49 protein-coding genes, 1 tRNA gene and 1 pseudogene (2 of these 51 cut by a window edge) are annotated in these 57671 nt (G+C 44.8%); 18 read left to right on the top strand and 33 right to left on the bottom strand.

Features of this window, described 5'->3' with window-relative positions; all coding sequences use genetic code 11:
• The 5 genes from ACBR23_RS01895 to ACBR23_RS01875 all read right to left on the bottom strand — a co-directional run.
• On the bottom strand, positions 1-2185 hold the 5' portion of the coding sequence (locus ACBR23_RS01895) for a M48 family metalloprotease (RefSeq protein WP_371120882.1). The gene continues 248 nt to the left of window position 1, outside the view; 2185 of the gene's 2433 nt are visible here — the first part of the coding sequence; it begins with the start codon at positions 2183-2185; its stop codon lies off the left edge, out of view.
• A 344-nt stretch (positions 2186-2529) separates the two neighbouring features.
• Complete coding sequence (locus ACBR23_RS01890; protein WP_341737416.1) at positions 2530-3153, bottom strand: DedA family protein; 624 nt, start codon at positions 3151-3153, stop codon at positions 2530-2532.
• Between the two features lie 123 nt (positions 3154-3276).
• Positions 3277-3957, bottom strand: coding sequence for a hypothetical protein (locus tag ACBR23_RS01885; protein ID WP_371114911.1), 681 nt, complete (start codon positions 3955-3957; stop codon positions 3277-3279).
• Positions 3950-4504, bottom strand: a complete 555-nt coding sequence (locus tag ACBR23_RS01880; protein WP_341737450.1) for an Npun_F5560 family protein — start codon at positions 4502-4504, stop codon at positions 3950-3952. Before ACBR23_RS01880 ends, ACBR23_RS01885 begins: the two co-directional genes overlap by 8 nt.
• A gap of 213 nt (positions 4505-4717) precedes the next feature.
• Positions 4718-5311 (bottom strand): class II aldolase/adducin family protein, encoded by a 594-nt coding sequence (locus ACBR23_RS01875; RefSeq protein ID WP_371118451.1) that lies wholly within the window; start codon positions 5309-5311, stop codon positions 4718-4720.
• A 746-nt stretch (positions 5312-6057) separates the two neighbouring features.
• Between ACBR23_RS01875 and ACBR23_RS01870 the strand changes: the two genes are divergently transcribed.
• Positions 6058-7326 carry an RNA-guided endonuclease InsQ/TnpB family protein gene (locus ACBR23_RS01870; protein ID WP_371118450.1) on the top strand — a complete coding sequence of 423 codons (1269 nt, stop codon included), beginning with the start codon at positions 6058-6060 and terminating at the stop codon, positions 7324-7326.
• A gap of 127 nt (positions 7327-7453) precedes the next feature.
• On the opposite strand, the gene ACBR23_RS01865 is transcribed toward ACBR23_RS01870, so the two are convergent.
• The 4 genes from ACBR23_RS01865 to psbN all read right to left on the bottom strand — a co-directional run bounded on the left by ACBR23_RS01865 (position 7454) and on the right by psbN (position 11420).
• Positions 7454-8449, bottom strand: a complete 996-nt coding sequence (locus ACBR23_RS01865) for a hypothetical protein (RefSeq protein WP_340521496.1) — start codon at positions 8447-8449, stop codon at positions 7454-7456.
• 593 nt (positions 8450-9042) lie between these two features.
• On the bottom strand, positions 9043-9957 hold the full coding sequence (locus ACBR23_RS01860) for an MBL fold metallo-hydrolase (protein ID WP_341734313.1): 915 nt from the start codon (positions 9955-9957) through the stop codon (positions 9043-9045).
• A 1-nt stretch (position 9958) separates the two neighbouring features.
• The gene (gene aroC / locus ACBR23_RS01855) at positions 9959-11059 is read right to left on the bottom strand and encodes a chorismate synthase (protein ID WP_371114909.1); all 1101 of its coding nucleotides are present in this window, start codon (positions 11057-11059) and stop codon (positions 9959-9961) included.
• A gap of 229 nt (positions 11060-11288) precedes the next feature.
• Positions 11289-11420: a photosystem II reaction center protein PsbN gene (gene psbN / locus ACBR23_RS01850; RefSeq protein ID WP_190742515.1), complete on the bottom strand. Its 132-nt coding sequence runs from the start codon at positions 11418-11420 to the stop codon at positions 11289-11291.
• 330 nt (positions 11421-11750) lie between these two features.
• Between psbN and psbH the strand changes: the two genes are divergently transcribed.
• From psbH to ACBR23_RS01820, 6 genes are all read left to right on the top strand, one after another.
• On the top strand, positions 11751-11954 hold the full coding sequence (gene psbH, locus ACBR23_RS01845; protein WP_340521490.1) for a photosystem II reaction center phosphoprotein PsbH: 204 nt from the start codon (positions 11751-11753) through the stop codon (positions 11952-11954).
• A 158-nt stretch (positions 11955-12112) separates the two neighbouring features.
• Entirely contained in the window at positions 12113-12373 is a 261-nt protein-coding gene (locus ACBR23_RS01840) for a TatA/E family twin arginine-targeting protein translocase (protein ID WP_340521487.1), read from the top strand.
• Positions 12374-13036, top strand: coding sequence for an aminoacyl-tRNA hydrolase (pth, locus tag ACBR23_RS01835; protein ID WP_371114908.1), 663 nt, complete (start codon positions 12374-12376; stop codon positions 13034-13036).
• Positions 13033-13299: a DUF3146 family protein gene (locus ACBR23_RS01830; RefSeq protein ID WP_340521483.1), complete on the top strand. Its 267-nt coding sequence runs from the start codon at positions 13033-13035 to the stop codon at positions 13297-13299. The genes pth and ACBR23_RS01830 overlap by 4 nt, the downstream gene beginning before the upstream one ends.
• A gap of 215 nt (positions 13300-13514) precedes the next feature.
• Complete coding sequence (locus ACBR23_RS01825; RefSeq protein ID WP_371118449.1) at positions 13515-15833, top strand: FAD-dependent oxidoreductase; 2319 nt, start codon at positions 13515-13517, stop codon at positions 15831-15833.
• 260 nt (positions 15834-16093) lie between these two features.
• Entirely contained in the window at positions 16094-21352 is a 5259-nt protein-coding gene (locus ACBR23_RS01820) for an AAA family ATPase (protein ID WP_371118448.1), read from the top strand.
• A gap of 227 nt (positions 21353-21579) precedes the next feature.
• Here the strand turns inward: ACBR23_RS01820 and ACBR23_RS01815 are convergent, their stop codons facing one another.
• Complete coding sequence (locus tag ACBR23_RS01815; protein WP_371114905.1) at positions 21580-22401, bottom strand: CPBP family intramembrane glutamic endopeptidase; 822 nt, start codon at positions 22399-22401, stop codon at positions 21580-21582.
• Positions 22402-22798: 397 nt separating this feature from the next.
• Between ACBR23_RS01815 and ACBR23_RS01810 the strand changes: the two are divergent.
• Both ACBR23_RS01810 and ACBR23_RS01805 read left to right on the top strand, forming a co-directional pair.
• Positions 22799-23047 (top strand): annotated as a pseudogene (locus ACBR23_RS01810) (zinc ribbon domain-containing protein); the annotation flags it as partial.
• 34 nt (positions 23048-23081) lie between these two features.
• Complete coding sequence (locus tag ACBR23_RS01805) at positions 23082-24569, top strand: GTP-binding protein (protein ID WP_371118447.1); 1488 nt, start codon at positions 23082-23084, stop codon at positions 24567-24569.
• Between the two features lie 73 nt (positions 24570-24642).
• Here the strand turns inward: ACBR23_RS01805 and murI are convergent, their stop codons facing one another.
• The 3 genes from murI to ACBR23_RS01790 form a co-directional block, all read right to left on the bottom strand.
• Positions 24643-25485, bottom strand: a complete 843-nt coding sequence (murI, locus tag ACBR23_RS01800; RefSeq protein ID WP_371114902.1) for a glutamate racemase — start codon at positions 25483-25485, stop codon at positions 24643-24645.
• 232 nt (positions 25486-25717) lie between these two features.
• Positions 25718-27196, bottom strand: a complete 1479-nt coding sequence (locus ACBR23_RS01795; RefSeq protein WP_371118446.1) for an N-acetylmuramoyl-L-alanine amidase — start codon at positions 27194-27196, stop codon at positions 25718-25720.
• Positions 27197-27701: 505 nt separating this feature from the next.
• Positions 27702-28676, bottom strand: a complete 975-nt coding sequence (locus ACBR23_RS01790) for an alpha/beta fold hydrolase (protein WP_371114900.1) — start codon at positions 28674-28676, stop codon at positions 27702-27704.
• 482 nt (positions 28677-29158) lie between these two features.
• Here ACBR23_RS01790 and infC point away from each other — a divergent pair, with 482 nt between their 5' ends.
• The 3 genes from infC to ACBR23_RS01775 all read left to right on the top strand — a co-directional run bounded on the left by infC (position 29159) and on the right by ACBR23_RS01775 (position 33536).
• Positions 29159-29695 (top strand): translation initiation factor IF-3, encoded by a 537-nt coding sequence (gene infC / locus ACBR23_RS01785; protein ID WP_236508115.1) that lies wholly within the window; start codon positions 29159-29161, stop codon positions 29693-29695.
• 191 nt (positions 29696-29886) lie between these two features.
• Positions 29887-32931 carry a HEAT repeat domain-containing protein gene (locus tag ACBR23_RS01780; protein WP_371118445.1) on the top strand — a complete coding sequence of 1015 codons (3045 nt, stop codon included), beginning with the start codon at positions 29887-29889 and terminating at the stop codon, positions 32929-32931.
• A gap of 128 nt (positions 32932-33059) precedes the next feature.
• Complete coding sequence (locus ACBR23_RS01775; protein WP_341737403.1) at positions 33060-33536, top strand: cyclic nucleotide-binding domain-containing protein; 477 nt, start codon at positions 33060-33062, stop codon at positions 33534-33536.
• Positions 33537-33749: 213 nt separating this feature from the next.
• On the opposite strand, the gene ACBR23_RS01770 is transcribed toward ACBR23_RS01775, so the two are convergent.
• Entirely contained in the window at positions 33750-34094 is a 345-nt protein-coding gene (locus ACBR23_RS01770; RefSeq protein WP_341737402.1) for a DUF4870 domain-containing protein, read from the bottom strand.
• 181 nt (positions 34095-34275) lie between these two features.
• On the opposite strand from ACBR23_RS01770, the gene prfC reads away from it, so the two are divergent.
• From prfC to ACBR23_RS01755, 3 genes are all read left to right on the top strand, one after another.
• Entirely contained in the window at positions 34276-35904 is a 1629-nt protein-coding gene (prfC, locus tag ACBR23_RS01765) for a peptide chain release factor 3 (protein ID WP_371114898.1), read from the top strand.
• Between the two features lie 370 nt (positions 35905-36274).
• Entirely contained in the window at positions 36275-36478 is a 204-nt protein-coding gene (locus tag ACBR23_RS01760; protein WP_333443750.1) for a hypothetical protein, read from the top strand.
• Between the two features lie 149 nt (positions 36479-36627).
• Positions 36628-36700, top strand: a tRNA-Ala gene (locus ACBR23_RS01755).
• Between the two features lie 197 nt (positions 36701-36897).
• Here ACBR23_RS01755 and ACBR23_RS01750 read toward each other — a convergent pair.
• The 4 genes from ACBR23_RS01750 to ACBR23_RS01735 all read right to left on the bottom strand — a co-directional run bounded on the left by ACBR23_RS01750 (position 36898) and on the right by ACBR23_RS01735 (position 40923).
• Positions 36898-37269 (bottom strand): DUF4342 domain-containing protein, encoded by a 372-nt coding sequence (locus ACBR23_RS01750; protein ID WP_341737400.1) that lies wholly within the window; start codon positions 37267-37269, stop codon positions 36898-36900.
• 312 nt (positions 37270-37581) lie between these two features.
• A complete protein-coding gene (gene glgA, locus ACBR23_RS01745) occupies positions 37582-39057 on the bottom strand; it encodes a glycogen synthase GlgA (protein ID WP_341737399.1) in 1476 nt (491 codons plus the stop codon).
• 240 nt (positions 39058-39297) lie between these two features.
• Positions 39298-40338 carry a UDP-3-O-(3-hydroxymyristoyl)glucosamine N-acyltransferase gene (lpxD, locus tag ACBR23_RS01740; protein ID WP_341737398.1) on the bottom strand — a complete coding sequence of 347 codons (1041 nt, stop codon included), beginning with the start codon at positions 40336-40338 and terminating at the stop codon, positions 39298-39300.
• A 270-nt stretch (positions 40339-40608) separates the two neighbouring features.
• Positions 40609-40923 (bottom strand): YkvA family protein, encoded by a 315-nt coding sequence (locus tag ACBR23_RS01735; RefSeq protein ID WP_341737397.1) that lies wholly within the window; start codon positions 40921-40923, stop codon positions 40609-40611.
• Positions 40924-41189: 266 nt separating this feature from the next.
• Between ACBR23_RS01735 and ACBR23_RS01730 the strand changes: the two genes are divergently transcribed.
• Together ACBR23_RS01730 and ACBR23_RS01725 are read left to right on the top strand one after the other, a co-directional pair.
• Positions 41190-41966: an RNA-guided endonuclease InsQ/TnpB family protein gene (locus ACBR23_RS01730; RefSeq protein ID WP_371114897.1), complete on the top strand. Its 777-nt coding sequence runs from the start codon at positions 41190-41192 to the stop codon at positions 41964-41966.
• 112 nt (positions 41967-42078) lie between these two features.
• Positions 42079-42207 (top strand): hypothetical protein, encoded by a 129-nt coding sequence (locus ACBR23_RS01725; protein ID WP_371118444.1) that lies wholly within the window; start codon positions 42079-42081, stop codon positions 42205-42207.
• A gap of 173 nt (positions 42208-42380) precedes the next feature.
• On the opposite strand, the gene ACBR23_RS01720 is transcribed toward ACBR23_RS01725, so the two are convergent.
• The 15 genes from ACBR23_RS01720 to gcvH all read right to left on the bottom strand — a co-directional run bounded on the left by ACBR23_RS01720 (position 42381) and on the right by gcvH (position 56767).
• Complete coding sequence (locus tag ACBR23_RS01720; protein ID WP_371114896.1) at positions 42381-43493, bottom strand: SPFH domain-containing protein; 1113 nt, start codon at positions 43491-43493, stop codon at positions 42381-42383.
• A gap of 246 nt (positions 43494-43739) precedes the next feature.
• Complete coding sequence (locus ACBR23_RS01715) at positions 43740-44993, bottom strand: glycoside hydrolase family 44 protein (RefSeq protein ID WP_371118443.1); 1254 nt, start codon at positions 44991-44993, stop codon at positions 43740-43742.
• On the bottom strand, positions 44990-45424 hold the full coding sequence (locus tag ACBR23_RS01710; RefSeq protein WP_371118442.1) for a hypothetical protein: 435 nt from the start codon (positions 45422-45424) through the stop codon (positions 44990-44992). Before ACBR23_RS01710 ends, ACBR23_RS01715 begins: the two co-directional genes overlap by 4 nt.
• A gap of 4 nt (positions 45425-45428) precedes the next feature.
• Positions 45429-46790, bottom strand: coding sequence for a protein kinase (locus tag ACBR23_RS01705; protein WP_371118441.1), 1362 nt, complete (start codon positions 46788-46790; stop codon positions 45429-45431).
• A 31-nt stretch (positions 46791-46821) separates the two neighbouring features.
• Positions 46822-47049: a type II toxin-antitoxin system MqsA family antitoxin gene (locus ACBR23_RS01700; protein WP_371114893.1), complete on the bottom strand. Its 228-nt coding sequence runs from the start codon at positions 47047-47049 to the stop codon at positions 46822-46824.
• Between the two features lie 17 nt (positions 47050-47066).
• On the bottom strand, positions 47067-47348 hold the full coding sequence (locus ACBR23_RS01695) for a DUF4258 domain-containing protein (protein ID WP_371114892.1): 282 nt from the start codon (positions 47346-47348) through the stop codon (positions 47067-47069).
• A 92-nt stretch (positions 47349-47440) separates the two neighbouring features.
• Entirely contained in the window at positions 47441-47923 is a 483-nt protein-coding gene (locus tag ACBR23_RS01690) for a type II toxin-antitoxin system HicB family antitoxin (protein WP_371114891.1), read from the bottom strand.
• Entirely contained in the window at positions 47920-48333 is a 414-nt protein-coding gene (locus ACBR23_RS01685; RefSeq protein ID WP_371114890.1) for a hypothetical protein, read from the bottom strand. Before ACBR23_RS01685 ends, ACBR23_RS01690 begins: the two co-directional genes overlap by 4 nt.
• A 19-nt stretch (positions 48334-48352) precedes the next feature.
• Positions 48353-48625 (bottom strand): hypothetical protein, encoded by a 273-nt coding sequence (locus ACBR23_RS01680; protein ID WP_371114889.1) that lies wholly within the window; start codon positions 48623-48625, stop codon positions 48353-48355.
• A gap of 53 nt (positions 48626-48678) precedes the next feature.
• Positions 48679-49023 carry a hypothetical protein gene (locus ACBR23_RS01675; RefSeq protein ID WP_371114888.1) on the bottom strand — a complete coding sequence of 115 codons (345 nt, stop codon included), beginning with the start codon at positions 49021-49023 and terminating at the stop codon, positions 48679-48681.
• 331 nt (positions 49024-49354) lie between these two features.
• A complete protein-coding gene (locus tag ACBR23_RS01670) occupies positions 49355-50722 on the bottom strand; it encodes a GUN4 domain-containing protein (protein WP_371114887.1) in 1368 nt (455 codons plus the stop codon).
• A 163-nt stretch (positions 50723-50885) separates the two neighbouring features.
• A complete protein-coding gene (locus ACBR23_RS01665) occupies positions 50886-51497 on the bottom strand; it encodes an RloB family protein (protein ID WP_371114886.1) in 612 nt (203 codons plus the stop codon).
• A gap of 5 nt (positions 51498-51502) precedes the next feature.
• Positions 51503-52900: an ATP/GTP-binding protein gene (locus ACBR23_RS01660; RefSeq protein WP_371114885.1), complete on the bottom strand. Its 1398-nt coding sequence runs from the start codon at positions 52898-52900 to the stop codon at positions 51503-51505.
• A 170-nt stretch (positions 52901-53070) separates the two neighbouring features.
• Complete coding sequence (gene gcvP / locus ACBR23_RS01655) at positions 53071-56016, bottom strand: aminomethyl-transferring glycine dehydrogenase (RefSeq protein ID WP_371118483.1); 2946 nt, start codon at positions 56014-56016, stop codon at positions 53071-53073.
• 361 nt (positions 56017-56377) lie between these two features.
• Positions 56378-56767 (bottom strand): glycine cleavage system protein GcvH, encoded by a 390-nt coding sequence (gcvH, locus tag ACBR23_RS01650; RefSeq protein WP_371114884.1) that lies wholly within the window; start codon positions 56765-56767, stop codon positions 56378-56380.
• 60 nt (positions 56768-56827) lie between these two features.
• On the opposite strand from gcvH, the gene ACBR23_RS01645 reads away from it, so the two are divergent.
• Positions 56828-57671, top strand: partial view of an alpha/beta hydrolase gene (locus tag ACBR23_RS01645; RefSeq protein WP_371118440.1) — the 5' portion only. Its footprint extends 2 nt past the window's final position; only the first 844 of its 846 coding nucleotides appear in the window; the start codon lies at positions 56828-56830; the stop codon is cut by the window's right edge — 1 of its three bases falls inside, at position 57671.

The raw sequence follows: 57671 nt of genomic DNA, 5'->3' as shown, positions 1-57671 counted from the left end.
CATAGTGTAACCTCACCAACCCAGTCCCCGTCTGCAAAATCAAATCCTGTCCCAGCCAATTAGCCATACCCGATCGCCCCAAAAGTTTCCCCTGCAACCCCACTGGTTGAGCATCCAAGGGCAAACTATCCGAATTTGACAAAATTTGAGGTAAACTCGGTGCAGTGACTGCTCTGGGCACAATATCAGGGAAAAAATCATTAATCCGCATCAAAGTACCAAGACAAAAGCCGATCGGCAAACAACCCCACAGAATCGATCGATCACCCCAAAGCCAATCCAGCCACCAGATACTCGTCCTGGACAAAATCCCCCCAATCAGCCACAGCACCCCCACAATCGCCAAACTCATGGGAATTCCCAAAAAAGGCGCACCTTGTAAAACTAGGGGCGGTGGATGGCGCGGCCAAAATTTTGAATTAAATAGATCGGAAACCTGGAATTTGCCCTTAGTAGACTCCAAAGTTCCGAGATTTGCCAAATCCAACTCAGTTTCAAGTTGCCAGAATTGAGCATAAAGAGCCAACAACTTTAAACGCTCACCCATTAAAGGATGCGTGCTGTTAACCGTCAACCAATGGCGACAAGGATTGCTGACATCCCACAGCAAAATCTGTTCCAGAGGCGCGTGTAATCCAGCCGAACCAATAGTTACAGCTTGTCCCAACCCCACAGGAAATAGCAGCTCGAAACCTTCGAGGAAAAAGCTAGTTTGCTGCTGCTGCTCAATATTTTTCGCCATCCCGATCGCAATTTTAGCCAGAGCCCGCGTCAAACCATTGGGATTCCCCGTAATTTCTGCCGCGGTGCGATCGCTAAAATATACTCGACGGCGGGACACCCACAACATCGGCCATCTCAGCAACTTATAAATCCCGTAACTTCCAGCAGAAATCCCAGCCGCCAAAACTTTGACAACAGAACGAAAAAACTCGATCGAAATTAAACCAGATAACCGCTCCTCCCAGTGCACCACCAGCCCATAAATCAGGTAAGGAGTCTGAATTACCAAAACCGCCAAAGACATCGGCGCAAAATCCCAGTGAGCGATGTGCGCCAATTCCCGCGCCAAAATAGTCGCAATTTCATCCTCCGTCAATTGGTCCAAAAGTCCCTGACTCACAGCAATCCGAGCAAATCTCGGCAAACAGCCATAACTGAAAGCTACTGGTACATCAATTGGTAACAATTGGAGCACCGGGGCCGGCATATTCTGCTGTTTACAAAAATTTCGCACTACCCGATTAGCTTCTTTGCTGGACTTCAATAAAGTTACCCCCCCCAGAGGTTCCATCCCACAAATCAGTTTCAACACTGCATCTATCAACCAGGGAGACGAAGCTAGTAGCAATCCGAACATAAATTGCACAAAAGCAGTCGGATCGCGATAAAAAATCTGAATCGGCGCAAACACCGGCAGTTTAGTAAATATGTATAACTGAACCAACAGAGCATTAACATTGGTGAGCAGGAATTCCAGGATGAATCGCACCATCAAAAATAGTGCGATCGTACAGGCGAGTGTCTCCACCCGAAAACGCGCCAATTTCAGCAGTTTGAGCTTGCGCCACCCGGAAGCAGCACGCCCCGAATTGCGCCAAATCAGTTCGTAAGCATCTGGAGTTACGACTCCGGGGACCTCTGTGGGAGCATCTGAATCGGTGGCGGTGGTGGATGTTTCTGGTTCTGAAGTCTTGACCAGAGGTGGTTTGGGGGGTGCAGGTACTGGCGGAATCTGTGGCGATTTAACGTTTTTTTGCCTGCTAGTCTGCTCAAAAGCCACCAAATCTGTTTTTTGGTCGGTTGATGGTCGATCGCCTGTGGGCGATATTTTCGGTGGGGAATTGCCAACATCAAAGGGGACGAAGCCAGTTTCGGGGGGAGTTGCTGGGATTTTTTGTGGATTTTCCGGTGGTTTTGGGGGGCGACGATCGCTCAATGCGGTTAAAGTGCGATCGGCCCAAGTTTTGACTTGAGTATGGGGATGTTTGGTGAGGGAAGTGCACAGGGCGATGGATTTTTGAAGATTACCAGTCGCTTTATAGGCCATCACCAAGCCCATTTCTGCCCGCGTACCCAGTGGCTGATTGGTGGCGGATTTAGCAACAGATTCTAAAAGGGCGATCGCCCGATCGTAATCCTGTTGTTTCAAAGCAGCCAAACCAGCATCTAGAGACTGTTTCATCGATGAATCCGATTGATTGGGATTAGGTGGAGATACCATGACAGTGCCGGCGATCGCTACGCCTCTAATTGCCGATTTATACCAATTTTTTATGAGGCTGCATAGAATTCGATCCCCCCTAGCCCCCCTTAAAAAGGGGGGGACAAGATTCTGCTCTTTCGTCCCCCTTTCTAAGGGGGATGCGAGGGGGATCGAGATCTGTGCAACGACCCATTAAATTGGTATTACTGCGTCTTGTCTAAGATAGCCTAAGCTTGAAAAATAGATAAATAACTGCCAGTTCCACAACCAAATAGATTCCCGTTCCACAAGAATATTGATTTTTTGCGGAACGGATTCCCAGCCTACTTAGTCTTATCCAAATTCCGCGACTCCAACCAAATAGGAATTGCAATCCAAGCCACTGCTAACAGTAAAGCCACTACCGCAAATTGAGCAGCCCAAGCTACCAATTTCTCTAAAGACACAACTTGCCCTAAAAAGTAGGATAAACTTACCATTACAGAGGCCCAACTGGCGGCACCGAGAATGTTGAACAGCGAAAATTTCCAAAAAGGCATTTCGGCTATTCCTGCTAGGGGGCTGGCAAAAATTCTCAGCAGTGCGATGAACCTGCCTAAAAAAACAGCCTTAGCTGCATTTTCGCTAAACTTTTCTTTCAAGTCAAACAGTTGTTCTTCTCGAAAACGAAAGATTTTTCCTAGCTTCAGCAATAGTGGCCAGCCGCCGTATCTGCCGATCGCATAACCAAAATTTCCCCCCAATGTAGCACCCGCGATCGCACTTGCGAGCACAAACCAGTAATTCAGTTCCCCACTGCCGGCTAAAAAGCCACCAGCAATCGTAATCGTCTCCCCAGGGAGAGGAATTCCCAGATTTTCCAGTAAAATTCCCAGAAATATTGCCCAGTAGCCGTAATCGTGAGCAAATTTCTGAATAGTCTCTAACGATAAAAACTCAAAAGACATTCGATACTGCCTTCGTAAACTTTTGCAAAGCTGCGATACTTTTATATATTGGCTTGATTCAGCCAATAGTGCAATCTTTCGTTGTGTTGACAAATACAGGAGATTAGCCGGTGAGAATGTCAACTACACCAACTTTTTGAAATCTGCGACTGTTTCGATCGATCCACAGCTAATTTGGATATCATAAATTGGCATATTTGTCAAGCACAACCAATGACAAACAAATAAATCCGGCAGTTGAACCCCCACAGAAGCGATCGCCGGTGCAGCGGGAAAAGGCAAAAGTCGATCGAAACAAATCCTGTCCCCAGCCAACCCGAACTGCATCAAATAAGTTGCTGGCGGTGCATTTAACAGAGCCAGCAAACGGTAAGCCAAGTCATACAACTCTTGTCGCCAAACATCGGACAAATGCAGCGGTTGAAAATAGCTCAACTCCCCAGACTGCTGGTGGGCCTCGACACCGATCGCCTCAGCATACAGAGGGCCCTTCGCCGTCCACACCACAGGCAACCACAAATCGCCCTCCCCAGTCGCAGCTTGCAACTCCTGTTGTACTCGCACCCGCGCCGCCGAGACATCGCGACAAAATTGAAACAAATCTTGAGCGGGAAACACCAGATGGGACGGCACATCCAGTGTCAAAGCACAAATCATGGCATCTTTGTGAGCGATCGCCCCACCGTCTAGGTCCGCAACTCCACAGATCTTCACATCAGTGGCAGAATTAACATGGGCGATCGCAGCCGACAGAGCCAAAGCCGGTGCCCTATTGGCATCCGCCACAATCAAAACCCTAGACATTGCCAAAGCTCGGCATCTGAATGCCCCGATTGTCATCAGACTCTACAGTTGGCAAATCCAAACCTTTAGCCTTGCGGCTGCGCACGGCGAGACGGTAAGTTACGCTCTGCAATTCAGTATGCAGTTGGCGGTTTTCCTTTTGTAGTTGTTCCAATTTTTCCTTAATCGGCTCGATCCGCTCGGCAAACTTCTGGCGGTAAACTCCGGGTAATTCCTGAACTACCTGTTCCAGCATCCGAGAGCGATCGGTCAATTCTTGCACCGACTGCCGCAGTTGGTAAACTTCCGCATCCCGCTCGGCGATTTGTTCTTGATAAAAACCGACCTGTTCTTCAACAGCTTGCAGTTGTTCGCGCATCGCCTGCACTTGAGCGCTTTGGCGATCGGAAACCGACGGTGCCGGCACAAAACTGGTATTTCCCTTCACCAGTCTGAACAGCTCTTGAGACAACTGCTGCACCAATTGGTCCCGCATTTGCAGTTCTTCGTTGAGACGAGACACTTCCGATTGCAGTTCTTTGGTGCTTACAAGTTTACTGGGGTTCATCATCACCAATCCTTTTGGGCTAACATTTGCCAATAAATCAAATAGTTTACAGAATTATCTAACTCACTGAGACAGTGCAATGCAGCAGTCCCGCTGATTTTTTGTCACCACACTAAACCAGACTTGAGTTTTTTTAACAAAGTATCTAATTTTATTGTATTTTTTGCTTCCAAGATCCGATCGGCCCATCAAAGCTCTACCAATCAAGCCGATCTAATTAATTACAGCCGAAAGTACCAGCCCTGCTTCATCCAAGCAGCCCCCAAAACAAATAATCCCGTCCTCATGGCCCGCCATCGCCAGAATTTTGCGATCGCCCAAATTCTCTTCCTCAAACAGCCTAAACATTTCCCATGCCATCCCAGGAGTCCCGTAAGGTATCTCTTTTCTGGTAGTTGGAATCTGGAACAGCAGTTGCTGCCACAGTTGAGGGTTATGAACGTGAATGATACCACCGACATCATCCCGATGAAGGTACAGCGCCGCGTGAGTCAGAGACTCAGAAGAAGCTGGTACCGGCCCGCGACAGCCCAGGAAATTTTCTTCCAAGTTAAATTCGGTGACAGTACAGTAGAATTCAGGCCCCAGAGTTGACAAGTGTGCTGTCTGGGTACCTGAAATTACGAACTGGCAAGAATTACCGAGTCTGACGCTCACGTTACCAAAGCCGATGCCATTGTCGTACACCCCAATTAGTCCCAAAGAGTGGAGGCGATCGCGCCATGCCATCAAATCTACTATGGTCTCGACAGCTACAGGTTCTGCAAAAGTCCAGTCACAGTGATACTTAACGACTCCTTCATCCATAAATTTTTGCCAATCAAAACAGTGGATTCAAGGCTGCATTAGCCTACATTCCAGTATCGCCGTAATTGGCTATTGACATTAACAAAAAATAAAATATTAAAGAACAACACAGTATTAAAAACATGATCTTTTCGCCTCAATATATGGTTACAAAATTTCCCTAGGGCAAGCCACTGTTGGATCGCGCGATGCTGATTCCAGGATGTTGCTTCAACAGCTTTTGATGTCTAACCTGCTTAGTTAGCTGATTTATTTCTCTGTCACCAATCAAGTGTTTATACTGATCGTGCACACTTGAGCCGCCATGTTCTCCAAGGTAATATACTTAATTTTGGCTATTTTTATAAAAAACAACCGTATTTTTACGTATTTGTCTTCATTATACATATCTGGAGCCAAACCGTCAAAAAGTTAATATTTTTTAACAAATGAGGTTGCTGATGGACTGATTCCTGTTTCCCAAGGAGCCAATCCCGATCGCAAATCCGGGCAAAGCTACCCACTTTAGGGTCGATCGCTAATTTCTGCATCTCCTTGCCCCTCTCCCCTTGCCTCTGGTCTCCCCAGGCTCAAGAGGGGTTTTTTCACCGAAAAACGAGACGGAAGCCTCTGGCTTTTAGACATGAGGAGGAAGTCGGTAGCGGTTTCAACCGCCTTCAATATTTTTTTGTATTGGTTGTTTTGTAGTCATATTTAAATCTTCAATCAGGAATACTATGCTAATATAAACCAAGGAGGAAAACAGAATGTATGGATGCCAGCAAAATCTAATTAGTCCAGACAAAAACTTAAAAGCAGTCTTAGAATTCCTGTGTAGTGAAGCCTCAAAATTAATTAATTGTGGAACTTATTATGCCAGACAACTATTCTTCAAAACTGGCAGGATGCCGAGTAGAGCAAAGCTACATAAAGTTTTAGGAACGGACAATCGAAACATTCATTATAAAGCTTTTTATTCAGATACTGCACAGCAGATACTGACTAGCGTTGCTGAATCTTTCCAATCCTATTTGGGCTTGCTAGCTGGAATCAAAGGAGGGACAGTGACGCAACATCCAAGACTTCCTGGATACAGACAAGGCGGATTAGCACTTGTAACTTTTACAGGTAGATCGGTCAAATTAAAAGATGGAATGTTGCGATTTCCTTTAGGGAAGCAAGTTAAAGCTTGGTTTGGCATAGATGCGTTTTATCTGGCGATGCCATCTAACTTAGAATATGCTTCTATTCGAGAGTACAGAATTTTACCCAGGAACGGGTGTTTTTATCTAGAATTGGTTTACCAAAAAGAAGCTGTTCAATCCGGTATCAACGTTGATTATGTATTGATGATCGACCACGGGATGGACAACTGGATCACTTGTGTCAGCAATATTGGAACTTCATTCATCGTAGACGGAAGGCATCTCAAGTCCATCAACCAAGGCTACAACAAACGAGTAGCGACCTTGATGTCTGGAAAAAACAATGGATTCTGGTCGAAAAGACTGGAACGGCTGACCGAAAGCAGAAATAGAACAATGCGGGATGCAGTTAATAAAGCTGCTCGTAAGGTCATTAATCATTGTGTATCTTCCAAGATTGGTACAGTCATATTTGGATGGAACAAAAATCAAAAAGATTCGCTAAATCTGGGTACAAAGACTAATCAAAAATTTGTGCAGATTCCTACGGGTAGGTTAAAAGCTCGAATTGCTCAACTGTGCGAACAGTACGGAATCAAATTCGTAGAAACCGAAGAATCCTATACTTCAAAAACTTCTTTTCTTGATGCAGACGAACTGCCTAAATTCGGCGAAAAACCCGAAGGGTGGAAAGCTTCTGGAACCAGAATTAAACGTGGATTGTATCGGACTGCAAAGGGGTGGCTAGTTAATGCAGACTGCAATGGGTGTGCAAATATTGGCCGTAAAGTAGCAACAATGCTTGGATTGGATCTAAGTGGAGTTGGTAGAGGTGACTTGTCAGCACCTGTAAGACTTAAATTGTGGTCTTATGAATCCCCTCGCCTTTAGGCATGGGGAGATGTCAACCGGATTGGCGTTGGTTCCCCTGGGGCGATATCCTATAAGCAAGCCGATCGAGCAATCCGAAAACTCGATCGGCTAAGGTATTCAATAGAGGGCGATCGCCCGCCATCCTTTAAATGTGAAAGTGATAAAAGATACTACCATCGTCTTTAATTTCGCAATGAGCATTAAAGACTTCCGCTTGTTCGTTCAAAAAACGCTGGGCGACATCCGGCGACAGTCGCGTCTCCATCGCAAATCGCACCAGAGTGATTTCCCCATTACCTTCTTTGATCAGTCGGTACAAAGCACTTTGGAGGCGATCGCTCTCTTCTCGTTGAAAAGCTGCTTTATACCTCCAATCCGCCACCGTGGGAATCAAACCGCGACTGACTAAAATAGACAGCAGCAAGCCAAGTCCCAAAATCAAAGGCACTGTCGGATCGGAAGTTGGTGTCGCCACAATTTGTGGCGTTTGGGAAGGGGCCAAACTACTCACCATTTCTTTCTCCGACGCTTGCGTATCCGCCATTGCAAGCTGAGTTTTGTTGTAAAAGTCTTGCTGAACCTTGATTTGTTGCAACAGGCGAGCTCGCTCTCTTTCATATTGGTCGAGCTTTTGCTGAGCTTGTTTCAGTTCTTGAGTGACTTGTGCCAAGCGTTGATTGAGGGATTGATTGACGGATTGCCACCGATATTGGTTAATCAGGCGGCTCTTTTCCACCATCCCCTTCATCAACATATCCGCTGTTTTGATAGCTTGCTGCTGATCGAGCGATCGATACCCAACAGCAATCTCTAGCGGTTGTTCCGGCTTAGAAATCTTGACGCTAGCATTTTCTCTCACCTGTTGAGGCGACAACTTCACGGCATCTGCCACTGCTTTGACAACATTATCTGCCAACAGAACATCCGGTGTCAGTTGTTCCCCTTGCTTGAGAATAGTAGTACCGGTGCTAGAAAATTTGACTGGCGGACTATTAGAAGTCAGAGTGCCTTGAGCCATGAATCCGGGAGGCGGGGCTAGACGGTAGGCAAGGGCCCCTGAAATGCCCATAATTACAGCAAAACTGCCTAAAGCAATCCATCTGTATCGATTAGCTGGTGATTTAAAACGTAAATTTGCCATTTTGATAGTCAAGTCATAACATTCGCTTGCCGCAGCTACTGGTAAACCAAATAGCGATCGTCTTTTTCTTGTGAGTTAAATTGACTGCTGAAAAAGCTCTCAGCTTGTAGCGAAAAGCTCTGAGCTTTTCAGATTTGTCAATATCCAGGAGCAGAAACAGCCGATCGCGCTTTCATTTTATCAGAGCCATAACCTCAGCTTTTGTCCTTAAGAATAAATCTGTTACCAGGATTTGGGAAGTCTATGGACTGCCAACTGGCACTTTTGACCGATCGCCTCGCAGTGTTTGTTGACATTTAAAACTGTCACCTTTTCACCGCGAAGACTTAGGCTGGTCAGAATGGCTTGTTTGATTACTCTTACAAGCCCCGTCTCTTAAGAGCGGGGTTCCTGACCCAATTATCTGACATCTTGGCTGGAAGCGGACGCAGTTCCACCAGGAAAAAATCTTAAATACTCTGTCCAAAAAGTTATAGAACAAAGATTATACCACTTACCTATGAGTTTGCTATAAATTTAAAAAATTGTGGAGCCGATCGATCTGACCAACTCCACATCATCATTTTGATTAGCAATGGACACAGGAGCAACATTCAGATGCCGATGGGTAAAATCAAGCCTTCCCGCGCCATTACCGCCTTGGGGAAAGCCACTTGCACTTCCAGAGCAATGCGATCGAGAAAATCGTCAGTATGAGCCGGATCGTGGTGGAAAATCACCACACGCTTCACCCTAGCCTCCTTACCCATTCTCACCGCTTCCTGCCAAGTCGAGTGTCCCCAGCCTATCTTGGGAGACTTGGGGTTGTGATATTCCTCGTCCGTGTACATCGCGTCATAAATCAGCACATCAGCATCAAGGGCGAGATTATAGATATTTTCATCCAGTCGATCGGGAAAATGCTCCGTATCCGAACAATAAACAACGGATCTTCCCTGCCAAGTCACCCGATATCCCATAGCAGTATTGGGGTGATTCAGAGAACCAGTCCGAATCTCAATATCATCCAGCATCATAGTCTGGTTGTGAAACAGTTCGTTGAAATTCAAATCTGCCTGCAAACCCATCAGTGGCACCGGGGAATTCGAGTGTAGCACCCGTTCCACAAAGTGCCTTTTCAGGCAATCTCCATCCGGTGGAGTCGCCCCGTAAATATCAAATCTATTCCCACGGATAAAAGCGGGAGCAAACAGAGGAAACCCTTGAATGTGATCCCAATGATAGTGAGTAAAAAACATATAAGCTTGCACCGGCATTTCTTGCAGCAACTGGTCTCCCAGCATCCGCAAACCAGTACCGCCGTCAAAAATCAGGCGTTTTCCACCCACGCGCATTTCCAAACAAGAAGTATTACCGCCATAGCGAACAGTTTCTACTCCCGGTGTCGGAACACTGCCCCGCACACCCCAGAACTGCACTACAAAATCATCTATACCTTCCATTGCTTCAGACTGTTGAGGGCAATCATCAAAGGGAGTTGCCGCTACAGAGGACAAGCTGATTTCCATTTTAAAATTCAGACTTTAAGGTTTCACATTGTCCGTAATGGCGGAGGAGATGGTCGCACAACACTAAAGCTACCATCGCTTCCACCATTGGCACTGCTCTTGGCAAAACGCAAGGGTCGTGCCGTCCTTTTGCAGCCAGCAGCGTTTCTGCTCCCTCGCGGGTGACTGTACGTTGCTGCTGACGAATGGTCGCAGTGGGCTTGAAGGCTGCCCGGAGAATTATATTTTCGCCGTTAGCAATGCCACCCTGAATTCCACCAGAACGGTTTGTTACGGTACGAATCACACCCTGTTCATCAGTATAGTATTCATCATTGTGTTGGCTGCCTGTCAGGAGAGTTCCTGCGAAGCCCGATCCAATTTCAAACCCTTTGCTAGCTGGCAACGACATGATAGCTTTGGCCAAGTCAGCTTCTAGTTTGTCGAATACTGGCATTCCCAGACCTTTGGGTACGTTGCGGGCGACGCACTCCACCACGCCCCCGATGGAATCACCGCTATCCCGAACTTTTTCAATAAGTTCAATCATTCTTTCGGCACATTCAGCATCTGGACAGCGAACTATGTTGCTTTCTACTTGTTCTAAAGTGACAGTATCGGGGTCTGTAACACCTTCTAAGTCTTTGATGCGTTTGACATAGCCGACTATTTCGACTCCGGCTACTTGTTTGAGAATTTTTTTGGCGATCGCCCCTGCTGCTACTCTACCAATAGTTTCCCTTGCCGAACTGCGACCACCACCTTGCCAGTTACGAATTCCGTATTTAGCATCGTAGGTGGCATCAGCGTGGGAAGGGCGATAGGTAGTCGCCATTTCGCCATAGTCTTGGGGACGAGTGTCTTGATTGCGGACTAAAATGGCGATCGGCGTTCCCAGAGTTTTACCTTCAAACACCCCGGACAGAATCTCGCAACTATCAGCCTCTTTACGGGGAGTCGTAATTTTGCTTTGACCCGGACGGCGGCGATCGAGTTCCGCTTGAATTTCCGATGCGTCAATGGACAGGAGTGGCGGGCAACCGTCAATTACCACTCCCACCCCACCGCCATGAGATTCGCCAAAGGTCGAAATCCGAAACAAATGCCCAAATGAGTTGCCCATGATGCTTTAGCTTGAAACCTAATAATTTTTAGCTTAAATCGAATAGAGATTTACTGTATTTCTGAAAAATATACCATTGACGAGTATGCCACAGGCGATCGGCCTACACAATTACTCCCTTCCCGGTAGAAGAATATCTACCAGGGAGAGGGGGATGGGGCCTAAAAGCATGGAGCCTAAAAGCATTAATCTGACTGATGACTACTGACTGATGACTACTGACTAATGACTAATCTTCGTGTTCTTCAAAAGGATCTCTCAATTCCTTAGCGGGAGGGCCAAAGGCGGTGTATATCGAAAAGCCGGTGATTGCCACCAGACACACGCCCAGGGAAATGCCTAGAACTGCTGCGGGTTCCATAGTTTTGATTGATTATGAGTGCTCCTCCTCATAATATTACAAAAAATAACATTTTGTGTAATATTATATTGATTTGAGACGCCATAGGATATGGAGGCGACACAGGGATAAAACCAAGGTGAGGAGAAGGAGTATCTGCAAGCTGAATTTTATTTTTTACTTAGGTTGTGGAAAACACGTCAAATCCTCTCTATCACAGCATTTTTCTCATCTTTCGCCACAGACTCACTGTCGGCTAATTCCGATCGCCCACTAGATCCCGAAATTGCGATCGTCATTAGCGGTGGAAATATGTCAAACTTTTCTGTAGAGATTCATTGCAGGTGACTTATGGCACAACGGACTTGGTTAGGAGATATACTCAAACCCCTTAACTCTGAATACGGCAAGGTAGCCCCCGGTTGGGGAACTACTCTTTTGATGAGTACGTTCATTGGACTGTTTTTTGTGTTCTTGTTGATTATTTTGCAAATCTACAACTCTTCTCTCATTCTAGAAAATGTAGATGTAGATTGGTCGAGTCTTGGCCGCTAAAAATTGAGCCCGAAAAAGTCAGGCTACAAGTAAAAGCTGAGGGTAGAGGAGAAAGGACAAAAACTATGTTTTCCCATTTTTCCTTTTTTCCTTGCCCTTTTCGATTACTTTCTCCCTAAATAAATGATAACTAATTAAATCGATCGCAGGAGCAACAAATGAATATTTTTGGCATTGGTTTGCCGGAAATGGCAGTAATTTTTACGATCGCCCTATTGGTATTTGGTCCGAAAAAATTGCCCGAAATTGGTCGCAGTATGGGCAAGGCACTTCGCGGATTTCAGGATGCCTCGCGGGATTTTGAGTCCGAGTTGAACCGGGAAGCCAAGCAATTAGAAGAAGCCGTCGTCAGTAGCAGCAAACCAGAAACAGAAAAACTCGCGGCCGCTAATCCCAAGGAAGATAGCGCAAACAGTTAGATGAATAAGACTCAGAAGTCAGAAACACCAGCCGAGTTAGTGATTCCGCAGTTAATAGTTGGTCTAGGAAATCCCGAACCTAAATACGATCGCACCCGACACAACATCGGCTTTAATGCTGTCGATGCCTTGGCACAATCTTGGCAAATTTCTTTGTCGGAAAATCGGAAATTTCAAGGCATCTTTGGCGAAGGAAATCGGCCGCGGGGACAAAAAATTCGCTTGCTGAAACCGCTGACCTATATGAATCTTTCCGGTCAATCAATTCGTGCAGTGGCGGATTGGTACAAAATACCTGCCGAATCGGTGTTAGTAGTATACGACGATATGGATTTGCCGATCGGGAAAATCAGAATGCGACTTTCCGGTTCCGCAGGCGGGCATAATGGAATGAAATCAGCGATTGCTCATTTGGGTACAGACAAGTTTCCCCGCTTACGCATCGGCATTGGTAAACCTCAAAACGAAGTTTCTCAGAAGGAGAAAGATACCATTTCCTTCGTTTTAGGAAAATTTTCCTCAGAGGAAATCCAGTTATTAGAAAATGTGCTTAAACTGGTTAGAGAAGCTGTGGAACTTAGCCTCCATCAGGGAGTGGAAAAGTCTATGAGCCTTTACAATAGTCGCACGATCGCAGCAATAAATGCGGAAACAAAAAGGTGAGTTCGAGACGTTTACCTGAAACTACTGCATATGTCCGGGTTACTGGTCAATCTTGGCAAAAAGGCACGATTGAAGGTGAAGTAAGTGCCGGCAGTTTCGAGTGGCAGTTTCAGTGGCGTTTCAGGGAAGAAAAAACACTGATACTTGAGCCTTCTCAAGGTAGGGCTTTGATTCAAGAACCCCTACATCGTTTTCTAGAAAAGTGGGATTATCAGCTTGAACCTGGTGGGGACTATTCGTTTACGGTTCGGGCTGAGTTTTAAGATTTTGATATTTATATTAAAAAGTGTGAGCGATCGTTACTCGTAAAAGATAACGGAGATTTACTGGCTGAACCGCCCAGCTCAACGCCAGCGATCGTTGTCGTTCTTGTATTAACGAAAAAGTCCGTAAAGACAGTCAAAGATCTCAAATAGGTTCTATAATACATTTTGATGTTATCGATGACGATCGCTCCAAGAGTATCAGGAAGATATGTATGCCATTTTACGAACTGCTAAATGCTTCACAACGCCAAAAATCATCTCCCAATTCCGAAGATATCCTAGGTGTAATCGACACCATTTTTGACTACGTTGAATTTGTTAAGGGCGATCGCATTGCTACGCTTCCTGAAGACCTTTGGGGAACGGAAGTGGCGGTGATCGGTGCAGGAGTTGCTGGATTGGTTGCTGCCTACGAACTTTTGAAAATGGGTGCAAAACCTGTGATTTTTGAAGCTAGCCATCGCATTGGCGGACGAGCTTATTCTAAACACTTCACCGAATTTGATGGCAAAGAATCTCCTGTTGTTGCCGAGTTGGGTGCGATGCGGTTTCCTCCCTCTGGCAAGCTCTTTTTTTACTATCTTACCGAAGTTTTCAAGCTGCCGCATCCCGACGGAAGTGGTTTTCCCGATCCGGGGAAAGTCCCCACAAAACTGTATTACCAAAATGAACCGATCGACTGGCCCCAGGGTTTACCGCATCCGGACGATCGAGAATTTGAACGCATTGGCAACGAGTTTAATGCTTTTGTAAATAAGCTAGTCGAGCCACTGAAAAAAGCTTGGGGGGAACTAGCAACTGCCAAAGAAAAAGGCGATACTCAAGAGTACGAACAAAAGCGGAAACAGCTAACGCAAATTTGGCAAGGTTATATCTATCGCTATCAAAATGTCAGCTTCTACGAAGCAGTGCGTCAAGGGATTTCCAGTTGGACAGATGAAGATGCCAACAAATTTGGCGCATTGGGCATCGGTTCGGGAGGGTTTGGGCCGTTATTTCCGCTCAATTTCCTAGAATTCCTGCGCATCATCGCTAACGGGTGGGAAGACAACCAGCAACTTCTTCCTTTTGGCATCACTACTTTTATCCAGAAATTTTACACTGAACCAGTGGATTCTCCTCTAGGGAGGCGATCGCTGCAAGATTTAAATACTCTGCATCTCAACACTCCAATTACCGCCATTAAATACAAAAATGGTAAACCCGTCGTTTATTATACCAATCCCGATCTAAGCGAGCGATCGAAGTCCTTTGAAGCTGCGATCGTTACCAGCACAACTCGCTCAATGCAGTTTATGGGATTAACCCTCGACTCTCCTAGCAATTCTGATGCGGTTATCGCTCAACAATCCGTTAAAGTGGCGTTACGCAACCTTCATTTAACTACTTCTTCAAAACTGTTTATTCGGACGCAAACGAAGTTTTGGTTGGATGAAAATGACCAGCCCAAACCGAATATTCCGCAAAACATTCAAACTGACGAACTACCGCGCGGCATCTACGCCCTTGACTACCCCCAGGAATACAACCCCGACCAAAATGGAGTTGTCGTGGTTAGCTACACTTGGGAAGATGATTCAACTAAGTTAATGGCACTAAGCCCGCAAGAGAGGCTGGCAGTGTTTAAAAAATCGATCGCCCGCGTGAGTCCGGAGTTTGCGGAAAATCTCGTTCCCCTTCAGTTTAAGGACAAGGATGGTAAGGACAAGGACGATATTTTGTGCATAGACTGGCAAGCAGAAAATTATTACTACGGCGCGTTTAAGCTTCAGTATCCCGGACAAGAACCCAATATTCAGGCGGCTTACTATCAATTTTTAAGCGTTTTGGACGATCGCGATCGAGGAGTGTACCTGGCTGGTGATAGCGTTTCTTGGGCAGGAGGTTGGACAGAAGGAGCGATGCACACAGCAATTAATGCTGCTTGCGCTGTGGCTAAACGTCTAGGTGCAAAAGTTAAAGACAACTCACCTCTAACTCAAGACTCGCGCCTGTACTATTACGGGCAACGCTTACTGCGCTATGAAAAAGCCGTTGGCTATTCAAACCATACCAATAATGAGCTTTACAATTGGTTTGATGATACAGAAGCAGCGAAAAATCAAGTTTTTCCATTTTTGACTAAAATTGTTGTTCGTCACGGGGATATTATAGATCGCCTGCAAATATGCTATGGCGATGAATGTATGTTTGCGCGTGGCGGTAACGGCGGTACAGAAAGTATCTTTAACATCGAACCAGGAGATACTCTCGTTGAAGTTTCGGGTTATTACGGTACTTGGTATGGTTGGACAGCGATTCTGCAATTAACCTTGACAACTCAAAATGGTCAAACCGCAACTTACGGCACAACCAACAATGCTATCAATATCTCGTATTTTTCTTTTACTGCTAACTCAGAGCAAAAAGAACGCATCTTAGCTTTTCATGGTTCTACATTTTCAGGAAACTTGGCAAACGGACGCGCTACTTCGTTTTTAGGGTCTCTAGGGGTAACGATTCAATATCCGGATACTTCTCTTGAAGGATAATCCGGCTGACTGAAGGTTGCAGCACGCGGGAATTAACCTAAATCGTGCTGCTCTTTTATCTATCTAAATTATCTCGTACTAAGTAAGTCGGTGGAAATAGTTACAACTATGTAATGAAATATTAAGTGGTGCGAATGGAGTTGAATTTAATACGTTCCGCAGTATGGTTTCCTTTTTCTGCTCTAACTTCTAAATATTGTCGTAAATTAGGTTATTATTTGCGCATATCAAAACTTTAATTTATTGACTGGATAATTATAATGACGATCGTACTTAGTGGTTACCAGATTCTCAGTCAAATTTACGAAAGCACCAATTCTATAGTTTATCGAGGTATCCGACAACAGGATAACCAACCTGTTATCCTCAAAACGCTAAAGCAGGACTATCCCACGCCTGCTGAGCTGACCCGCTACAAGCAGGAGTATGAGATTGCCAGCAATCTGAACATCGAGGGAGTCATCAAAGTCTACAGCCTCCAGGCATATCAAAGGATGTTGGTCATCGTCCAGGAAGATTTTGGTGGTAGCTCGTTGAAGATGTTGATGAACAATCCTGTAGAAGCACAAAACATTGCCTCCCTACGCCAGTTTCTCCACATCGCCATCAAAATAGCAGAGATTTTGGGTAACATTCATGCTGCCAACGTTATTCACAAGGATATTAACCCTGCCAATATTCTTCTCAATCAAGAAACAGGACAAGTAAAAATTATCGATTTTGGCATTTCCACCGTCTTCACTCGTGAAAATCCCACCCTGAAAAGCCCGAATATTTTAGAAGGGACATTAGCTTATATTTCTCCAGAGCAAACCGGGAGAATGAATCGCTTCCTCGATTACCGCACTGACTTTTATTCTCTTGGTATTACCTTCTGCGAACTCCTGACCGGACAACTTCCATTTACTACTAATGATGTTTTAGAATTGGTACATTGTCATATTGCTAAACAGCCCGATTCACCCCATCAAATCAAGCCAGAAATACCCAAGCCTGTTTCCGATATTGTGATGAAAATGATAGCGAAAACGGCTGAAGATCGATATCAAAGTGCTTTTGGCATCAAAGCTGATTTAGAAATATGTCTGAACCAGTTACAAACCCAAAACCTAATTGAGCCATTCAATCTCGGTTCTAAAGATACCTCCGGCAAGTTTCAAATTCCCCAAAAAATCTACGGACGTGAAGCAGAGATTGTTACTTTATTAGAAGCATTCGAGCGAGTGGCAGCAGGGAAAATAGACGGAATCGAACTGATGCTGGTAGCGGGTTATTCGGGAATTGGCAAATCAGCATTAGTACAAGAAATTTACAAGCCAATTACTCGCGACCGCGGCTATTTTATTGCTGGAAAATTCGATCAGTTTCAGCGTAATATTCCCTACTCGGCTGTAGTGGCAGCTTTTTCAGACTTGGTTCGACAACTGTTAACAGAAACAGAAACACAACTAAATAAATGGCGACAAAAAATATTAACAGCTTTAGGTGTTAACGGTCAGATCGTAATTGATGTAATTCCTGAAGTAGAACTGATTCTTGGCAAACAACCACCAGTGCCCAATTTAGGCTCTGCTGAAGCGCAAAATCGCTTTAATTTAGTATTCCAAAACTTTATTCGCACTTTTTGCGATCGAGATCATCCGTTAGTTATCTTTTTGGATGACTTGCAATGGGCCGACTCTGCTACTCTCAAATTAATTCAACTAATGATGACGGATGCAGAAACGCAATACCTATTTTTAATAGGAGCGTATCGAGATAACGAAGTCAACTTAACTCATCCTTTGATGATGGCTTTGGAAGACATCCGCACTGGAGGTGCGACTGTCAATACGATCGCGCTCGCACCTTTAAGTATAGAACATATTAGCCAGCTTATTGCTGATACATTGTCTGCTAACATAGAAACCATAAAATCATTATCCAAATTAGTATTTAGTAAAACTAATGGAAACCCTTTTTTTGTTAACGAAATTTTGAAAAAGTTGTACAATGAAGAGCTGATTTATTTCAATTTTTACTCGCATATTTGGCAATGGAATATCGCCCAAATTGAACAAACATCGATTACTGAAAATGTAGTTGACTTAATGATTGCCAAGCTCAAGAAATTGCCTGAATCAAGTCAGCAATTATTGCATTTTGCAGCTTGTGTAGGAAGAGATTTTGATTTGAAGATCCTATCACTTATTTCCGGAAAATCGGTAGTAGAGCTTTTTTCAGATCTCAAAGTTGCCATTCAGTCAGAGTTAATTATTTCCTTATCAGAATTAGATTCTGAACTTTTAATCCAATATTATAAATTTGGACACGATCGCATCCAGGAAGCTGCATATGCTTTGATTGATGAATCACAGAAAAAAGCAATTCATTTACAAATTGGTCGCTTAATTCGGCAAAACAGGCGATCGGAAACCTTATCCGAAAAAGTATTTGAAGTTGTCGATCATTTTAATAAAGCTGGTGAAATTATTACGGAGCGACAAGAGCGAGACGAAATTGCCAAGCTAAATTTCATAGCGGGTCATAAAGCAAAAGCAGCAACAGCTTATGGTGAAGCTGTTCAATATTTGCATAAGGCATTAGATCTCTTAGCAGAAAATAGTTGGGAACTCCAGTACGAATTGACACTAAATATTTATACAGAAGCGGTACAGGCAGAATACTTAAATACCAATTTTGAAGAAGCTGAAAAGCTTTCTGAGATTCTATTTCAACAAGCCAAAACTGTACTCGATCGAATTAATGTTTACGAGGCAAAGATACAGTTTGCTTGCGTTCAAAATCAGATGTCTTGTGCGATAGATACTGGCTTGCAACTTCTGGAAATGCTGGGCGTGTCTTTGTCACACTCACCGCCGACCAACTTAAACATTGACAGTCTTTATGAATTGCCAGAAATGACTGACCCTGCCTTATTGTCAGCCATGCGTATATTAGTAAATTTATTTAGTCCTGCCTATATTAGTAATCCTGCCTTATTACCGACGATCGCATTTACCATGCTCGAACTATGTCTTCGAGAAGGGAATTCGCCCCAAGCTGCTTTTGCTTACGCTTTTTATGGAGTTCTTTTGTGTACGGAAATGAACGATATCGAGGCGGGATATAAGTTTGGTAGATTAGCTTTGCAGGTGTTAGATAAATTTGAATCGAGCTATATAAAATGCAAGGTTCATGAAGTATTTAATGCCTTCATTAGACACTGGAAAGAACCTGCTCGTGCCTCAATAGAAGCTTTGCGCCAAACCGTTCGATTCGGGATGGAAACTGGAGATTTAGAATTTGCCGGTTATTCTGCTCTTCACTATTGTGCTTACATATTATTGGTGGGAGAGCCTTTGGAGTCAGTTTATGATAAGCAAATGACTTATATTGATTTTTTTCATAAATCAAAACAGGAATTTTCATTTTATTATGCCAAAAATTGGGTGTATTTAGCCTGGAATTTACTTGGTAAAACTGACAATAATAATCGCTTAATGGGTGAGCTTTTCAACGAAGAAGAAATGCTAGTATTCTTTAAAGAGAATAATAATTTTAGTTCTTTATTTTGCTTTTATCTAGTCATAACTATGCTTAGTTATCTATTTAAAGACTATCAGGAAGCTGCAAACAATGCAGCGATCGCTACGGAGTACGAACAAGCGATGGCAGGATTGCTTCCTGCCACTCAACATCCATTTTACTATTCTTTATCCCTTCTGGCTTTATACCCAAATGCCGATCACGAGCGAAAAATAGAATATCTCGAACAAGTAAATCTCAATCAAAATAAAATGAAAAAATGGGTCGATTGTGTGTCGGTCAACTTCCAGCACAAATACGACTTAGTGGAGGCTGAAAAAGCTAGGGTATTAGGTCATAATTGGCAAGCAGCAGAGCTTTACAATCGAGCGATTAAGGGTGCTATAGACAACGGATATATTCAAGATGAAGCTCTGGCTTATGAGTTGGCGGCTGAATTTTATCTAGCAAGTGGTATGGACAAAATTGCCGAAACCTATTTGCAAGAGACATACTATAGCTATACTCGCTGGCAAGCTTGGGCAAAAGTTAAGGATTTGGAATCAAGATATCCGCAGTTACGAACTAAATCTTTGGCAGCCACTCGCATTACAGAAGCGCGCACGAGTGTAACCCAAATACAAACTACCACAAGTTCAGACATCGCTTTAGATTTCGCCACAGTCATCAAATCCTCCCAAGCGATTGGGAGTGAAGTTATGTTAGAGCAACTACTACCGAAATTGCTCAAGATTTCGATCGAAAATGCCGGGGCGCAAGTTGGTTTCCTAATTTTAGAATCTCAGGAAAGATTGTTGATTGAAGCTGAAGGCTCTGTGGATTCAGAACGAGTCACTGTCTTGCAGTCAATCAACATTGAAACTAGCGAAAAACTGCCACTAGGTGTCATCCAATACGTGGCGAGAACTCGAGAAGATGTCGTTTTATCGGATGCTGCTAAGGAAGGAGTTTTTACTAGCGAACCTTATATGGTTAAAAATCAGCCTAAGTCACTCTTATGCACTCCTATTATTAATCAAGGCAAACTCATCGGCATTCTGTACTTAGAAAATAATCTGACTACAGGAGCTTTTACTTCTGATAGATTGGCAGTTTTAAAGATATTATCTTCCCAAGCAGCGATTTCGATCGACAATGCTCGACTCTATCAAAACTTAGAAGATAAAGTCGAAGAACGCACGGCTCAACTAGCTCAAGCAAATCAAGAAATTAGCACCCTAAATCAGAAACTCAAAGCCGAAAATGTCCGCATGAATGCAGAACTTAATATTGTCAAACAATTGCAACAAATGGTGTTGCCCAAACAGTCAGAACTCGCAGCAATTGAAGGTTTAGAAATAGCTGGATTTATGGAACCGGCAGATGAAATTGGCGGTGATTACTACGACGTATTGCAACAGGATGGAAGAGTTAAAATTAGTATTGGTGATGTCACCGGACATGGTTTAGAAAGTGGCGTGTTGATGATTATGGCACAAACTGCTGTCAGGACGCTTCAGAAAATGAACGAAACAGATCCTGTGAAGTTTTTGGATATCATAAACCAGACACTTTATGACAATCTCCAGCGCATTGACTCGGATAAAAATATGACTTTAGCCATCTTAGATTATGCCGGAGGTGTCCTGAAATTAAGCGGACAACATGAAGAAATGATTGTGGTGCGGGCTGATGGAACATTGGAGTGCGTAGACACGATGGATTTAGGCTTTCCCATTGGCTTAGTAGAAGAGATTGGCGACTTTGTTGCTCAAGCAGAAGTGCAGTTAAATCCTGGGGATGTGGTGGTGCTTTATACTGATGGAATTCCTGAAGCTAAAAATATTAGTAAAGTGCAGTACGGATTAAAAAGGTTGTGGCAAGTGGTGGTTGAAAATCGTCAACGCTCAGCCCAGGAAATTCGGGAAGCTGCGATCGCTGATGTGCGACAGTATATTGGTGTTCAGAAGGTTTTTGATGATATTACTTTGGTGGTAATCAAGCAAAAATAGAGTTCTTTTGTTACATAGTTATAAACTTTATAACCACATTTTATGCTAAATCTAGCCTACAGGAATTAGTGTTGTAAAATACGGATGACCGAAAAGCTGACTGCATAAGTCTTCTTCCTTCTTCCTGAATTTCCCCCCTAGGGGGGGGGCAGGGGGGGTGACTTCTTCCTTCTTCCTTCTACTTAGTATGTGAGATTTGAGGATACGAACTACCAACCAGCGATCGACTAATGAGAATTTTCAGAAATTTTTCGCATTCCTAAAACCAATGTACCTAAAAACAATAGCCCGATCGCACCAGCTAGCGGATTGCCGTTAACTCCCGTCACCCAGTCCGGTACCGAACCAGAATATATAATTAATTTCCCGACATTAATCATATAATATCCCCAAACTAAACCTGCATGAAAGCCGATCGGCAAACCAAGACGATTTTGGCGCGATCGCTTTCCCCCAACCAATATCAAACCCAACAGCAACAACCCCGGAAACTGCGGCCAACTCCGCAGCATGGCAACCACAGGTTTGATAAAATGGGATAGGGCAAACAAAATGCTATTCGCCCACAAAGATACTCGATCGCTGTAGTCCCGCTGCAACTCATCGAGCAACCAACCACGGAATACCAACTCCTCCGCAAAACCCACTCCTAAAGCACTCAAAAGCCCTTCTGCAATGATTCTAGGCAAATTATCTGAATTTTGCCATGAGACGAAACCGAGCAGTCCTTGCACCCCAAATAAGCTGAAAGTGAGCAAAAGCCCGATCGCCAATCCAATTAAAAACTCGAAACCGTTCTGTCTAGTATTGATCAAACCATAGCTTTTGATCACTTGGCTGTTTCCGTAAACTTTTTTTCCCCAGAGTCGCACCAAGAACAGAAACTCACTAAACAACAGTGCCATAGTTAGAATAGTGGCGAGGTTGCTGTCTTTAACTAATAAGTAAATTGGTGCTGCTAGGGGCAACCAGATGGATAATAAAGCTAACAGGAAAATGAGGATGCGCCCCAAAAATGGATAACTGGCTATTTTAATTAATTTAGTCATTAACCCTCAAATAACACGCGCTTTCCATCAGTCCAGCAGGGGTTTAAACCCCTGCCTCATAGCTAAAGTCGGTTAAAACCGACTCAAGATTATAATAGAATATATTATCAATATTAGTCCTCTTTTAGAGCAGGGGTTTAAACCCCTGCCTCATAGCTAAAGTCGGTTAAAACCGACTCAAGATTATAATAGAATATATTATCAATATTAGTCCTCTTTTAGAGGACTTTAGCTATGAGACAGGGGTTTTTAACCCCTGTCGGACTCTCGAACTCACAAACAAGACTGGTACTACATTTAAACTGAAAATTGAGATCTGTGAGCCATGCCCTACTGCTACTTACTGGACTCTGTACGAAGCAGGCACAGAAAGCTAGAATAGCATTGTAGTCAGGCAAGTGAAATGCCTTTAGATGTGAGGGAATGGACTTGTCATCACTGTGGCACTCGTCACGACAGGGATGGAAACGCCGCCACAAATATTAGAGCAGAAGGACTCAGAATGCTAAAGACGGATGGTTCAGCCGTTTCTGCTGTAGGAGGGGAGGTAAGACCTTCATGGGGACGGAAGTCTGTCTTGAGGCACTCGCCTGTGATTACAGAAGCTCCCGCGTTGTGCGTGGTACTCCAGGTTAGCGGTGAGTAGTTCACATAAAACAAAGCTATCAAATCAGGGAACAATGACTGAAGACTCCGATTTCTCCAATGTCGATCGAGAATTAGATGACACAATTTTAAGCTTCGCAGATATTCAGGCAGAACTCAACCTCCGCCATGCTACAGATGCTCTGCGAGATATCGTAGAAAATCTCGACTTGACTCCCATCGAGCGAACTGGACTAGAGCCGGAAATTAGGGGGTTGGAGAAAATGCTCGATAAGCTAGAGCGCGCTTGTGTCCAAATCGCTGTGTTTGGAATGGTGGGGAGGGGCAAATCTTCGGTTTTGAACGCGCTTTTGGGTCAAAATGTGTTTGAAACAGGCCCGACTCACGGCGTGACTCGCACCACAACGATTGGACAGTGGGATGTTGGTGATGGAGTTAATCAAAATTTGCCCGATGGCTTACGCCCCGCTACGCTACGATTTTCGCCGATTATTTACCGTTTGTCGCAAGTTGAATTAATCGATACTCCGGGAATAGATGAAGTTGATGGCGAAACTCGCGAACTTTTGGCTAGGCGCATTGCGAAACAAGCAGATTTGATTTTGTTTGTGGTGGCGGGCGACATTACGAAGGTGGAATATCAAGCACTTTCGCAATTGCGAGAAGCCGGAAAACCGATGTTATTAGTATTTAATAAAATTGACCAATATCCCGATGCAGACAGATTGGCAATTTATCACAAAATTCGGGACGATCGCGTGAAAGAATTGTTATCTCCTGATGAAATTGTGATGGCTGCTGCATCACCTTTGACGGCGAATGCAGTGCGCCGTCCCGATGGCAGTATGGGCGTGAAAATGACTCGCGGTTTGCCACAAGTTGAGGATTTAAAATTAAAGATTTTGGAGATTTTAGACCGGGAAGGTAAGTCTTTGGTCGCTTTGAATACGATGCTCTGTGCAGGGGATATTAACGAGCAGTTGGTGCAGCGGAAAATGGAAATTCGAGAGGATGCTGCTAATCGGATTATCTGGAATGGGGTAATGACTAAAGCAGTGGCGATCGCCCTTAATCCAATTACTGTAATTGATATCCTCAGCGGTGCTGTAATTGATGTGGTGATGATATTAACTCTGTCTAAAGTTTACGGCATTGCCATGACGGAAGCGGGAGCAGTGGAATTGTTACAAAAAATTGCCATTAGTATGGGGGGAATTACAGCGGGGGAATTGGTGGCGAATTTTGGTTTGAGTTCTTTGAAAGGATTGTTGGGTTTAGCGACACCGGCAACCGGGGGCTTAGCTTTAGGACCTTATGTTTCAGTAGCTATGACGCAAGCTGCGATTGGGGGAGTTTCTTGCTACGGAATCGGTCAAGTTACTAAGGCTTATTTGGCTAATGGTGCTTCTTGGGGAGATGATGGGCCCAAGGCTGTTGTCACCAAGATTTTGTCTTCTTTGGATGATGATTCTATTTTAAATAGGATTAAGGAGGAGTTGCGGGCCAAGCTGGATTTGCGGGAAGAAGCAAGAAGGATCAAAGTTGACACTCCTGGGCCTTAAGCCATGGGGATTCTGGAATCTACCTCCCGTTATACTGAAGGTTAACGGGAGTGCTGTTGAGATGGGATGGAGTTTATTCAACCGATTCGACGATCGATACCGTCGATCGCACCACCGTCGGCAGTACAATTTTCTCCACCGCAGGAGTACAGCCTAGCCACTGCACAGACACTTCGGCAAACTGCTCTGGCTGGCCACTGACGCAAAAACGAGTAGGCAAAGCAGTACCTGAATTCCGCAGCCCTAAAAGCTCTAATTCCTGAGCAGCAGCAGCCACTACCCGCACCGCCGGATCGATTAAATTGACCCCAGCAGGTAACAGCGATCGCAACACTGGAGCCAACAGCGGATAATGAGTGCAGCCGTAAATCAGCGTATCGATACGCTGCTGAATCAAAGGAGCTAAATATTCCCGCGCTACCTCAGTAGTGTAAGGATCGTAAATGCGGTTTTGCTCCACCAGTGGCACAAAAGCCGGACAGCTAACTTGCCACACTCGGCAAGAATTTTCCATTTCCAAAATCGCATTGCGATAAGCATTGCTAGCCGCCGTAGCAGGAGTGGCGATGACTCCAATCCGCTTCCCTTCCTGTACCGCAGCCTGGGCCCCCGGCAGAATTACTCCCAGCACCGGAATATCAAACTCAGCCTGCACCATTTCCATCGCCAAAGCCGAACTGGTGTTGCAGGCCATAATCACCATTTTCACATCCTGTTCCACCAGCCAAGTCATAATTTCCCGCACAAACTGCACAATCTCCGCAGCAGTACGAGTGCCATAGGGAACCCTCGCCGTGTCTCCAAAATAAAGTATTGATTCCTTGGGTAATTGTCGGTACAACTCCCTCAAGACAGTTAAACCACCTACCCCGCTATCAAAAATACCGATTCTTTGTTGTCCAGAGTCTGTTGTCATTGGTTAATTATTAGTTGTTAGTTGGCAGTTGGCAGTTGCTGTGCCCTGAGCGTAGTCGAAGGGTTAGTTGGCAGTTGGCAGTTGGCAGTTGGCAGTTGGCAGTTGGCAGTTGTTAGTTGTTAGTTGGCAGTTGGCAGTTGTTAGTTGGCAGTTGCTACCAATAACCAATAACTAATAACCAATTACCAATAACTAATAACCAATTACCAATTACCCTCTCTCCGCCAATATATTATCTTTGCTGAAGATACAGCAAAATGCCACGGGCGATCGAAGCAGCCATTTGACTGCGGTAAGCTGGATCGGAAAGCTTGGCAGCATCCTCCGCACCAGTCACAAACCCAACTTCCAGCAATACAGAAGGCATAGTAGTCTTTCTGAGAACATAAAACCTAGCCTGTCGCACTCGGCGGTCATCTGCCCCCGTCCCCTGCAAAATACTGGCGTGAATAGTCCTGGCCAAATCTAGTCCATTGTCGAAATAGTACGTTTCAATCCCGCTCACATCCGGCCGACTCATGTTAATGGCATTGGCGTGAATGCTCACGAATAAAGTAGCATTTAGTCGCTCGGCCAAAGAAACTCTTGGTTCCAGGTCAATTTCGCTGTCGTCAGTTCTACTCATCACCGCTTGTACCCCTTGCTGTTCCAGGATGCGGGCTACTTGAAAGGAGATATCCAAAACGATGTCCTTTTCCTGAATTCCGCCAATCCCTACAGCACCGGGATCGCGGCCACCGTGGCCTGGATCGAGGACTACTACTGAGCGGCGGTTGGAAACTGGGGGCAAATCGGTAGATCCGGTGATGGTTCTGGGCAACGGCTGGGGGTTGCGTGTTCGATCGACTGGTGGCTGCATACTAGGATAGGAGCGCACAGGAGGGTCTACCGTCAGCCGACGAGGGGTGGTGGGCGTCCTTGTACCCGCAGGTAGTACGGCAATGGAGCCCAAACTGGTTACAGATGCTCGCCACTGCGTGTTAGAACTATTCATCCGCAAAGTGACGCGGGTAATGGGGGGATCTGTTGGCAGTTGCCGGACTTCAATCCGTTCTACGCCGTGTTTGCCGTTAGTCTGGGGCTGTTGGCTGTTAAGCCCAGGAGCGAGAGTTGCGCCTTCAATATCTAGGGTGGCGATGTCCCCTGCGCGACTTTGTTGAAAGTTAATTTGGGGGCGGCCACCTAGGGTGCGGACTAAAAAACCGTCTGCTGTTACCTGAACGTTCTGAACTACAGTCGTTTCAGCGGTATTGGATGCCGTTGCAGATGGATCGACGGACAATCTTTCGCCACCCAATTCGGAACTGGAATTGGAATTTTCGGCTCGCGTTGGCGTTGGCAAATCCACTGTCCACTCGCTCGGAGAAATACCTCGAAATTTTATTTGAGCAGGGTCGATCGTAAATCCGTCTTTTAACTCAACCACTATTCTGGTGGTATCGTCGTCAAACTGCCCTAAACGCACGGATTCGATCGCCCCTGAGAAGGGCTGATTTAGGGATTGACGGCCCAGACTTGTCCCTGGTAAATCGATCACCAATCGGGTTGGGTTGAATATCAGTTGAGCCTTGGGTTGTACTCCCCCATCTGTTGTAATGTAAAGCCGGTTCTGTGAAGCATCAAACCGCCAAGATTGCAGTCTTGCTGCTTGGGCGGCTCCGGTGAGCAAAAATACACCTAAGAAACTCGGTAGTAGCCAGTGGAATTTCACGACAGTTTTTCCTCGTTTGCGTTGCTGCCTTTATCTGGAAGGGTGATGCTTTGCCCAAAGTATTTCAGGATTTGGCTGAAAGATGATGATTGGGGCGATCGCCGTTTCTCAGTTTTGGGCTAAATTGACTTTTTTATGCCTTAAGAGACTCACCAATGCCAGATTTTGGCACATAGTCGCCCTGTGACAGGCTGGTGGTCTATCGGTCCAAAGTTGATAGAAAGATTGCCGTACAAGGGAACATATTTATTTTTGGCAGTATAAAACGAGCTATTTCTGGAAGCTCGAAGGTAGAAGTTAGAAGGTAGAATTTTACGGTTATTCAAAGGAGCAATTTCAGGCATCGGATGCGATCGAGGGACGCGGGCTCAGTGAAATAGAATATCACCATTAGTCATTCATACTTGGTCAGATTTTTTTATGCTTGCTGTTGGCTGTTGACTGTTGGGTAGTCCAAGGGATTGTTACTGCTACTAACTAATGACCACTGACTAATGACTGCTGACTAATGACCACTGACTACTGACTTAAGTTCAAACTTCCCGGCCATCCAGTTCAAAATTTCTTGATTTACTTGTTCGGGGCATTCATCCTGGGGACAGTGGCCAGCATTATCTAATTCCACTAACTCTACATAATTGGGGCTGCATTCGACAAATTTATGAGGCTTCGCAAACTGGGGGGGAATCATGCGGTCTTGCCGACCCCAAATTAATAACATCGGAATTTTTAAGTTTCGTAACACACTCTTGACACTAGGTCCAAACTGTGAACTACCCACAGCTTTAAATAAAGCACAGAAGGCTCTGGCGGAACCTCGATCGCCAGCCGGGCCGGAGAGAATGTCTACTAATTCGTCGGTGATGGCATCGGGGCCAGAATAGGCAAAGGCGGCCCAGCGACGCACAAAAGAAGGCTTGCGGACTAGGTAGAACAGGGGCCTGAGTATGAGGGGGGAAACAAAGATACTTTCGACAAGTTCGATCGCGGGTAACAGCCACGACGGCACGGCCTCGGCTCGCACAGAGGGGTCTGGGAGGCTAATCATCACGATGCCAGCCACCATATCGGGGTGAGCCGCCGCCGCGGCGAGACAAATCAGGGAACCGATGGAATTTCCCACCAAAATTACCGGCTTTCGGACAAAAGTCAACCAAAAGTCATAAACTTGATCGACCCATACAGATACAGAGTAATTCAGGGGTGCTTTTTGGGAAGCTCCAAACCCCAACAAATCCAAGGCGTAAACTGTGTGAAATTCGGCGAGGGCAGCGAGATTGTGTCGCCAATGACCGATGGAAGCCCCAAACCCGTGCAGTAAAATTATTGGCGTGGTGGAATCGGCCATGGCGATCGTGCCTTGATTTGGCTGCGAAGGGGAACGAGAGGGACGCAAATAGGTATAGCGAGTTTGCCAACCACGCCATACCCAGTCTCTTTGAGTGCCAACCCGTTGGTGCCAGTGAAGAGAATTTGTCAATTTTGTCTACTCTCGCAACATAAATTTACAATCAACAATACCTATTCTACAGGCCAAATTGAAGGAATAGGGGACTTGCTCAAGCCCATGGCCAGAGAGGAGAGGTAAAGGGGTTTTAGTTGGTTCTGGAGGTTTTACCCTAAATTATTGACCATGGTGTCATGCTTCAGGGGCAAGCGGGAGTCGCGCGTGTGAAGTTAAAATAAAACTAAGCAGAAACTCAACCAGACTGAGTAGAATGGCAAGTATAATGTTTACCCCTGCCCAAAAGCAAGGGGCTTCAGGCGTTACTCCTTCTGGAGTCCTTGACCAGCCTCCTATGTTATAGATCAATTAGATCAATGGTGTTTGCGAGATTTTTCTGCTGACATCGGTTGATACGCCTTGGTTGAGAACTGATCTCAACTAATAAATTTGTTAGCAAAAGTTAGCAAAAAAGTATCGAAAGCCTCACTATTAAACTATTGCTTGCACAACAATTCATGCCTGTGATTGAAAGAAGACAAAATCGTAACCTCCCCCAGATTAATGAAAACATTCGATACCCCAAAATCCGGGTGATCGATACCGATGGCGCGCAACTAGGGATATTGACTCCCTCAGAAGCACTGCGCCTCGCTGAGGAAAAAGAACTCGACCTCGTACTTGTCAGCGACAAAGCTGACCCGCCAGTATGCCGGGTGATGGACTACGGGAAGTACAAATTCGAGCAAGAGAAAAAAGCACGCGAAGCAAAGCGGAAGCAGCACACTGCCGATGTCAAGGAAGTGAAGATGCGCTACAAAATTGAAGAACACGATTATCAAGTGCGCCTCAAACTAGCAGACCGCTTTATCAAATCTGGGGACAAAGTAAAAGCCACGATCATGTTCAGAGGTCGGGAAATCCAACATAGTAACCTAGCAGAGGACTTGCTCAAACGCATGGCCACGGATTTGCAAGAAATTGCCGAAGTGCAGCAAGCCCCGAAAAAAGAGGGACGTAGTATGATGATGCTGCTGTCGCCGAAGAAAGTATAAATAGTTGACAGTTGACAGTTGACAGTTGACTGTTGACTATTGCTAGGGGCGGTGTCTGTGAGTGCCCGCCCTCAGAGTTGACAGTTGACAGTGGAGTGTCAATCAGTCATTAGTTATAAACTGGTGACTGATAGCTGATGACTTGGGAAGTTCGTCAGGAATAAGCTACCACAGAGGGAAATCAACGCTGCATGGACAATTTTCAAATCAGCGGTTCAGGGGGTGTCAGACAAGGGATGCTTCGATCGCTAAACCTGCGATCGGAAGAAGTAGAGCGAACCGCACTGATGTTCCTTGTCTACAGTTTAACTTCCGTAGGGCTAATCTGGCTGGAACTCAGCACAGTAGGTCTGTTTCTAGACGAATTTGGTGCCGACAAAATGCCCTGGATTTACATAGCCAGCGCCTTCATCGGTTCTGGTTTAGGCTTTGTCTACTCCTGGCTGCAAAAAATCCTGCCCTTGCGGCGCACCGTGGTAGTCGTTCTGGGAATGATGTCGGTACCGCTATTCCTGTTTCGATTCGGCATCGGCTACGAAGATATTAAGATAGCTGGAATTAGCATCGCCTTCATTACAATATTCCTGATGTGGCTGTGGGTGGAAGCTTGTTATGTGCTCAATGACCTCAATACTTCCATCACATCCAACCAACTCTTCAACATCAGAGAAATTAAACGCACCTATCCCCTCGTCAGCAGTGGCTATTTAGTAGCTGGAGTAGTCAGCGGATTTTCTCTACCGGTGTTGCTGCACGTAGTGGGTTTGAAAAATGTGACCCTGATATCGGGGTTAATGGTTGCCACAGGCTCGATATTGCTGTATTACCTCACGGAAAAATACCGCCAAGCATTCCCAGAAACAGCCCATTGGACAGATGACGAAGACGAAGACGACAATCAAGAATTTACCGCCCGTAAAGTTACAGGCCCGCTGCAAAAATACGCCATACCTCTAGTTAGCTTTTTCGTACTGGCAGAAGTCCTCTACGTCTTAGTAGATTTCCAATTTTATAGCCAGCTAGAATACCAAAACCCAGGGGATGGGGCTAGTTGGATAGCTAGCTTCCTGGGCATTTATGAAGGGATTCAAGGGTTGTTTCAAGTGGGGACTCAGTGGTTTGCATCCAGCCGCTTGGTGGAAAGAATTGGAGTATTCGTCACAGCGATGATTCTACCCGCGGGGATAGCGATACTGGGAGTGCTGACTCTGGGAGTTTCTTTGGGAAACTTAGTACCAGTTTTTATCGGACTGGTATTTCTGAGGTTTCTAGACGAACTGCTGCACTACACGCTGTTGGAAACGGTGAGTCCGGTATTGTTCCAACCAATCCCGGATAATATTCGATCGGGAATCCAAACTTTGGTCAACGGTGTGGGCGAACCTTTGTCCTGCGGAGTGACTGGAGTCGGCATCCTGATTCTACTGTGGGTGACAAACTACATACTCCCTCACGAAAGCGAAAATCAATTTCACGACCAGCAAAGCTTGGTTTTTATTGCTGTCATCGTTCTGCTGTCGCTGGTGTGGCTGTTCGTGGTCTGGCTGATCCGTTCTCAATACGTCGGTTTGTTGGTTAAAAGTGCAGAACGGGGACGCTTGGGTGTCACTGACGTGGACTTGAAAGCCTTGAAACGGGCAGTAGTAGAAACTTTGGAACAGCCGGGAGGGGAAGATGACAAGCGTTCTTGTATAGAACTGTTGACCCAAATTGACCCTAAAAATGTGGGTGAAGTCTTGGCGCCGATTCTGGAATCGTTGCCGCCATCCTTGCAGCGCCAAAGCCTGGAAACGATGCTGCAACACCCGAACCCTGCATATTTGGAGGCTGTTCGTAACCTGAGCGACCAATCCCTGCCCCCGGAAGTGCTGGCTTTGGCCCTACGGTACATCTGGCTGACAGATGCAGAACCGAATATCGACAGTTTGCGATCGTATTTGCAGCCGACTGTGGACCCGGTAGTTCGGGGGACTGCTGCTGCTTTAATTATGAGAAGGGGCGATCGCCAGCAAAAAGCAGAAGCTACTAATACTCTGCGACAAATGCTGACTCACAAGCAAGAGCGGGAACGTGTGATGGGGACGCGGGCTCTGGGAGAGGCTGACTATCTCCAAGGACTGCGTTTGTATATACCGAATCTGTTGCAAGATGAATCTTTGCGGGTGCGGTGCGCTCTGTTGGATGTGATTTCTGCTACTCATTCGGAAGAGTATTATCCTTCTCTGATCCGCGGACTAGGTTACAAATCGACCAGGGAATCTGCTTTGGGGGCGATAGTCAAACTTCACAATGATGCGATTCCGCTACTGGTTCATTTAGCAGAAGATATCCACAAATCGGATTTGGTGAGGTTGCAGGCCTGGACGGCTTTGGGTCAAATTGGGACTGTAGAGGCGATCGACATTCTGGTTGGTAATTTAATCACTGCTTGGGGAACGACCAGGCGCAATATCCTCCGCATTCTGTTGAAAATGCCCTCAGAAACGGGGATAGAAGGGGTTCTAGACCGCATCGGACGCAGTGGGGTCGAAACTCTCATTGAACAGGAGTTAATGTTTATCGGTCAAATTTACGCAGGTATGGTGGATTTGTCTGGGGTCACAACCTACGCCAGCTTGTCCATGGAAGATGTCAACAGCGGCTCGGAACCTGCGGCGGATACGGCTCAATTGTTGAGGCGTGCCCTGGCGGGTTTAGAGGCTGATGCTAGAGATCGGTGTTTCTTGCTGATGAAGTTTCTGTATCCGCTAGATACTGTGCAAGCGGCGGCTTTTAATATCGCTTCTGGTCTACCTTCTCTGGTTGCTAGGGGATTGGAAATTTTGGACAATACTGTTGATATAGCCAGTAAGCGAGCGCTCATCAACCTATTGGATCAGCATTCGGAAAGAGAAAAACTGAGCAATCTCTCGGAATTGATGGTGTACAAACCCTTAGCTCCTAGCGATCGTTTGCGGCGCTTGCTAGAATTGCGTCACTTCCTTTCGGATTGGACATTGGCTTGTTGTTTTCATTTGGCTAGGGAAGCCCGCTGGACTCTCACCGCTCAACAAACTTTGGTCTGTCTGCGCCATCCTACAGGTTTTGTGCGCGAAGCAGTGTTAGCCTATTTGAAAATAGCCTCGCCCAGGGCTTTGCTGGAATTGCTACCTAGGCTGCAAAATGACCCCGATCGTCTAGTATCAGGTCAAGTCGAAGAGATGATGACCCAGTTGGGCGCTGGAGGAAGAAGGTAATATTGGTCAATTGGCAGTTGGTAGTTGGCAGTTGGCAGTTGTTAGTCAACAGTCAACAGTCAACAGTCAACAGTCAACTGTTTTTATTCTTCTCATTTTTAAGTTTAAATCAATCACTGCATTGCACTATGTTAACCAGCGTTGAACGCCTATTATTTGTAAGGGCGGTTCCAATTTTTAAGGAACTGCGGGATGATTTTCTCGTGCGTCTAGCATCGGTAATGGATGAACTTTCTTTTCCTTCTAAACACACAATTTTTACGGAAGGACAGGAAGGTCGATCGCTCTATATTTTGGTATCGGGAACGGTGCGGGTTCACATTGGCGATCGGGATTTGGCACAGTTAAAAGCTGGTGCTTGTTTTGGTGAAATGTCGCTATTTGATGCGGAACCGCGATCGGCTTCTATTACGGCTCTTGAACCTTGCGAGTGTTTGATGTTGACTCAAATGCAGCTCTATGACGCTATTGATGAAACACCGGGAATTGCTGTGAATATTATCCGTTTGCTGTCGCGCCGGATTCGCGAATTGAATCAAAAGTTGAATGCTAAAGAAGCGGTTCTGTCTTTACCGGATACTGCTCAAGTTGCTGAGTTGCGATAATTTTGACTTGGTACGGGGGAATTGCTAATAGATATCTCCCATCCTGCTGGTGGGATAAGCATCCTCCCCCAGACTGGTTTTTAGGAGATGTCTAATAGACATCTCCTATGATGGTGGGGTAGGCAAAACAGCCTGTTCTTCACTATGTTTTTAGGAGATGTCTCAGCAGCAAATACCCGATTTTTTCAAGAAGTCGGCGATCTCAAATTCGCTTTAAACTAAGCGGAAAATAAACGGGTAGCGGTAAGGTAGGTTGGGATTTTGTAAAACGTGGAGAATCGCAAAAATTGTCAGTCCCCAATGTACCAGATAACCTAGGGGTATCAGGACAAACCCGGCTAGACCAAAAGTAATGATAGTTAACACCGCAATAATGCTGCTGTAGAGCCAGACATTCAGGTGAAAATTGATGGCTTCTTTGGCGTTATCTTTGACAACGGGGTCATCCGATACTAATAATACAGCGATCGGCACTCCGATGGAAAACAATAACGTGCTCAAAAAAATTGCGCCGTGGCACAGTAGTGATAGCAGCTTCCGCTTGTCGGAGTCGTACATATTACTTTTCTCTTGAATTTATGATAAGTTTACCTTTAATCATAAATTTAGCACAGGCTATAATGGCAGTCTGGTGATGATTCCCCTACCTTATTTGCGATCGCCGAAAACCAAGGGGTCACAAACCGCGGATTGAGCCGTGGGATTAATCTCAAATCTAAAATCTAAAATCTATAACCGGATGACCACAGAACTTGAAACCGAACTGCAAACTGCTGTTGAGCGCCGACGCAACTTTGCCATTATCTCACACCCCGACGCGGGTAAAACTACTCTGACAGAAAAGTTGCTGCTTTACGGAGGTGCTATTCATGAAGCTGGTTCTGTGAAAGCCCGTCGCTCTCAGCGACACGCTACTTCTGACTGGATGGAAATGGAACAGCAGCGGGGAATTTCGATTACCTCTACTGTATTGCAGTTTGAGTATAAAAAATATCACATTAATCTGCTGGATACTCCGGGACACCAAGATTTTAGTGAAGATACTTATCGGACTCTGGCGGCGGCGGATAATGCGGTGATGTTGGAGGATGCGGCTAAGGGTTTGGAACCGCAAACTCGGAAGTTATTTGAAGTTTGTAAGCTGCGCAGTCTGCCTATATTTACATTCTTTAATAAGCTCGATCGCCCTAGCAGAGAACCTTTAGATTTGTTGGACGAAATTGAGCGGGAATTGGGCTTGCAGACTTATCCGGTGAATTGGCCCATCGGTACGGGCGATCGCTTTAAAGGTGTTTTTGACCGCCGCCAACGTAAAATTCACTTGTTCGAGCGCACTCAACATGGTTCTCGCGCTGCTGTTGATACGGTGATTGACTTGGGCGATCCGCGTATTGAAGAACTTTTGGAGTCGGATCTTTATTATCAATTTAAAGATGATTTGGAACTGCTCGATGAGTTATGGGATGAGCTAGATTTAGACTTAGTTGCTGCTGGAAAAATGACGCCTGTTTTCTTTGGCAGTGCGATGAGTAATTTTGGGGTTGAGCTGTTTTTAGATGCGTTTTTAGACTATGCTCTGAAACCGAATGCCCGCAAAAGCAGCGCTGGAGAACTTCCGCCAACCTATGAAGATTTTACTGGGTTTGTGTTTAAATTGCAAGCCAATATGGACCCCAGACACCGCGATCGCGTAGCGTTTATTAGGGTGTGTACGGGTAAGTTTGAAAAGGACATGAATGTGACTCACGCTCGCAGTGGTAAAACGGTGCGTTTGTCAAGACCTCAAAAATTATTTGCTCAGGATCGGGAGTCCATCGATGTTGCTTATCCTGGGGATGTGATTGGTTTGAATAATCCGGGAGTTTTTGCGATCGGCGATACGATTTACACTGGTCAAAAGCTAGAATATGAAGGGATTCCCTGTTTTTCACCGGAACTCTTTGCTTATTTGAGAAATCCCAATCCTTCTAAATTCAAGCAGTTTCGTAAGGGTATTTCGGAGTTGCAGGAAGAAGGCGCGGTGCAAATTATGTATTCGGTTGATGAGTCAAAACGGGAGCCAATTCTAGCGGCTGTGGGACAGTTGCAATTTGAGGTGGTGCAGTTCAGAATGCAGTCTGAATATAATGTAGAAACCAGCATCGATATGTTGCCTTATAGTGTTGCTCGCTGGGTTGATGGTGGTTGGGATGCCCTGGCAAAAGTGGGGCGGCTGTTTAATACGGTGACGGTTAAGGATAGTTGGGGAAGGCCTGTTTTACTGTTTAGAAATGAGTGGAATTGTCAGCAGGTGGAAGGGGAACATCCGGTGTTGAAATTAAATGCGATCGCACCTGTGGTTTCTGGTTTGGCAAAGACCGAAAATTGAGCCTCAAAGACTAATAGGAAATTAATTCCGCACATGGGTGCGTCGCCCTCCGCGATGATGACTACGGGTAGGAATTCAGTGGCGACGCACCACAGCAAATACTCACAGGGGTGCGTCGCTAGGATTGGCGATCGCACCTTGGTCGGAGAAAAAAAGGGCGATCGACCTTTTTCCGCTAGAAACACCCAAAAAAGCTGAGCTAGCTCTCATTTAGTTTGCATATTGTAATTATTAAAAAAAGCTATATTTTTTTTCGCGTTGTTTTCGCTGCTCCCTGTGCGTTTAACAGCAATAGTTAAATGCGTATTAGCTTATCGGCACGCAGCCAAAAGTTTTGTTACAATGGGTGAGCTGTTACAAAACGTAACTTATGCTGGTTTCTATTTTAATAATTGATGTTGCTCTAGTTGCGTGGTCTTTGCACTTAATGCAGGAGGCGATCGCACAACGAGAATTTTCACTAATGCTAGCCGGCACCCTAGTTGCGGCTTCAGCAGCAGCCTTGGTAGTGGTCTACTTCCTGATGGGGTCTTGTTTGAGTCATTTGACCGAAATATCTCAACACACATACTAATCTATAGTACAGATGGAAAATTGCCATGAAGCCAGGAGGCGTTAAAAAAAAGGCTATAAACCTTGTCAGTCAAGGATAAAAAATTCATTTTGCAAAAAAGCTTGACAAACATCGGTAAGTTAAGGCATTATGAAAAGCGCGAAACAAAAGGGGAATTAGCTCAGTTGGTAGAGCACTACGATGGCATTGTAGGGGTCAGCGGTTCGAGCCCGCTATTCTCCATAAACAAATAACTAACGATATAATTCCGATGCGACCGGAAACGATATTAATTGTTCCACCGTTCCCCGATCGACAGCGAGGTCTGAACCAATTTTTCTTTGAGACCTCTTCTGAAATCCCCTTGACAACTGGCATACAGGCTTAACTTGTTACCAGGAAGAGCCTGGTAACGAGTAACAAACCCGCCCTCTGGCATACTACTCTTGCCGCTCGACAGCGATAGTCAAATGAGCGACAAATACTCCCACCGTCGCCAGTGCAGCAGCAACTGGAAATACTATCGCCCCTGCGACGCTACCCACCAATCCCGCCATCAGCGGAATGTCTGCCAGAGTCCGCCCTTGGGAGTTTTTGATGACGAGGCGGCGGAGTTTTCCTTGTTGAACTAATTCTTTGATTCTCGCTCTTAAAGACTCGCCACTAATCTTAAACTCTTCAACTCTGACTTTTTCCTCAGTTGAAAAACCTGAAGTGAATAAAGGAGTTTCAACTGTTGTGTTTGTCGTATCGGCGACTGCGGCTGTTTCTTCTTGTAGAATAGTTACTTGTTGTTCTAGTTGTGAGTTCATTTTGTGTAATGGCGGGTGAAAACCAGCCGTTGAATTTCTATACTTTTATTTTGTGCGATCGCCACTAGCTACGACAGGCAAGGAAACCCTACAATCTAGATTCGTACTTTCCACCCAAGCCTTTTAACTCAAAACCATATCTCTCTTCTCTTCCTCTGTGTCCTCTGCGTCCTCTGCGGTTAAAGCATTCCAGAATTGTGCATAAAGAAGCAGTATTGGCTGCCTCGACGTGCATCCAACACTAGAATTAATAGTTAGCGGTTAATGGTTAAAAATTGGCAATAACCAATAACCAATAACCAATAACTTAAATTATTTATGTCTAATTAGCTCGTAAATTTCTACATAATCTTTAGCTGGATATTTCCACGAATTATCACAATTCATGCCTTGAACCACCAGTTTTTCAAATTCATCGTGGTAGTCATACCACAAGCCGATCGCCCGATCCAATGCTGATTCTAGAGCATAGTAGTCGCTTTGGTAGAATACATAGCCGTTGCGTACTTCTGGGAGATGGTTGGTATCGTAATCGCGATCGAACACAGTATTCACCAAACCTCCTACTCCCCGCACCACAGGCACTGTCCCATACCTCAACCCGATCATCTGAGTCAGCCCACAGGGTTCGTAATTGCTGGGAACCACAATTAGATCCGCACCCCCATAAATTAAGTGGGAAAGTTCCTCATTAAATCCGAGTTCCAAATGGCAGTCTGGATTGTCATTTAAAAACCATTTTTCGTGCTGGAAATGCGCATTGATTCCCGCTTCCGTAGCCGAACCTAGAAGCACAAACTGTGCTCCTTTATTGAGAGCATAGTAAAGGGCATGGTGGACGAGATGAACGCCTTTTTGATCATCTAAACGACCAATAAAGGTAATGATTGGCTTGTCAGCATCTCGCAGCAAAAGTCGCTCGCGTAAAGCCTGTTTAGTTTTAGCTTTTCCCGCCAAATCTTCCTGGGTGTAGTGGTGAGGAATGTAGCGATCGCTTTCTGGATTCCACACATCATAATCAATACCGTTGAGCACTCCACGGAACTTATCTTGATATAAATGCAAAGTGTGGCCTAAACCGTAGCCAAACTCACCCACATGAGCTTCCCAAGCGTGGTGTGGCGATACCGTGGTCACAAAGTTCGAGTAAACAATGCCACCTTTCATAAAGTTGATAGCAAAAGGGTTAAAATTATCTTGGAGGCGATCGTACTGAAAATAATAATCCTCTCTATTCAAACCCGTTGCTTGCAGAATTTCGCTACCACCCATACCTTGATGTTTGAAATTGTGAATGGTATAGCAGACTCGCTGATTTTCCATCCAATTATATTTGTAAATTTCAAATAACATGACAGGCACCAAACCAGTTTGCCAGTCGTGACAGTGAATAATATCAGGGCGTTTGTTAGCTCTGAGTAAAAATTCTAAAGCAGCTTTGCTGAAGAAAGCAAACCGCATATTGTCATCATTGCAACCGTAATAACAGCCACGGTTAAAAAAGTTATCTTGAGAACGGGGTTCAATAAAAAAACATAACTGGCCGTGCACCCAGCCACAAAAAACATCACAGAGGATTTCGCCACCGTACCAAGGGACTTGGAGATCCCGATAGGCATCGTGCAATCCCCAAATGTGGTCATACCTCATGCAGTCGTACTTGGGTAGAATAATCTCCACTGCATGGCCAGAATTCTGCAACTCCCGACTCAAACCATAAACTACGTCGCCCAAGCCTCCTGCTTTGATGACGGGGGCGCATTCCGAGGCAATTTGTACGATGTACATTTTTCGTGTTAACTCCTAGGTGTGAATCCAAAAATATTTTCTTAATTTGACAAATTATATGATTTTTAGGTCAATAAGCAAGTCCGCCATTGGAAATAAAAAGCCACTCCCTTTATCATTCGGCGGTTGAAATCGCTTAATAGTCAAACAAAGTCCACTCCAAGACTAAGAAATAAAAAGGTAGTTAAGCCAGAATGACAACAGTCAACAGTCAACTGACAACAGTCAACAGTCAACTGACTATCGATCGAGCTTGCGCTGAATTTGCTTCAAAGATTGGTACATTTCTGGGAGGCGGTTGTAGACAGCGGCGGCTTTGAGAAATAGTTTGTGGGGAATTGCCGGCACACCAGTCACGATCGCCCCTGGTGCCACATCACTATGAATTCCAGCTTTCGCTGTGGCGATCGCCCCATCTCCAATTTTAGCTTGATTAGCAATCCCGACTTGACCAGCCAAAATCACATTATTGCCAATTTTGACCCCACCAGCCATGCCAACATGAGCAGCAAAGGCGCAATTTTTCCCAACTTGACAGCCATGACCGACGTGTACTAGATTGTCAATCTTGGTATTTTGACCAATGCGGGTTTCTCCAACAGCCGGTCTGTCAATGGTGCTATTGCAACCCACCTCAACGCCATCTTCCAAAACAGTGCAGCCAGACTGCTCCATTTTCACCCACCCTGTCCCTGTCGGCACGAACCCAAAACCTTCGCTCCCGATCGCCGCACCGCTATGAATCACGCAATTTGCCCCAATGCGAGTACGTTCGTGAATCACACAGTTAGCGTGTAAAACAGTGCCAGAGCCTATTTCCGCATCTGGGTAAATTACCACATTGGGATGAATGCAAACATTGCTGCCAATTTTCACTCCAGGTTGAATGACGGCGTGGGGGCCTATATAGACATTTTCACCAATTTGTGCGGTGGGGTGAATGGTGGCAGAGGAATGGATTTCTGAGGTTGGGCGAAACGGTTGATAAAACAGGGCGATGGTTTGAGCAAACAGCAGTCGCGGATCGGGTGCGGCTATCCAAGCAATGTGGCGATCGTCACATTCAGCCTGGAGGCTTTCATCTAAGGGCAAAATTAAGGCAGAAGCATTTGTCGAGGCTGCATGGGAGGCAAATTTCGCACCTTCTATATAACTGATTTTGTCCGACGCAGCTTCATCAACTGGGGCGGCGCCAGTAATTTCAGGATCGGTAGCCACCGACGCTGTGAGTGTGCGACTGCTGGCTAAATTCAGTTTTTCTACGACTTGGCTAAATTTCATCTATAAAAATTTGTGCTTAACAGGGATTTACCATTGTTAAAATTAGCAGGTTTGGAGCACTGTCTGAGCAGCATCAAAAAACTCCTATAAAATCCTCTCTTCATCGTCCTGTATTGAACTCTCTCTTCTCTTCCTTCGCGTCCTTAGCGCCTTCGCGGTTAAATCATTCCGATACAACCGGAATTGATATCAGGCGTCCAGGACTACACCATAGCAAGAGCCCCGACTTTTTTGCGAAGCCAGGGCTCTAACAGGAATGATTTTTCGCAGTTATTGTACGGAAACTGCATCGACATCAACGGTGCTGGTTTTAGCTTCAGAAGGGCTGCCGGTGGCTTCAGATGTGGAATTTGTCTGAGCCTGGCGGGATTTAAAATAGTCGATCGACATTTGGGAAATTTCGGAAATCAGTAGCACGGCGATCGCCACATCGTCAATTTGTCCAACCACCGGCAGGAAATCCGGGGCAATGTCGATCGGGCTTACGAGATATGCTAGGGTTCCCAAAATAATCCACCAACGGTACTTGGGGTTACGGATGGTGTCGCGGTACCAGTTGTAAACAGATTGTATAGAAAAGTTCATGGGGTTGTCCTCTACTTATATTTTCAATCTTTACAGATTCTCCCTCGAAACGTTTGTGGAGATATCCCCCCTAGGGTTGGTTAGAGAATCCTACTTGGAAGTATGGGGAATTGGGAATTGGGAATTGGGCCACCTCCCCCTAACCGCCCCTACCCCCTAGGCATGGCTGTTTCGGGAGCATCCCAATTTTGCAGGGGCTCTCGCATGACCGCAGATAATTGAGGACTAACAATCAATCTGCCAGATTTACTCTTCGCGGTTTTTCTATGAAAGAGGACGGTAGTGTCTACCTAGCCAAGATTGGAATTATCAATCCAATTTGGTCTAGAAGATTACCCTCGGAACCCACCTCTGTTACAGTAATCAAGGACTGTGCAAACCGCTATTTTCTAAGTTTTGTCGTAGAGGTTCAACCAATTCAAACTGAGGCTAAAAACCCAAGTATCGGAATTGATTTAGGGATTAAAACCTTTGCAGTGATGAGCAACAGCGATCAAGCCGAAAGTCCTGGTTACAAAAAACTAGACCGGAAAGTTCGCAAACTACAACGCAAATTAGCTCGTCAACCAAAAGATTCCCAAAGAAGGAATATAACTCGAATCAGAATTGCTAAGCTGCACAATCGAATTGCCGATACCCGTAAAGACTTCCTGCACAAATTATCAACCAAAGTAGTCAACGAAAACCAAGTGATTATTCTGGAAGATTTGAATGTATCAGGCATGGTCAAGAATCGAAAACTCGCAAGAGCAATTAGCCAACAAGGATGGAGAGAATTCAGGACTCTCTGTGAAGCCAAGTCGGAGAAGTTTGGCAGAGAATTTAAAGTAATCAGCCGATGGGAACCTACTAGCCAAGTTTGTTCAGACTGTGGATTTAAGTGGGGGAAAATCGATTTATCTATTCGCTCAGTGCTTTGCTTGAATTGTGGCACGCTCGCAGATAGAGATGAAAATGCAGCTAGAAATATAGTTCAAGTCGGGATGGGGAATCGCCACGACTCTAAATGGACGCTGAGGGATTGTAAGACTAGCAACGGTTAGCAGAACCCAATGAAGCGTCAAGAATCACCGTCCGCGACGGTCGGTGAGTATTTCAACTACTGCTATTTTGAATTTTCAAACGGTTCTGTAGTGAACAGTTTTTTAGTATAAAATGAAACTCATATTTTTCAATATTTTGAACAGGTCGATCGGCGGAATCACCGACACTTTTATCACTCAAATTCAGCAAAAACCAACATTTATTAAGGCTAAAAATTGTACAAATCAACGGATTTATTGATTTTCAGCATCATCTAATTGTCTATCTAGCTATCATCCTCCCATTTTAATAATTACTGAAAACCTCAATATCGACACAAATTGTCTAAGTACAGATTGTAAAATTTAGTATCAAAAGATACCCGTATTTGAAAAAGTGCTCGACCATGAATTTAATCCCCAAAATCCTCCCCCTTACGAACCTTGAAACGTCCATTTTTGGTCGCCGATTGCAATTTCGCAACCACTCGTTAGCCAAAAAGGTTCCTGAGCCGCCAGTCTTTGTCCGCCAACAAAAGTACCATTGGAACTGCCACAATCCACAAGCTGATACCGCTGTTTTCCTTGTTCGTCATTGGCCCGACGGATTTGAGCATGGTAGCGGGAACTTTGCGGATCTTGTAACACTAAAGTATTGCTCGGTTCCCGTCCGATAGTAAAGGGATTGGCGGTGAGGGCGATCGCCTGTCCTGAAAGTTTGTATACTAAGTGTGCGGTTGTTTGGCGATCGCTACTTGCCAATACCGTCGGTGCAAGTTGGGGGCGATTCTGGGCGGATGGTAAACTATTTTGAGCCAGTTGTGCTGTCAGTTCTTGTAAATCGCGATCGAATCCGGCGCTATCAGAAGTTGGCAGACTTGCTGGAGATTGAGCTGATATTAAGTTTAACTGTTGTACGGGAGCTTGAGGCAGAATAGGTCGCCCTGCTTCGGCAATTCTCATTTGTAGGGATGCGGAATTTTCTGCTTCTTGTCTAGCGCTCATTCCTTCAACTTGGCGAATCACTCCGTTTGTTTCGGGAAAGCTAACATCGCCAATTCTGACATCTTCTAAGGTAAATCCTAAAGTGTAGAAATCTTGGACGCGATCGAGTAAATTTTGGCGCAGCAATAGCCGTCCTTGACTGATAAGCTGGTTGAGGGGAATTTGCCCGATCGCAACTCCCATGCAATCTTTCACAGCACTTGCTAAAGCCGCTATGGGATCGGACAATTCCAAAGCTACTCTTTTGGGGTCTATAACTTGATAAATAACTGTCAGTGTAGCATCAATTAAAAACCGGTCTTTAGACAAAAAATCTCCTTGGGATTGCACGTCCAAGTTACGCAGTTTGGTATCTACCAGGACAATTTGACACTGTTCCAGCAAGGGAAGGGCGAAGGTGAAATGGCGTCCCGCTTTCAGGGTACGCACCACGCGGCCGTTTTTGACCACCAAACCCGCGTAACCGGCCCCAATAAAGTCCATGCTAAAGCCGGCCCAGCGTTCGGGTGTAACGGTTTGAATCAGGGGAGAAGCGTTGTTCATGGGAGGAGTTGAGGGAAGGGAGATTCTACTGTTAGGGTAACAAATTGCTGGGGGCGAGCGATCGGGCAGTGTGCCGGTTCAGCAACCTCTATTCTATACTTCAGGACTCCGGGTGATTCAGCCCGGACTGAATCTAGTTTGCATCTAGTTGGTAGCCAGAGTCATCTAAATGCTGTTTGCAGTCAAATATAGAAGCAATTAACTCTTTAGTTGATTGCGCTGGTCAAAAAATAGTTTCTCCCTCAATTATAACTGCTTGGGAATCGCCACCAAAGTTATAGAATTAGCTGGGTAAGTTGCCCCAAACCCCGCAGCGCTGACCCCCAAATCGCTCTGACGCACAATCGCCCCCAAATTCGCCTTGCTGTAAGTATAAACTTGAGCCTTACCCCCTGGCTTAAACCCTTTCAAACTCAAATTGCTAGTTATATTATTCTGAGTTTTATTAATAATTACCATGGTTAAAACACCGTCACGACTACGATGAGCACCATAGATTGATAAAATTCCTGGATCGGTGCTACGCGAGCGCACCCAAGTATCACCATAGTTACCACCTTTCCCATCATAATTCATGTACATTCGGAAAGCATAAGCCCCCGGTTCCGATGACTTAGGAGGTCCCCATAGCGTAGCTAAATCCACTTGTTCCCGCCCAAAAATGCCCAGGATATCTGCCTGGGTCAAAGCCCCATTCATCGAGTCTAAAGCGCCCCAATTATATTCAGTAATTGCCAGTTTTGTACCAGGATAATCTTCCTTAATCCACTGTTTAAACCTGGGAAGAAGGGTGAGGGGAGGATTGTATTTTCCAATCCAACTTTCATCAGTATAAGTTGCATCCCATAGAGAACGAGTCGATCGCAGTCGCAGCGCTTGAGTTTTAGCATCACCGGCGGGACAAAGAGCTATACAGGTATTGTCCGCCGAAGGATAATAGTGTTCATCAAAATAATCGAGAATCCGCACACCTTTGTTTTTTTCGTAAGCGCGCATTTGTTGCAAATACCACCGCGCAAACCAGACACCACCGTGTTTTTCGCGATCGCCCTTAACCCCCGAATCCACATAAACAGGCCAGCCAAAATCCGACGGGCCGAGTACCTTAGCAGTAGGATCTGTCGCTTTGACCATTGAGGCATATTCGTAAGTGCGATCGCGCAATTCATCATAACTCGTCGCTTCTGGATGAACATCGCGGTGAGTATTTCCCCAGCCGCTTGGTTCATTATCCATTTGATAAATTTGCACGCCGCCGTTAGCAGCAGTACGGTGAGTTTTAACTAAGTGTTGAACCCAAGGTTTTTGAAATGCGGGATTGCTAATAACACTGACATCAAGGCGATTGTTATCAGTTATTAAAGTGCCATCGGGACGCTTCCCATTGCCGCATTTATCACCTTCTGGAAAGATGTAAGGATTAGTTTTTTCTTGCGGCCCATATTTGGAAACTCTAAAGCCACAATTCCAGATGCTCAATTTATTTACATAGCCAATCATCGGATAGTAACAATACTTTTAGTGCCGTTTTTGCGGTTAGTTTTGACAATTTTATCTATAGAATCGCCGGGAATAGGATTTTTATTGTCGCCGCCACCCATGAAAAAGAAGTCATCACCAACGTTGGAGGAATCGACTAGCCAGTTGTAGCGACTGGTGTGATTGGCGCCCCAGCGTTCCACTGGAATTCGTAATTCTTGGGCTAGGGCCGGATCGATCGCATAATCATTCATACCATAGATGTCGGGACTGATCGAATGGCGATCGGCTGTAACGTCTACAGATAGGGCTAAACTACTGGTTTGGGCTATACTATTTTTGATATAAGCTGTGGTTACGACAATTGCGAAAGCGGCGATTAAACCCAATAAAAATAGGACAAGCCAACGAGGTTTATTTTCGGGAGACTGCAATAAAAATCGTGGATTCATTGATTTATGATATAGTGTTTAGTAAGGCTTGTTTAAAATCTACTGCACTTTTGTAATAAATTTCAGGATTGTCGATTAAAGCGCGATCGATCGCGGTGGCTAGCGGTTGAGGGATTGACGAAGTGCGATCGCGAATAGGAACCGCATCATTATCCAACACAGCCCGAAACGGGTCTAATCCCACAAAATTGCGCGGCGCATACCCCGTCAACATCACATACAAACAAGCCGCCACCGCCCAAACATCAACCTCCGGCTTAGCATACTTATAATCAAGCACTTGCTGTCGCGGCATAAAATACGGCGTACCCACTTGAGAACCCGTCATAGTTTGACCACTTAAACCCGCTTGATCGAAAGCTTTTGCTAACCCATAATCGCCAATTTTAGCAACTTGTTTCCCTCCCACATTCGCTAAAAAAATATTCCCCGGCTTCAAATCCCGATGAATCAAACCCCGTCCCTTTGCAAAACTACCATCAGCCAACCTGACATTGGGGATTTCCGCATTATGAGTATAAGTCAAACCATCTAAGACTTGTGTAATAATACCTACAGATTCGGCGATAGGTAAAGTGCTGACACCGCGTTTTGCCATCAAATCAACAACGCTACCACCCTCGCAGTATTCCATCGTAAAAAAGAAAGTTTCATCAGCATAACCCGACTTTTTAAATCCTACCACATTGGGATGTTTCAAACATTTAGTATTATCAACCTCCCGCAAAAACCAATTAACCGCCCGCTGATTCGCCGCCACCTTTGGTAACATCACCTTCAGCGCAACTTCTTCATTAGTTTGCTTGTGTCGCGCCAAATAAACCAAACTAAAACCTCCCCTACCCAACTCCTTCAGCAAAACATAATCACCGAGAACTCCGATATTATTTTGACCACCCACAGCTTTCAACAGAAAAGCTTTGAGCATTTCCCACAGATTGGCTTGATTTGAGGGAATAATTGGGGGTGATTGTTGTTGGGCAGTTTTGACATTTTCCGGCTCAAGGGCAACAGCAACACGAAAAGAAGTATCGCTGAGTGTAAATTCATCTCCCTCTCTCAAGTCATACTCTGGGAATTGAATTTGAGCTGCCTCTTCTGGAGTTTGATGTGCTTCTCGCTGACCAATTTTTTTGTTATTTACAAAAGTACCATTCTTGCTACCAAAATCGCGCACCCGGATATCGGGAGGATTGATATCTAGCAAACAGTGATAGCGAGAAATCGTGCGGTGTTTTTCGTCATCGGGAATCTTGGGGTAGCAATCTTTAGCGCGGCCGATAATGCAAGTTGTGCGGGTGTCAAAGGTGAATTCTTTGCCTTTGAGATTACCTGCGGTGATGGTGAGAGTAACTTTTGAAGTCATTTCAATATATGATTGTGAAGGTGATACTTGGCTAAGCAAAACTAGCGACTTCTACAGAACGTTCTATCGCTACACTTTTACGCTGGCGTTTAATTCTGTCGATTTCATGCAATGTTTCGGCTGTTAGGTAACTACTACCACAGTGAGGACAGCTTATTACCGGAATATTTTCTATAACTAGCAAGTCTTTGCCTTTACCGTAGGTTCTGGGAATTCGGCGAATTCGTACACCTTCTGTTCCGCAAATATCACATACCATTTACTAAGTCTCCTTGCTTAAGGCACGTATACTGTAATGATAACAACTTTTCCAGTCGGACTCAGTTTGACAATTAATTCGACTTCTCCTCCATCGGTAGTTTCTCCCCTAATCCGGTATTTTGATTCTGCTGTCACTCTATCTTTTTGACATTCTAGTATTTCACCTGTGAGGATGCCTTGTTCAATGTCATAAATTGTAAAATCGTCATCTTCCATCTCTTCCTCAGCGTGGAGTGTCATGACGTAATGCTGATTGCTAACCTTTTCCCTAATCAGTCGTAGTATTTTATCGAACATCTTTGGTTCCAGCCGACAAATTAAATAAAAACCCGGTTTCTTTGGCCCCAGTGCGTAAATCCTATAATCTTAGGAGTTATAAATTTAAGACGTTAAACCTCAACATATTTGCATAAAGTCCTAGCTTCGGGAATAGACGTACCAGATTGACGCAACTCTTCTAAATAACAAACTATTGCTGCTTTAATTTGCTGTTCAGCTTCTTCGATAGTTGCACCTGTTGCTACGCATCCTGGTAAATCTGGAACATACGCAGAATAATTGCTTTCTGCTCTCTCAATCGCAATAGCATAACGTATAATTATACTTTGATTATCTGCTTTTGCATCTGTTAGTACAATAGAGCCTACCGAGGTTAATTCCCATCTGTCGCGAGGTGAATTGGTTTCTATATCTCGTTTAACCAAACCATCAACGGCTAATTTTTTCAAGACAACCATCATGTCAGGTTCTCGCGGTACATCTCGGCGGGAAAGTGCATTGGCGAGTTCGTACCAACTCCATTTTCCTTGACCTTTAGCTACTAATTCTAGCAAGACTAATTCAAGGTGAGTTAATTGAGTGAGGTTTTTCATAAAAAGTCCTCTACGCTAGGATGAAATAAAACGCCAAATCCTTCTTTTAGTTTATAATCTTCAAGGGTCGCTGTGTGAGCGTTGTTCCAGAGTTCATAAGCCTCATCCGGGTTTGTTGGTTGTCCTGTTGGATAGCCTAGTTTTTTATACCTCAAATACTCGCGCAACTCGTGAGTATAAAAGCGCAAATCAACAGGCTCAGGGACAAGGGTTTCAGTGGCAATACTTCTTAACCTTTCAACCATTCTTAGCTCAGCTTCACCAACTGGATTAAATCTGCGAACATGAGCTTCAACTAAGGCAACGCCTTGATCAGTAATTTTAACATTTTCATAAGATAAGTTGAGAATCTTTCCGCCAGCTTTTGAGGGATTGAAAGGTCTGCCACTTGTTGCACCTTTGTCTATCATTTGTAATTATGAATTTATACTAGGCAAATACGGCGGCTACGGCTGGCGGCAATGCGATGGGTACAAAATATGCAACTGGATACAAATAATCTTCGCCAGATTCATCAATCACTCGGATCAATTGATGTTCCCCAGGTTGATGTCTGTTTACAATTAATTGAATTGGGGGTGATGGGTGGGGCGACAGAAACCGGGTTTCTTCCTGAATCTGGGTGATGATACATAAATTATCGCAGAAACCCGGTTTATTGAGGCATTTGATGGGGGTGTAGAGGGTTTCGACTTCGCTCAACCACCTTCGATCAGGATACCACGAAACCGAAGGGCTAACCAACCTACAGCTAATTATGCTGTTGCCATTAATTCACTAGGATGACTGATGATTTTTAGTGTTTTTTGACTGAAGTAACTCACCTCATAATCTGGGGCTAATTCTTTTTGAAGTTGCAGCCATAGGCTTATACCTTCTTGCTCATAATTCTCTATTTCCTCTTCTGTTGGTTCTGGGGAATTCGGTGGATAATCCCAGTTGATACCAGATTCGTAGGCTGCTGAGTATGTTTTTAACCGATGAATTGTAGCGAGTGAAAGTGGCAATGTCTCCGGGTCAATATTGCCAATATTATCTATGTCTAATCCCCACAAAGCATGGCAGCAATAATCTGGCATTAATTTAATTTTTTGTGTCATTTTATTCGAGGGGCTTGAATTTGGTGGGGAGTTAGAAACCGGGTTTCTTCCTGAATCTGGGTGATGATGCGTAAATTATCGCAGAAACCCGGTTTCTTGGATGTAGCGCGGTGCTTATCGAGTTTGGAATCTATTGGTGGGGAGGTAGAAACCGGGTTTCTTCCTGAATCTGGGTGATGATACATAAATTATCACAGAAACCCGGTTTCTGAGATTGATTTTACTTTGATTATTTGCTCGTTATGTCCCGACAACCCCGTCGGAAACCTAGACAGGGCATGGCTTCGTGGTTTTGGGCTTTGTTGTAAATCTTGATGAAATCCTGAAACGCTTAGATGTTACAGTCTACAAGTCTCGACGCGACAAGACAAGAGACAGCCACCCTATCATCAGCAAAACACGGCATTGGTATCTTACTGTATAACGACGAATATTGTTTTGAATAACACCAATTAAGCCTTTTGATACCTGGGAGGTGAGCTTCTACTGCTTTCTCTGAAAAAGTGAGAGTGACCTCATTGTTGTACAGCTCGTTGCTTTTTGTCCAACCTACCTTATCGCCAAAAGCTTTACATACTTTCTCATCAAGTTTACTGGTTCCCCCCAAACTTTGATAGATGCGCTTCTGCACGCTAAAGCCGAAGCGCCCATTGCTGTATTTTACCCAAAGTTGGTCAATAGTACGCAAGTCCTCGCAGGGGAATTTTTCAATATGTTCTGGTTCCAACCATCCTTCTTTATCCCTACCCGCCACCTTCAACATCACTCTCGCCGTTTCCTCATCGGCTTCTTTCCACTTTTTGGCCGCCAATAAATTCCGCAAGTTTATATAATCCATCCCCACGGCTGAAATCACCCGCGTAGTCTCAGCAGCCACTGGTTTTGGTATCAGCAAATCTAACCATTCCTGCACCGACTGCGGGCGATTTTGCGGTTCCAACTCCATCCCTTTGATAATAGCGGCATTCACCCTGTCGCTAATCCGATCATTATATAGTTTTGGCGCAATCAAAGGGTCTATTATCTTTCTACCGGGCGATGGAATCGGTTTCTGACCCGTTAGCATATTATACAGCGTCGCAGCCAAAGAATAAACATCAGTATAAGCGCCAAGTTGAGGGCGTTTTTCCGCAAGTTCAATGGGTGCAAAAAACGCAGTTCCCGTAACACTATTAGTCATCAACTTTCCCGATGAATTAGCCTGTCGCGCCAAACCAAAATCAATCAAAACTGCTTCCATACCGCGCTTTCTGAGCATGATATTTTCGGGCTTAACATCGCGGTGAGTCAGGTTTTGCTTGTGGACGCAAGTCAGTGCATCGCCTAATTGCTGAATCATTGACAAAGCTTTTGGTTCGGAGAAAATGCCGTTTTCTCTGATCTGGGTATACAAATCAATCCCATCGATTAACTCCATTGCCATACACCACAAATCACCCTCTTGAAACATCTCATAAACTTCGACAATATGGGGGTGACGACACTTGGCTAAAGACAGTGCTTCGTTGACAAATTTACCTTGTGTTTTGGCAAAATCTGGCTGGAATTGTTGGAAAGTATTCAGAGTTTTGATGGCAACGGACTTACCTTCTTGGAGATTTTGAGCGCGGTAGGTTTCACCGAATCCGCCACCACCGAGGTATTCTTCGATGATGTATTTGCCGTCGTGTAGTTGTTGTCCGTCGGGCCAGCGTCTCATGGCGGGTTTGTGGATGGAGTGGATGGTTTTGATTATAGCTGAGATGGGGGAATTTTGGTTGAGGATTTTTTGGGGAATGATTTGAACCGCAGAGGGCGCAGAGGACGCAGAGGTAAGAGAAGAGAGGGATTAATGATTTTGATTCTAATAGCAAATGTTCAAATCACAAGTCTTTACCCAAGCTTTCCAGTAGAATCTCAACCAGTCTATAAACATGAGTCCCTAGGGTTGGTGGCCAATCTTGCTGAGAAATTTGATGTAGGTTTTTTGCTCTATTTACTGCATTTTCTATGTTTTGCTTGTAAGCAGATATATCTAAATTGCTACCATTATAACTTCCTAAAATTGTCCGCAGTCTTGCCTTGAAATTGTCGCAAGTCCTATCCTGAGTATTAAGTTCTTCAAAGTGCAAAGTTAACCATACTTCAAAACAAGGATTGCTAATAGCTAAATTATAGCCTTTTTGTCTAGCTTGACTGCATACAGAACTCAATTTCTTTGCCCCCCAACGATCCACATCGGAAACCAGCCAAAGCATATCATCCTCATCTAGATCGTATCGCTCTTTGAATATATCTAAACGCTCTAAAACATATTCAGGTGAAGATTTGCCATCTTCTGTAGTTGCTAATATTTCGACTTTAATTCTGCTGCTATTAAATATCCTAAAATATTGTTTTTCGGTTTCCTTGCCTTCCGTAGCAACTATAAATAGTTTGGCATCTCTCCGATCCTGTTGCCTATCTAATAATTTTGTGCGCTTAATTTTTCCCATTTCTATTAGTTTGTTGTGACAGCTAGATTAGTTTCACAATTAAGCCACCCTAAATTTTGAGGATTTCCAAAGAATGGAATCGCCCCAAAACGTCCATTCAAATAGCCTTTCTCAATCTTCAGGTCTGGTCTCATTTTGAATTCGGCTAAGGAGTAAAGATTAGATGCACCTTGTTCACTTTTTTCAACAAACCAAATTTCATCACGCCGGAGTAAATCTAGGTCTAGCAAATTGGTATCATGGGTTGTAAAGATCAGTTGGTTGTTTTTGTCTCTACAATTAATTGCTAGTTGGACAAAGTTACGAGAAAGCAGAGGATGCAAGCGCCTATCTAGTTCATCAAGGAAAAAGACTTTTTCTTCTTCTTGTTTGAGAATAAACAAAGCCGGAATTAGATTAATCAGACGTTGAGTTCCTTCTGATTCCTCTTCTATGGAAAAATCAACAAATCCTCCATCTTCACTGCGATGACGAGTTCTGAGTTGAATCAAAATTACTTGACTCTCATCATCCTTAAACAGAATATCTCTTGTACCTCCTAAGTTTTCAATCATTACCATTGAATTTTTTTCTGCTTGATTCAGGGCCTGAATCAGATTCTCTCTTAAAACTTTAGGCATTGTTGGAAAGTGTCGCTCAAAATCCAACTCTAGTTTTTCTGTGACTATGGAGTCAATTGCTGTTCCTGCAAATTTCAGAAACTCACTCATAAAGTCTGTGAATGATTCATCACTAAGTACACTAATTTCTAAGCCAGTATAATCTGCTTCTGCTGGAATAATAGTTAATACTTTTCTGAACCATTCAAAAACAGGCTGTAAAATTACAACGTTTCTCTCCAGAGATTCTGTTAGAAAAAGTTGGTTTGGGCGAGTTCCTTCTGCAATAAAATCGAGAAACTGTTCGCGCTTCTTACTTCTACCTTTAAGCTTTGAACCATATTCAACTGTAGTTTCTTTTTTCGATGAAGTAACCCGCTCAAAGTACATCACTTCCTGCTTTTTGCCATCAGGAATTCCATGTAGCCATTCTTCAAATATTTGCTCTCTATTTAATTTAAAGCCGTAGGAGTATCGATCGCCTTTATGGGTAAAAATAAACTCAAACTTGCTTGGCTGCTTGCTATAATCGCCCAATTTGAATGGAGAAACAGGGATAGTTTGAGTGCTGCGAGTTCCCTGTACCACTAAGTTTTTGGCAAAACTGATGGCCTCAATTAGGTTTGATTTTCCTGCTGCGTTTGCTCCATAGATTGCTGCAATTGGCAATATCGATCGCCCTTTTTCTGCTATATCTTCAGCAAGGTGATCTATATGTTGTCGATCGCTATTAACTCCCACCATACTAAAAGTGACTTCATCCCTGAAGGATAAGAAATTTTCTATAGTAAGTTGAATTAACATTGTTTTTACCCATGAGGAGGAATAGGATTCCGCTAGTTTCAGGAACTATGGTAGCATAAAACGGTATTTAGGAGAAAAAATCTCCTAAATTACCTAGTTTTATTCAAATTTTATCTCTCTAGACGGAGATGTGGGAGATGGGAATGGATTTAGACTTAGGGATTTCAATCTTAAGTGTAAGCCTCGATCGGCAAACAAGAACAGACAAAATTGCGATCGCCAAAAGCATTATCTATCCTACCCACCGCAGGCCAAAACTTATATTCGCGAGTCCAAGCTGTCGGATAAGCCGCTTGGGCGCGAGTATAAGGATGATTCCACTCATCAACCATCAGAGATTCTGCGGTGTGGGGTGCATTTTTCAACACATTATTTTGCGCGTCAAAATTGCCGTTTTCAATCTCCGCAATTTCGGCCCGAATCGCAATCATTGCATCGCAAAAACGGTCTAATTCCTGCTTCGATTCGCTTTCCGTCGGTTCCACCATCACCGTACCAGCGACTGGCCAAGAAACTGTCGGCGCGTGATAGCCGTAATCCATCAACCGTTTAGCGATATCATCGACTTCTATGCCTGCTGTCTTTTTGAGAAGTCGCAAATCCAGAATACACTCATGGGCGACTAAACCAGATTTCCCTTTATACAAAACTGGGTAATAAGATTCTAACCGTTTTGCCATGTAATTAGCATTAAGAATTGCTACTTTTGTCGCCTCAGTTAAACCAACTCCTCCCATCATCCGAATGTACATCCAAGAAATAGTCAAAATGCTGGCACTTCCCCAAGGCGCGGCAGAAACAGCACCAACTGATGTTTGTTGACTGTTCATTGTTGACTGTTCGCTGTTAAGAACAGAATGACTGGGCAAAAATTCTACTAAATGAGACATTACCCCGATCGGACCCATGCCCGGCCCGCCACCACCGTGAGGAATGCAGAAAGTTTTGTGCAAATTCAAGTGACAAACATCAGCACCAAAATCACCAGGGCGACACAAACCAACTTGAGCATTCATGTTAGCCCCGTCCATATAAACCTGTCCGCCGGCTTGATGGACAATCTCGCAAATCTCTTTAATTTCTGCTTCAAAAACGCCGTGGGTAGATGGATATGTTACCATCAATGCAGCCAGTTCATTTTTGTGCTTTTCGGCTTTTTTCTGCAAATCAGCAACATCAATATTGCCCTGAGAGTCGCAATCAACCGCCACTACTTTCATCCCCGCCATCACCGCGCTAGCCGGATTTGTGCCGTGGGCTGACTGGGGAATCAAACAGATATTCCGGTGAGATTCGCCCCGATGTTCGTGGTATTGACGAATTACTAACAAACCTGCATATTCGCCTTGGGAACCTGCGTTTGGTTGCAAGGAAATTCCAGCAAAACCAGTGATTTCTGCCAGCCATTGTTCGAGTTGCACGAACATCATTTGATAGCCGCGAGTTTGATGGCTTGGTGCGAAGGGATGAATTTTGCTAAATTCCGCCCATGTCACGGGAATCATCTCGGCTGTTGCATTCAATTTCATCGTGCATGAACCTAGGGGAATCATCGATGTATTTAGCGATAAATCCTTGGCTTCTAAACGGTGCATATAGCGCAACAGTTCAGTTTCGGAATGGTAGCTGTTGAAAACTGGATGGGTGAGATAACTGGTTGTGCGATCGCAAAAAGCCGGATAAACTAAAGATGAAGTAAAATCATCTGCATCTAGCGACATACTCACAAAAATATCGCCGTCAGCATTGATAGCATCTTTCTCGTCTGCAAAAATTGCCCACAACTTTTTGACATCGCCCGCAGTCACAGTTTCATCCAGACTAATTCCCACCGTTTTGTCATCAAAAACTCGGAGATTAATCTCGTGAAGTTTAGCAGATTCTAAAACTTCGGATAGTTGCTTATCTCCCAATTCCACCCGCAGAGTATCAAAGAAAGGTTCAGCACCAATTTTGTATCCGAGGCTTTTCAAACCCGAAGCTAAAAGTGCAGTTAAATCCCGGACTTTTTCCGCAATTTCTTTTAGCCCTTGTGGCCCGTGATAAACAGCATACATACCCGCCATCACCGCCAGCAAAACTTGAGCCGTACAAATATTGCTAGTTGCTTTTTCGCGGCGGATGTGCTGTTCGCGAGTTTGCAATGCCAAACGTAAAGCAGATTTGCCGTTAGCATCTTTGGAAACGCCAACAATTCGTCCTGGAACTTGCCGTTTAAACTCTTCTCGCGTGGCGAAATAGGCTGCGTGAGGCCCTCCGAATCCTAGGGGGACTCCGAAGCGCTGAGTGCTTCCTACGGCTATGTCAGCGCCGAATTCGCCTGGGGGTGTAAGTACGCAAAGGCTCAAAATGTCGGCGGCAACTGTGACTAAGGCTCCGACGGCGTGGGCTGATGCGATAAAATCTGTGTAGTCGTAAATTGCGCCGTCTGTTGCAGGGTATTGTAGCAGGGCACCGAAGATTTTGCGATCGCACTTAAAGTCTCGATGGTCCCCCACAATCACATCAATTCCCAGCGGCTTAGCGCGAGTTTGCACAACTTCAATGGTTTGAGGATGGCAATCTTGGGAAACAAAAAACACTTTTCCCTTATTCTGGGAGACGCCATAACTCACCGCCATCGCTTCCGCCGCCGCCGTTCCTTCATCCAGCAAAGAAGCGTTGGCAATTTCCAAACCTGTGAGGTCAATTATCATCGTTTGGAAGTTCAGCAAAGCTTCCAATCGCCCTTGGGCAATTTCGGCTTGGTAGGGAGTGTAAGCTGTATACCAGCCGGGATTTTCGAGGATATTGCGGCCGATGACTGGGGGAGTGATGCAGTCGTGATATCCAGTGCCGATGTACGATCGCAATACCTGATTTTTTGCCGCAATTTCTTTCAATTCTGCCAATGCAGCATACTCGCTTTTGGCAGCAAGTAATTCCAGGGGTTGCTGAATGCGAATCGCCGCCGGAATTGTCTTGTCAATCAAATCATCGAGGCTATCGATGCCCAAAACATCGAGCATTTCCTGGATTTCCCTTGGTGTCGGGCCAATGTGCCTGCACGCAAAACCATCGATGGGAGTGAGCTTTTGCTGCTGATTCGACTCAATTTGAGAACTGTAGAGTACCAAGGCGGATTCTCCTGAATAGACTTTTACTTCTTTGTTTGTAACATTTTGCAAAGGAAGAAGGAAGTTCGGCAACAGATTTTGTAATGGATTTAACGGATAGGAGGAAGTTCGGCTACGGATTTTGTAACGGATTTAACGGATGTAGATCAAATCCTCTCTTCATCGGAATTATTCATCTCTCTCTGAATCTCCCTCTGCGTTCTCTGCGTTCTCTGCGGTTAAATCATGACCATGCAACCGGAATTGATATAACTGACAGAAGGAAAAGGGGAAAGGGGGAGAGATGGCTACGAATGCCCCATACTTTCGGCCCCATACCCCATTCCCTATTCCCTATTCCCTATTCCCTATTTCCTATTCCCTATTCCCCTTCCACCATTTTGCGATACTCCTCGACTGACAAAGCCTCATTCACTTCGCTGGAATCTGCCACGCGCACTTTCAACAGCCAGCCAGCGCCATAGGCATCTTCTGCTAAATTCTCAGGAGATTCTACAATGGCATCATTGCGTTCGATGACAGTTCCCGTAACGGGTGCTTTCAAGTCTTCAACAGCTTTCACTGACTCGACTGTACCGAAAGCTTCGCCTTTTTCCAGGGTTTCGCCGACTTCTGGTAATTCCAGAAATACGATATCACCTAGTTGATCCACTGCAAAGGCGCTGATGCCGATAGTGGCAATTTCGCCTTCGAGTCTGATGTATTCGTGGGTGTCTAGGTATTTCAAGTCATCGGGGTATTCTAGTGCCATGTCTTTTCTCGCAATAAATAAAGTATCCACTAAATCTTATTAAACTATGGTCATTTAGTGATGGCAAACAAGAATAGGAAAAATATTAAACGCTTGCTTTTGGGAGATTTTTCTGTCAAACGACTGATGCGCTCTATTATTTTTATTTACGCATTTCTGTGTTTTTATGCTTTCTTTTTTTCAGAACCCCTAATTTTTCAACATCCCCCATCTAGTCAGAGTGATAGCAGGGAAGTTATCAAAATTAACTCAGCTAATGGCTTGAAAATTTCTGCCCTTCATTTTCCTAACCCGCAAGCTAAATATACCATACTTTACAGTCACGGGAATGCGGAAGATTTGAGCGGAATTTTGTGGGTAATGGGAGAGATTCGAGATAGCGGCTTTGCTGTGTTTGCCTATGATTATCAAGGTTACGGCACCAGTCAGGGAAAGCCTTCTGAGTATAATACTTATCGTGATATTGAGGCTGCTTACAATTATTTAACGCTACAGTTGGGAGTACCTGCAAAGCAAATTATTGTTTACGGGCGTTCTGTGGGTGGTGGGCCGGCAATTGATTTGGCTTCGCGGCAAACAGTCGGTGGTTTGGTGGTTGAAAGTTCGTTTGTTTCGGCTTTTCGGGTGTTGACGCGGATTCCGATTTTACCCTTTGATAAGTTTGTGAATATTGATAAGATTGGCAAAGTGCGATCGCCTGTTTTGGTGATTCACGGTAAGGCCGATGAGGTGGTTCATTTTTGGCATGGAGAGCAGTTATTGGCTGCCGCCAAGGAGCCGAAATTGAATTTTTGGGTCGATGGGGCCGGTCACAATGATTTGATGGATGTGGCGGGCGATCGGTATGCTGAAACTTTGCGAAAATTTGCTAAGCTAGTCGATGAATCTTCTCTACCAAAGTTAT

The sequence above is a fragment of the Microcoleus sp. genome (assembly GCF_041354475.1).
Taxonomy (GTDB): domain Bacteria; phylum Cyanobacteriota; class Cyanobacteriia; order Cyanobacteriales; family Microcoleaceae; genus Microcoleus.
The sequence above is the reverse complement of the archived record's forward strand: the minus strand, read 5'-3'. Positions and strand labels throughout refer to the sequence as shown.

Coding starts and splice junctions, on each gene's coding strand:
- ACBR23_RS01890 (WP_341737416.1), bottom strand. CDS start 3,153: ATGTCTTTTGAGTTTTTATCGTTAGAGACTATTCAGAAATTTGCTCAC.
- ACBR23_RS01885 (WP_371114911.1), bottom strand. CDS start 3,957: ATGTCTAGGGTTTTGATTGTGGCGGATGCCAATAGGGCACCGGCTTTG.
- ACBR23_RS01880 (WP_341737450.1), bottom strand. CDS start 4,504: ATGAACCCCAGTAAACTTGTAAGCACCAAAGAACTGCAATCGGAAGTG.
- ACBR23_RS01875 (WP_371118451.1), bottom strand. CDS start 5,311: ATGGATGAAGGAGTCGTTAAGTATCACTGTGACTGGACTTTTGCAGAA.
- ACBR23_RS01870 (WP_371118450.1), top strand. CDS start 6,058: ATGTATGGATGCCAGCAAAATCTAATTAGTCCAGACAAAAACTTAAAA.
- ACBR23_RS01865 (WP_340521496.1), bottom strand. CDS start 8,449: ATGGCAAATTTACGTTTTAAATCACCAGCTAATCGATACAGATGGATT.
- ACBR23_RS01860 (WP_341734313.1), bottom strand. CDS start 9,957: ATGGAAATCAGCTTGTCCTCTGTAGCGGCAACTCCCTTTGATGATTGC.
- aroC (WP_371114909.1), bottom strand. CDS start 11,059: ATGGGCAACTCATTTGGGCATTTGTTTCGGATTTCGACCTTTGGCGAA.
- psbN (WP_190742515.1), bottom strand. CDS start 11,420: ATGGAACCCGCAGCAGTTCTAGGCATTTCCCTGGGCGTGTGTCTGGTG.
- psbH (WP_340521490.1), top strand. CDS start 11,751: ATGGCACAACGGACTTGGTTAGGAGATATACTCAAACCCCTTAACTCT.
- ACBR23_RS01840 (WP_340521487.1), top strand. CDS start 12,113: ATGAATATTTTTGGCATTGGTTTGCCGGAAATGGCAGTAATTTTTACG.
- pth (WP_371114908.1), top strand. CDS start 12,374: ATGAATAAGACTCAGAAGTCAGAAACACCAGCCGAGTTAGTGATTCCG.
- ACBR23_RS01825 (WP_371118449.1), top strand. CDS start 13,515: ATGCCATTTTACGAACTGCTAAATGCTTCACAACGCCAAAAATCATCT.
- ACBR23_RS01820 (WP_371118448.1), top strand. CDS start 16,094: ATGACGATCGTACTTAGTGGTTACCAGATTCTCAGTCAAATTTACGAA.
- ACBR23_RS01815 (WP_371114905.1), bottom strand. CDS start 22,401: ATGACTAAATTAATTAAAATAGCCAGTTATCCATTTTTGGGGCGCATC.
- ACBR23_RS01805 (WP_371118447.1), top strand. CDS start 23,082: ATGACTGAAGACTCCGATTTCTCCAATGTCGATCGAGAATTAGATGAC.
- murI (WP_371114902.1), bottom strand. CDS start 25,485: ATGACAACAGACTCTGGACAACAAAGAATCGGTATTTTTGATAGCGGG.
- infC (WP_236508115.1), top strand. CDS start 29,159: ATGCCTGTGATTGAAAGAAGACAAAATCGTAACCTCCCCCAGATTAAT.
- ACBR23_RS01780 (WP_371118445.1), top strand. CDS start 29,887: ATGGACAATTTTCAAATCAGCGGTTCAGGGGGTGTCAGACAAGGGATG.
- ACBR23_RS01775 (WP_341737403.1), top strand. CDS start 33,060: ATGTTAACCAGCGTTGAACGCCTATTATTTGTAAGGGCGGTTCCAATT.
- ACBR23_RS01770 (WP_341737402.1), bottom strand. CDS start 34,094: ATGTACGACTCCGACAAGCGGAAGCTGCTATCACTACTGTGCCACGGC.
- prfC (WP_371114898.1), top strand. CDS start 34,276: ATGACCACAGAACTTGAAACCGAACTGCAAACTGCTGTTGAGCGCCGA.
- ACBR23_RS01760 (WP_333443750.1), top strand. CDS start 36,275: ATGCTGGTTTCTATTTTAATAATTGATGTTGCTCTAGTTGCGTGGTCT.
- ACBR23_RS01750 (WP_341737400.1), bottom strand. CDS start 37,269: ATGAACTCACAACTAGAACAACAAGTAACTATTCTACAAGAAGAAACA.
- glgA (WP_341737399.1), bottom strand. CDS start 39,057: ATGTACATCGTACAAATTGCCTCGGAATGCGCCCCCGTCATCAAAGCA.
- lpxD (WP_341737398.1), bottom strand. CDS start 40,338: ATGAAATTTAGCCAAGTCGTAGAAAAACTGAATTTAGCCAGCAGTCGC.
- ACBR23_RS01735 (WP_341737397.1), bottom strand. CDS start 40,923: ATGAACTTTTCTATACAATCTGTTTACAACTGGTACCGCGACACCATC.
- ACBR23_RS01730 (WP_371114897.1), top strand. CDS start 41,190: ATGAAAGAGGACGGTAGTGTCTACCTAGCCAAGATTGGAATTATCAAT.
- ACBR23_RS01725 (WP_371118444.1), top strand. CDS start 42,079: ATGAAACTCATATTTTTCAATATTTTGAACAGGTCGATCGGCGGAATC.
- ACBR23_RS01720 (WP_371114896.1), bottom strand. CDS start 43,493: ATGAACAACGCTTCTCCCCTGATTCAAACCGTTACACCCGAACGCTGG.
- ACBR23_RS01715 (WP_371118443.1), bottom strand. CDS start 44,993: ATGATTGGCTATGTAAATAAATTGAGCATCTGGAATTGTGGCTTTAGA.
- ACBR23_RS01710 (WP_371118442.1), bottom strand. CDS start 45,424: ATGAATCCACGATTTTTATTGCAGTCTCCCGAAAATAAACCTCGTTGG.
- ACBR23_RS01705 (WP_371118441.1), bottom strand. CDS start 46,790: ATGACTTCAAAAGTTACTCTCACCATCACCGCAGGTAATCTCAAAGGC.
- ACBR23_RS01700 (WP_371114893.1), bottom strand. CDS start 47,049: ATGGTATGTGATATTTGCGGAACAGAAGGTGTACGAATTCGCCGAATT.
- ACBR23_RS01695 (WP_371114892.1), bottom strand. CDS start 47,348: ATGTTCGATAAAATACTACGACTGATTAGGGAAAAGGTTAGCAATCAG.
- ACBR23_RS01690 (WP_371114891.1), bottom strand. CDS start 47,923: ATGAAAAACCTCACTCAATTAACTCACCTTGAATTAGTCTTGCTAGAA.
- ACBR23_RS01685 (WP_371114890.1), bottom strand. CDS start 48,333: ATGATAGACAAAGGTGCAACAAGTGGCAGACCTTTCAATCCCTCAAAA.
- ACBR23_RS01675 (WP_371114888.1), bottom strand. CDS start 49,023: ATGACACAAAAAATTAAATTAATGCCAGATTATTGCTGCCATGCTTTG.
- ACBR23_RS01670 (WP_371114887.1), bottom strand. CDS start 50,722: ATGAGACGCTGGCCCGACGGACAACAACTACACGACGGCAAATACATC.
- ACBR23_RS01665 (WP_371114886.1), bottom strand. CDS start 51,497: ATGGGAAAAATTAAGCGCACAAAATTATTAGATAGGCAACAGGATCGG.
- ACBR23_RS01660 (WP_371114885.1), bottom strand. CDS start 52,900: ATGTTAATTCAACTTACTATAGAAAATTTCTTATCCTTCAGGGATGAA.
- gcvH (WP_371114884.1), bottom strand. CDS start 56,767: ATGGCACTAGAATACCCCGATGACTTGAAATACCTAGACACCCACGAA.